The organism is Mesorhizobium sp. WSM4976, from assembly GCF_029625685.1.
Taxonomy (GTDB): domain Bacteria; phylum Pseudomonadota; class Alphaproteobacteria; order Rhizobiales; family Rhizobiaceae; genus Mesorhizobium.
The window spans coordinates 88,872-137,462 of sequence record NZ_JARTVT010000022.1 but is presented as its reverse complement, the minus strand read 5'-3'; the positions used below and the strand labels follow the sequence as shown (position 1 = coordinate 137,462).

The 48,591-nt window shown below is 63.4% G+C and carries 43 protein-coding genes; 24 read left to right on the top strand and 19 right to left on the bottom strand.

Annotated elements, in window-relative coordinates; all coding sequences use genetic code 11:
• Nucleotides 1-67: 67 nt before the first annotated feature.
• The 7 genes from P9272_RS25245 to P9272_RS25215 form a co-directional block, all read right to left on the bottom strand.
• Nucleotides 68-1,405 (bottom strand): phosphatase PAP2/dual specificity phosphatase family protein, encoded by a 1,338-nt coding sequence (locus tag P9272_RS25245; RefSeq protein WP_278162636.1) that lies wholly within the window; start codon nucleotides 1,403-1,405, stop codon nucleotides 68-70.
• Nucleotides 1,406-1,417: 12 nt separating this feature from the next.
• Entirely contained in the window at nucleotides 1,418-3,205 is a 1,788-nt protein-coding gene (locus P9272_RS25240) for a bifunctional alpha/beta hydrolase/class I SAM-dependent methyltransferase (RefSeq protein ID WP_278162635.1), read from the bottom strand.
• A gap of 37 nt (nucleotides 3,206-3,242) precedes the next feature.
• Entirely contained in the window at nucleotides 3,243-3,851 is a 609-nt protein-coding gene (locus tag P9272_RS25235; protein ID WP_278162634.1) for a CDP-alcohol phosphatidyltransferase family protein, read from the bottom strand.
• A 151-nt stretch (nucleotides 3,852-4,002) separates the two neighbouring features.
• The gene (locus P9272_RS25230) at nucleotides 4,003-4,908 is read right to left on the bottom strand and encodes a glycosyltransferase family 2 protein (protein WP_278162633.1); all 906 of its coding nucleotides are present in this window, start codon (nucleotides 4,906-4,908) and stop codon (nucleotides 4,003-4,005) included.
• A complete protein-coding gene (locus P9272_RS25225; protein ID WP_278162632.1) occupies nucleotides 4,905-5,651 on the bottom strand; it encodes a glycosyltransferase in 747 nt (248 codons plus the stop codon). The genes P9272_RS25230 and P9272_RS25225 overlap by 4 nt, the downstream gene beginning before the upstream one ends.
• The gene (locus P9272_RS25220) at nucleotides 5,642-6,532 is read right to left on the bottom strand and encodes a glycosyltransferase (RefSeq protein ID WP_278162631.1); all 891 of its coding nucleotides are present in this window, start codon (nucleotides 6,530-6,532) and stop codon (nucleotides 5,642-5,644) included. The genes P9272_RS25225 and P9272_RS25220 overlap by 10 nt, the downstream gene beginning before the upstream one ends.
• On the bottom strand, nucleotides 6,529-8,223 hold the full coding sequence (locus P9272_RS25215; RefSeq protein ID WP_278162630.1) for a glycosyltransferase: 1,695 nt from the start codon (nucleotides 8,221-8,223) through the stop codon (nucleotides 6,529-6,531). Before P9272_RS25215 ends, P9272_RS25220 begins: the two co-directional genes overlap by 4 nt.
• A 341-nt stretch (nucleotides 8,224-8,564) precedes the next feature.
• On the opposite strand from P9272_RS25215, the gene P9272_RS25210 reads away from it, so the two are divergent.
• The 3 genes from P9272_RS25210 to P9272_RS25200 all read left to right on the top strand — a co-directional run bounded on the left by P9272_RS25210 (nucleotide 8,565) and on the right by P9272_RS25200 (nucleotide 12,069).
• Complete coding sequence (locus P9272_RS25210; protein WP_278162629.1) at nucleotides 8,565-9,044, top strand: MarR family transcriptional regulator; 480 nt, start codon at nucleotides 8,565-8,567, stop codon at nucleotides 9,042-9,044.
• Nucleotides 9,041-10,240, top strand: coding sequence for an HlyD family secretion protein (locus P9272_RS25205; protein ID WP_278162628.1), 1,200 nt, complete (start codon nucleotides 9,041-9,043; stop codon nucleotides 10,238-10,240). The genes P9272_RS25210 and P9272_RS25205 overlap by 4 nt, the downstream gene beginning before the upstream one ends.
• 296 nt (nucleotides 10,241-10,536) lie before the next feature.
• Complete coding sequence (locus P9272_RS25200; protein ID WP_278162627.1) at nucleotides 10,537-12,069, top strand: DHA2 family efflux MFS transporter permease subunit; 1,533 nt, start codon at nucleotides 10,537-10,539, stop codon at nucleotides 12,067-12,069.
• A 63-nt stretch (nucleotides 12,070-12,132) separates the two neighbouring features.
• On the opposite strand, the gene P9272_RS25195 is transcribed toward P9272_RS25200, so the two are convergent.
• Both P9272_RS25195 and P9272_RS25190 read right to left on the bottom strand, forming a co-directional pair.
• Nucleotides 12,133-12,561: a hypothetical protein gene (locus P9272_RS25195; RefSeq protein WP_128260077.1), complete on the bottom strand. Its 429-nt coding sequence runs from the start codon at nucleotides 12,559-12,561 to the stop codon at nucleotides 12,133-12,135.
• A 137-nt stretch (nucleotides 12,562-12,698) separates the two neighbouring features.
• Complete coding sequence (locus P9272_RS25190; RefSeq protein ID WP_278162626.1) at nucleotides 12,699-13,205, bottom strand: CAP domain-containing protein; 507 nt, start codon at nucleotides 13,203-13,205, stop codon at nucleotides 12,699-12,701.
• Nucleotides 13,206-13,372: 167 nt separating this feature from the next.
• Between P9272_RS25190 and P9272_RS25185 the strand changes: the two genes are divergently transcribed.
• Complete coding sequence (locus P9272_RS25185) at nucleotides 13,373-14,197, top strand: DUF2189 domain-containing protein (protein WP_128260079.1); 825 nt, start codon at nucleotides 13,373-13,375, stop codon at nucleotides 14,195-14,197.
• A 27-nt stretch (nucleotides 14,198-14,224) separates the two neighbouring features.
• Here P9272_RS25185 and P9272_RS25180 read toward each other — a convergent pair whose 3' ends face one another.
• From P9272_RS25180 to P9272_RS25170, 3 genes are all read right to left on the bottom strand, one after another.
• Nucleotides 14,225-14,857, bottom strand: a complete 633-nt coding sequence (locus P9272_RS25180; RefSeq protein ID WP_128260080.1) for a LysE family translocator — start codon at nucleotides 14,855-14,857, stop codon at nucleotides 14,225-14,227.
• A gap of 87 nt (nucleotides 14,858-14,944) precedes the next feature.
• Entirely contained in the window at nucleotides 14,945-16,918 is a 1,974-nt protein-coding gene (locus tag P9272_RS25175; protein ID WP_278162625.1) for a pilus assembly protein, read from the bottom strand.
• 30 nt (nucleotides 16,919-16,948) lie between these two features.
• Nucleotides 16,949-18,823: a TadE/TadG family type IV pilus assembly protein gene (locus P9272_RS25170; RefSeq protein ID WP_278162624.1), complete on the bottom strand. Its 1,875-nt coding sequence runs from the start codon at nucleotides 18,821-18,823 to the stop codon at nucleotides 16,949-16,951.
• A 281-nt stretch (nucleotides 18,824-19,104) separates the two neighbouring features.
• Between P9272_RS25170 and P9272_RS25165 the strand changes: the two genes are divergently transcribed.
• Nucleotides 19,105-19,953 carry a TIGR01459 family HAD-type hydrolase gene (locus P9272_RS25165; RefSeq protein ID WP_278162623.1) on the top strand — a complete coding sequence of 283 codons (849 nt, stop codon included), beginning with the start codon at nucleotides 19,105-19,107 and terminating at the stop codon, nucleotides 19,951-19,953.
• A 32-nt stretch (nucleotides 19,954-19,985) separates the two neighbouring features.
• Entirely contained in the window at nucleotides 19,986-20,969 is a 984-nt protein-coding gene (locus P9272_RS25160; RefSeq protein WP_278162622.1) for a bifunctional riboflavin kinase/FAD synthetase, read from the top strand.
• Between the two features lie 13 nt (nucleotides 20,970-20,982).
• On the opposite strand, the gene P9272_RS25155 is transcribed toward P9272_RS25160, so the two are convergent.
• Entirely contained in the window at nucleotides 20,983-21,537 is a 555-nt protein-coding gene (locus P9272_RS25155; protein WP_128260085.1) for an HdeD family acid-resistance protein, read from the bottom strand.
• A 191-nt stretch (nucleotides 21,538-21,728) separates the two neighbouring features.
• Between P9272_RS25155 and P9272_RS25150 the strand changes: the two genes are divergently transcribed.
• Complete coding sequence (locus tag P9272_RS25150) at nucleotides 21,729-22,784, top strand: hypothetical protein (RefSeq protein ID WP_278162621.1); 1,056 nt, start codon at nucleotides 21,729-21,731, stop codon at nucleotides 22,782-22,784.
• 6 nt (nucleotides 22,785-22,790) lie between these two features.
• Here the strand turns inward: P9272_RS25150 and P9272_RS25145 are convergent, their stop codons facing one another.
• The 3 genes from P9272_RS25145 to P9272_RS25135 form a co-directional block, all read right to left on the bottom strand.
• The gene (locus P9272_RS25145; RefSeq protein ID WP_278162619.1) at nucleotides 22,791-24,218 is read right to left on the bottom strand and encodes a glycosyltransferase family 1 protein; all 1,428 of its coding nucleotides are present in this window, start codon (nucleotides 24,216-24,218) and stop codon (nucleotides 22,791-22,793) included.
• Between the two features lie 13 nt (nucleotides 24,219-24,231).
• The gene (locus P9272_RS25140; RefSeq protein WP_278162618.1) at nucleotides 24,232-25,197 is read right to left on the bottom strand and encodes a glycosyltransferase; all 966 of its coding nucleotides are present in this window, start codon (nucleotides 25,195-25,197) and stop codon (nucleotides 24,232-24,234) included.
• A gap of 127 nt (nucleotides 25,198-25,324) precedes the next feature.
• Nucleotides 25,325-25,705: a hypothetical protein gene (locus tag P9272_RS25135; RefSeq protein ID WP_278162617.1), complete on the bottom strand. Its 381-nt coding sequence runs from the start codon at nucleotides 25,703-25,705 to the stop codon at nucleotides 25,325-25,327.
• Nucleotides 25,706-25,708: 3 nt separating this feature from the next.
• On the opposite strand from P9272_RS25135, the gene P9272_RS25130 reads away from it, so the two are divergent.
• The 5 genes from P9272_RS25130 to P9272_RS25110 all read left to right on the top strand — a co-directional run bounded on the left by P9272_RS25130 (nucleotide 25,709) and on the right by P9272_RS25110 (nucleotide 32,760).
• Nucleotides 25,709-26,407 carry a hypothetical protein gene (locus P9272_RS25130; RefSeq protein WP_278162616.1) on the top strand — a complete coding sequence of 233 codons (699 nt, stop codon included), beginning with the start codon at nucleotides 25,709-25,711 and terminating at the stop codon, nucleotides 26,405-26,407.
• A 53-nt stretch (nucleotides 26,408-26,460) separates the two neighbouring features.
• Nucleotides 26,461-27,597: a glycosyltransferase family 4 protein gene (locus P9272_RS25125; protein WP_347404066.1), complete on the top strand. Its 1,137-nt coding sequence runs from the start codon at nucleotides 26,461-26,463 to the stop codon at nucleotides 27,595-27,597.
• 217 nt (nucleotides 27,598-27,814) lie between these two features.
• Nucleotides 27,815-28,612, top strand: coding sequence for a MipA/OmpV family protein (locus P9272_RS25120; RefSeq protein WP_278162613.1), 798 nt, complete (start codon nucleotides 27,815-27,817; stop codon nucleotides 28,610-28,612).
• Between the two features lie 262 nt (nucleotides 28,613-28,874).
• Nucleotides 28,875-31,838, top strand: coding sequence for an isoleucine--tRNA ligase (gene ileS, locus P9272_RS25115; RefSeq protein ID WP_278162612.1), 2,964 nt, complete (start codon nucleotides 28,875-28,877; stop codon nucleotides 31,836-31,838).
• A 247-nt stretch (nucleotides 31,839-32,085) separates the two neighbouring features.
• Complete coding sequence (locus tag P9272_RS25110; RefSeq protein WP_128259468.1) at nucleotides 32,086-32,760, top strand: hypothetical protein; 675 nt, start codon at nucleotides 32,086-32,088, stop codon at nucleotides 32,758-32,760.
• 5 nt (nucleotides 32,761-32,765) lie between these two features.
• Here P9272_RS25110 and P9272_RS25105 read toward each other — a convergent pair whose 3' ends face one another.
• Entirely contained in the window at nucleotides 32,766-33,218 is a 453-nt protein-coding gene (locus P9272_RS25105; RefSeq protein WP_128259467.1) for a nucleoside deaminase, read from the bottom strand.
• Between the two features lie 180 nt (nucleotides 33,219-33,398).
• On the opposite strand from P9272_RS25105, the gene P9272_RS25100 reads away from it, so the two are divergent.
• The 8 genes from P9272_RS25100 (at nucleotide 33,399) to P9272_RS25065 (ending at nucleotide 41,988) form a co-directional block, all read left to right on the top strand.
• Nucleotides 33,399-35,360 carry a pseudouridine synthase gene (locus tag P9272_RS25100; protein WP_278162611.1) on the top strand — a complete coding sequence of 654 codons (1,962 nt, stop codon included), beginning with the start codon at nucleotides 33,399-33,401 and terminating at the stop codon, nucleotides 35,358-35,360.
• Nucleotides 35,341-35,895: a 16S rRNA (guanine(966)-N(2))-methyltransferase RsmD gene (gene rsmD / locus P9272_RS25095; RefSeq protein ID WP_278162610.1), complete on the top strand. Its 555-nt coding sequence runs from the start codon at nucleotides 35,341-35,343 to the stop codon at nucleotides 35,893-35,895. The genes P9272_RS25100 and rsmD overlap by 20 nt, the downstream gene beginning before the upstream one ends.
• A 197-nt stretch (nucleotides 35,896-36,092) precedes the next feature.
• A complete protein-coding gene (locus P9272_RS25090) occupies nucleotides 36,093-37,454 on the top strand; it encodes a pitrilysin family protein (protein WP_128259464.1) in 1,362 nt (453 codons plus the stop codon).
• 8 nt (nucleotides 37,455-37,462) lie between these two features.
• Nucleotides 37,463-38,854 (top strand): pitrilysin family protein, encoded by a 1,392-nt coding sequence (locus P9272_RS25085; protein WP_278162639.1) that lies wholly within the window; start codon nucleotides 37,463-37,465, stop codon nucleotides 38,852-38,854.
• Nucleotides 38,851-39,705 carry a patatin-like phospholipase family protein gene (locus P9272_RS25080; protein ID WP_278162609.1) on the top strand — a complete coding sequence of 285 codons (855 nt, stop codon included), beginning with the start codon at nucleotides 38,851-38,853 and terminating at the stop codon, nucleotides 39,703-39,705. Before P9272_RS25085 ends, P9272_RS25080 begins: the two co-directional genes overlap by 4 nt.
• A 141-nt stretch (nucleotides 39,706-39,846) precedes the next feature.
• Nucleotides 39,847-40,278: a hypothetical protein gene (locus P9272_RS25075; protein ID WP_278162608.1), complete on the top strand. Its 432-nt coding sequence runs from the start codon at nucleotides 39,847-39,849 to the stop codon at nucleotides 40,276-40,278.
• Nucleotides 40,275-41,144, top strand: coding sequence for an alpha/beta hydrolase (locus tag P9272_RS25070; protein ID WP_278162607.1), 870 nt, complete (start codon nucleotides 40,275-40,277; stop codon nucleotides 41,142-41,144). The genes P9272_RS25075 and P9272_RS25070 overlap by 4 nt, the downstream gene beginning before the upstream one ends.
• A 22-nt stretch (nucleotides 41,145-41,166) precedes the next feature.
• Complete coding sequence (locus tag P9272_RS25065; RefSeq protein WP_278162606.1) at nucleotides 41,167-41,988, top strand: Stf0 family sulfotransferase; 822 nt, start codon at nucleotides 41,167-41,169, stop codon at nucleotides 41,986-41,988.
• Here the strand turns inward: P9272_RS25065 and P9272_RS25060 are convergent.
• Entirely contained in the window at nucleotides 41,977-43,173 is a 1,197-nt protein-coding gene (locus P9272_RS25060) for a cytochrome P450 (RefSeq protein WP_278162605.1), read from the bottom strand. The two genes, P9272_RS25065 and P9272_RS25060, sit on opposite strands and share 12 nt — an antisense overlap.
• A 175-nt stretch (nucleotides 43,174-43,348) precedes the next feature.
• Here P9272_RS25060 and P9272_RS25055 point away from each other — a divergent pair, with 175 nt between their 5' ends.
• Nucleotides 43,349-44,281 carry an Lpg1974 family pore-forming outer membrane protein gene (locus P9272_RS25055; RefSeq protein ID WP_278162604.1) on the top strand — a complete coding sequence of 311 codons (933 nt, stop codon included), beginning with the start codon at nucleotides 43,349-43,351 and terminating at the stop codon, nucleotides 44,279-44,281.
• Nucleotides 44,282-44,299: 18 nt separating this feature from the next.
• A complete protein-coding gene (locus tag P9272_RS25050; RefSeq protein ID WP_278162603.1) occupies nucleotides 44,300-45,157 on the top strand; it encodes an alpha/beta hydrolase in 858 nt (285 codons plus the stop codon).
• A gap of 75 nt (nucleotides 45,158-45,232) precedes the next feature.
• On the opposite strand, the gene P9272_RS25045 is transcribed toward P9272_RS25050, so the two are convergent.
• Nucleotides 45,233-45,709: a dihydrofolate reductase family protein gene (locus P9272_RS25045; RefSeq protein WP_278162602.1), complete on the bottom strand. Its 477-nt coding sequence runs from the start codon at nucleotides 45,707-45,709 to the stop codon at nucleotides 45,233-45,235.
• Between the two features lie 344 nt (nucleotides 45,710-46,053).
• On the opposite strand from P9272_RS25045, the gene P9272_RS25040 reads away from it, so the two are divergent.
• Both P9272_RS25040 and P9272_RS25035 read left to right on the top strand, forming a co-directional pair.
• Nucleotides 46,054-47,103 carry a LacI family DNA-binding transcriptional regulator gene (locus P9272_RS25040; protein ID WP_278162601.1) on the top strand — a complete coding sequence of 350 codons (1,050 nt, stop codon included), beginning with the start codon at nucleotides 46,054-46,056 and terminating at the stop codon, nucleotides 47,101-47,103.
• A gap of 73 nt (nucleotides 47,104-47,176) precedes the next feature.
• Complete coding sequence (locus P9272_RS25035) at nucleotides 47,177-48,424, top strand: sugar ABC transporter substrate-binding protein (protein WP_278162600.1); 1,248 nt, start codon at nucleotides 47,177-47,179, stop codon at nucleotides 48,422-48,424.
• Nucleotides 48,425-48,591 lie beyond the last annotated feature (167 nt).

Sequence of the window (48,591 nt, the reverse complement as noted above, 5' to 3'; positions counted from 1 at the left end):
CCCCTTACGATCCCCAAAAACACCCCGCCGCAAACGCCTTGCTCACAACAGGTTGACACAGGAAGTCTCATGCCGGCTCGTCCAGTCCCACCTGAAGATGCACCGGCCGGCCGGAGGCGGCGAGTTGCTTGCGCGCCTGCGCCGGCGTGCGCGAGCGGCCGGTCGCGACAAGCCAGCGGGCGACGACGGTGGCGCTGCGCTGAAAGCCGAGCGCGCAGCAGACCAGTACGGTGCCTTGCCGGCGCGCCGGCTCGATCGCCGCCACCGCCTGGTCGAGCGTGTCGGCGGGTGGCGGCAGAAGATCGAGCATGGGAAAGCTGACCCACCGGCCCGACGCGTCGCCCGGCCGCTCCAGCTCGGCGGCGAGATCGATCACCGTGCCGAAGCCATCTGCTTCGGCCACGTCGGGAAATCGCCCGAGGAAGACGCCGTCGGTGACGGCAACCACCGGCGGCAGCCTGCGCGTCCAGGCCCAGACGTTGACCCTGGCGCCCAGCCGATATGGCCAGAGCAGGATGCGGCTTGCCAGTGACACGCGGCCGTTCGCCGTCTTCTGGAACACTTTTGGCCCGGCACCAGCATAGCCGAAAGCGACGATGGCAAGTGCCAGTGATGGCCACAAAAGCACAAGCGCGACAGCCGAGAAGAAGGCGCCGATGGCTGCACCGGCGAGCGCCAGAACCGCGCCCAAAGCGTAGTAGAGAGAAAGGCGCCGAGCCTTGGCATCGGTCGTCACGTGGAAGCCTGCGAAGGGCAGCTCGCCCTTGGCCGGAAACAGCCATAGCGCGAAGAAGCCGAGCAGGGCGCCGGTCGGAATGTCGATGAAATGGTGCTGCCATGTCGTCAGCACCGAGGCGCCGATCAGGAAGCACCAAAAATGCCAGCCCGTCAGCAGGGGGCCCGAAAGCCGTCTGCGCCAATGATCCCAGATGATCACCAGAAGCGCGATATGCAGGGAAGGCGCCTGGTTGAACGGCTTGTCGAAGCCGCCGAGCACGGCAAACATAATGCCGGGCAGGCCGGTGGTCGCCGGCCGCAAGAAGGTGGCGGTCAGCGGAAACAAGAGGAAACAGGACACGGCGACGACCTGCGCGGTCAGGTAGCGGCCGGCCAGCCGATTCACTCGTTGCGTGCTGTCGTTGAGCAGCAGCGACAAGGCGTAGAACAGGTTGATCGACCAATAGGGCACGATCGTCCAGGCGAGGAAGGGAACGTGGTGCTCCCACGAGAAGACGATGCTGCCGACATATCGGCGCGTCGAGGCCAGCCAGTTGGCTAAGCCGTAGGTCGAGTAGAAGAATGGCGCAAGGAAGGCGAGCCACAGCGCCGCCCGAAGGACGACACGTCCATAGGGTTCGGCGGCTGCGCTGGCTGAAAGTGGCGGGGGCTCGGCGCTGGCGGGCATGCGTGGACAGTCCTAAACCCGCCTTGCCAGCGAGACGGTGAAGATCCCCCACTGGTCGATGCGCTGGTCGAGCTTCTCGAAGCCGGCGGCCTCGACCAGCTGATCCATCTCGGCTTGCGTGCGCCGCCGCATCACCCAGGCCTGGCCGCCGCGATGCGAGGTCAGGCTGCGCGCGATCATTTCGAGCTGCGGATGCCAGGGCTGGTTGGTGTAGATCAGCAGGCTGCCTGGCTGCATGGCGCGCGCCAGGCCGCCCAGCGAACGGGCAATCAGCGCATTGTCGGAGAAGAGCTCGTAGAGGCCGGAGACGATGGCAAGATCGGGCGCCGGGTTAAGCGCGGCGAGCCCGTCGTCATCGAAGGCATCGGCGCGGCGGAACGAGACGCTGGCGGGCAATTGCCGATCGGCGATCAGCTTGCGGCCAAGCTCGACATTGAGGTCCGAATAGTCCTGCAGGCGCACGCTGGCCGGCTGCTCGGCGGCTTTGCCGATCGCATCGAGCACGTAGCGACCGTGGCCGGCGGCGATGTCGAGGATGTGGCCTGGCCGCCCCGCCGCCCTCAGCGTTGCCAGTGCTTGGCCGATCAACTCTTCGAGGTTGAGCTTGCGCTGGCGGATGCCGCGCCAGCCGATGGCGTCGAGGAAAGTCCTGTCGACCATGCGGCCGATAGGTCCGAGGCCACGCGCGTCGTTCTCGTAGACATAGTCCAGTGTCGAACCGGAATCGAAGCCGGTGCCGATGCCGATCTTCATGCCGCGCGAGAACCAGCTGCCGATGCGGATGAAGGCGCGGCTCATGGCCCAATAGAGGCCACTGGGCGACAGAAGATCGAGCGGCGAGGCGAGCCTGTCGGCCTCGTCGCGCGTGTAACCGGCGATGTCCGCGTGCCTCAGGTCGACAGCTTCGGCCGGCGACGCGAATTGTCCCTCGATGAATGGGCGGATCAGGTCGAGCGCCTTGGCGCGATCCCGCTCGCCCAGCGTGTCGTGGAAGAAGCCCGGCAGCACATGCCTTTCCTTCACACGGCTGCCGAGATTGACGAAGAACTCGTGCTGGGGGGCGTGCCGCACCACCCAATCGCTGCCGGACAGCAGAAGCAGCGTCGGCACGGTGATGGCGCGGGCGTCGGAGACGATGCGGGTCGCATGCTGATAGAGCTCGACCAGTATGTTGGATGCGATCGGACGCGTGATGAGCGGATCGTTCTCGAACGAGGCGATGCGCACCGGGTCATGGGTGAGCAGGCTCGCCTTGACGTAGGAATTGACGAAGAAGCGTCCCTTGATCTTTTGCCACAGCGCGATGCTCTCCTTGGCGAAGGGCACGTAGAGCTTGACCGAGAAAGCGGGCGAGGCGAGCACCATGGCGCGCAGTTTCGGCGCATAGTCATGAACCCAGGCGGCGGCGAGCACCGCGCCGAAGGATTGCGCGATGAGCGCGATGTTCTGTGCGCCAAAGCCGTCCTTGGCGGCGATCTCGCGCATGAGGCAGTCGATATCGCGCACAAGCGCGGCGAAAGACGGCGCGTAGCCGCGCTCGCCGGCGGAGCGGCCGTTGCCGCGCGCATCCCAGGCATAGAAGGCGCAATCGGGCATGCTGAGTTCGTCGACCAGATGCGCCATGCGGCCGCCATGCTCATGGCCGCGATGGAAGAGCACGATCGCGCCCTTGGCCTCGTCGGAAACCGCTGGCCAGAAACGGTAGAAAATCTCAGTGCCGTCATGGCTGCGGAAGCTGCGTTCCTGCGCCTGCCGCGCAGAACTTTCCGCCGGTGCTGCTGCGATCTGTTCGTGGAGCATGCTGTTCCCCTCGGACGGCATGGCGGAGCCTCAATGCTTAGCCGGAGCTGCCAGTAAGACCGGCACGTATCCGGTTTATGGCGGTCAGCAGCGAAAGCGTAGCCATGGCCGGAAACACAAACGGCGCGATCGCGGCCGGCCAGAGCCCGACGGCACACAAGGCTGCTACCACGCCGAGCCCCAGCGCCCTGTCGCTCTTGCCGAGAGGACCTGCATAGTTGCGTCCGATGCCTGCGGCGATGCCGAGCACGCCGGCGAATTCGGCAAGCATGGCTGCCATGGCAAAGGCGAGGACTCCCCAATGGCCGAATTGCGCAAAGGCCGTGAAGGGCAGGATAAGCGCCAAATCCGAAATGACATCGCAGATCTCGTTCAGATACATGCCCAGGGTGGAAGCCTGGCCGTGTTCTCGCGCCAGCATGCCGTCCATCGCGTTGAACGCCATGCGCACGAACAGCACCAGGGGGATGAGCAGCAGAAGCAGGTGCGAACCCGATGCCGCCGCGATCGCCATGCCGGCTGCGATTGAGAGCGCGGCGGCCAGTAAGGTGATGAAATTGGCCGTCACCCCCATGGCCGCCAGCCGACCGACAAGCGGCCGCAGCCTGTCCTGGAAAGCCGGCTTCAGCGCATAGAGCGTCGGCATTGCGTGATCCCCCGATCCACGGCGCAAGCTTTACCATGAGCAAGCTGAGAGGCGCTAGCATCCGGCAGAAAACGCAGTGAATTTTCAGACGGTTGAGGCCCTTGCTATCAATGTGTCGCCTGAAACGGGTCCGGCGGGAAAGTCCCAACGGTCAGTGCCGCCGTCTCCACACACGTCGCCGGATCCATCGGCTGATCTCGCGCGGAACGTTGCGCATCGGGACCGTCTTCCATGTCTGCTTGCCGGGCACCGCCAGCGCGATCGGCAGTGAGAAGGCGCCGTTGAGCGGTTGTTGGCGACCAAGCCGTTCCCAATGGATAAGGCCGCGGACGATGCGGTCCCAAGCGAGCACAGTCGCCACGGCCGTCGAAAGCTCGCCGTCTTGCAGCGGTTCGTGCCGCCTGGCGAATTCGGCATAGGCCTCGGCAACGTAGCTGCCGAAATCGAAATTGGCTGGATCGGCATCATAGTCGTCCGTCAGCGCGTAGCGCAGTTGCCTCTCCAAGAACGAGGCAACGTCGGCATAGTTCTCGTGATGGATATGCAAGCAATGCGGCGGTTCCAGCCGGCGAAGCCGCAGGGGCCCCGTCAATACCGTGGGCAGGTGATGATGGCCCGACTGCCAGGCGACGGTTCCCTTGCGAAAGAAGCGCACCTGATGGTCGGGATAAAAGCCGGACCCCCGCATGATATGCCCGGCAACGGAATTGAAGCGCGGCAGCGCAAAGGCGTCGAAATTCGCCCCGTGCTCTCGGATCAACTGCTGAAGCGCTTCGTACGCGTCGGCGGCGAGGTACTCATCGGAATCTAGCACCAGGATCCACTCCTGGCTCGCCTCGCCGAGATACTGGTTGCGGATGGGATCGACCGCGTCGACGACGGGCGTGTTCAACACCCGGCAGCCGGCGGCTTGGGCGATCTCGATCGTCGCGTCGCGGCTTTGCATGTCGATGAGGATACGCTCCGCCGCCCAACGCGTGCTGTCCAGCAGCCGTGGCAAGGTGGCTTCTGAATTCCGCGTATGAACGATCAGCGATATCGCGTGTTCCCGCGTCACCCGTTCTCATCCCCATCGATTGCGTAGCGCCCCCGCCAGCGCTCGAAGAACAGTCGTCGCGACGCCTGATGGCGATCGGGCCGCCGGTCGGAAAAGGATTCCAGATGCAGCGAATCCTGACCTTGCGCGCAGGCGATCCGGATGCCCAGATGTCGCGCTCGCAGGCACAGATCGGCATCTTCGTACCCGAAGGGAAACGCCTCGTCGAAGCCGCCAAGCGCCGTGAAGACGGCGTGATCGATCAATAATGCGGCCCCTGTTACCGCTTGCGGAAAGCTGGTCGCCCGCGCGACGATGGCGGTGGGCCTGCCGTGGTGCTGATGATAGGGTCCGCGTTCGCCGCCGTCGAACTTCACGCCGCAATGCTGGATCGTATCGTCGGGCAGGACGAGCCGGGTGCCAGCTATACCGGCCTTGTGCTCGCGCATGACGTCGAGCATTTCCGCTATCGCCTCGGGGTGGATAAAAACGTCGTTGTTGAGGAAGAGGTAGCGCCGGGCGGGCATTTCGCGGGCCCCGCGGTTGCAGGCGGTCGAGAACGAGTGGGGTCGGTCGAAACGCACGATCCGCACGCTGGCGACGCCGAACTCGGCGAGGCGATAAGGTGTGAGGGTGCCGTTGTCCACCACGACGATCGCCGTGCCGGGGAGCTTTGTCAGCGCCAGGGCACGCTCGAGCATCGTCAGGCAGGTGCGCAGCAGCGCAACCTGGCCGTAGGAGGGAATGATCGCCGTCAGTTCCATGAGAAGACGTTTCGCAAGCCCGCCTGCATGGCGTCGCGCAGTTTCGCGCGCTGCGCCGCGATGCGATAACGGCCTGCCATCGCGACGCCCTTGTCGCGCAGCATGGCGCGGATGCCGCGGGCATCGTCTGCGCTGAGCCCGGCCAGCACCGTCGGCAGCTCGACTGGAGCGGCAATCCGCGCAGTGTCGCCATCCATGAGATATTCCATTCCACCCAGGACCGGGACAGAGACGACGACGCATCCCGCAGCCATCGCTTCGAGCGCCGGCAGTCCGAACCATTCGGCCTCGGCCGTCGCCAGGAAGTAACCGCATCGTTTGAGGATGGCGGCGCAGGACGCTTCGTCGCTCTCCCTGATCGGCAGATAGCGCAGATGTGCCACGCGCTCCATCGTCGCCTCGGCTATCGCCTCGCCGCGTCGCGGCATATAGGCCGCCTGCCGCTCTTCCTTGGGCGTGCCATCGTAAAAGAAGACGTCGGAGATCGAGATGCCGACTTCGATCGACTCGCGCCCCGTGACGGCATTGACATAACGTGCAGCCTGACTCCAGCAGGTGAGCAGGATGACATCCTTGTCCCGCAGCACGGGATCGATCAGGGGGTCCGTCCCCTGGCAATGAAACACCAGCCGGGCGCCCGTGGCCTTGAGAACGGGATAGTCGTGCGGAAGCGAGAAGATCAGAGTGTCGTTTCCGTTGACCTTGGCGATGATCTCCTCCCGGCTGACCACCGGCTGGTCCGATCCGAACCAGCGGGGCGCCATTCCGCGGGGTGTTGCGACCGCGACCGGAAGGCCCATTTCGCCAAGTAGGCGCGCGAACTGAAAGCCGACCTTTATGCCGCCGTAAACCCCTATGCCGGGCAGGACGTAGTAATTCATCCGCGTGCCGGGGTGCTGGTGACAGCGCGGTGTCCACGCCGCAGCACGTCCTTGACCGCCCAACGACCGTGTAGAATCGAGCGCAAGGCTGTAAGCGCAAGAGCGAAAGTCCGGCCGTAATGCAGGCGGGCAAACTGGATCCGCGCATCGCCGAGCATCTGTGCCCTGAGGGCAGGGACGACGTCGGCGCCATGCTGGCCGAAATGCGGCAGGACCTGATCGAGCTGGACGATATCGAGGCCCCGCTTCGCTATCTCGAACCCGATCGCGACGTCCTCCATATAACAGAAATAGCGTTCGTTGAAGCCGCCGAGCCGCTCGAAACAGCCGCGACCAATAAAGAGAGCCGCAGCGAGCGGCCAATTCCAGCTGGCGCAATCATAACCCGGCAACCGCTTCAGTCGCTCGGCCAGCCGGACCTTGCCATGACTGCGCAGAATGTCGGCAATGAGTTTGATGCGCGAATAACCCGGCTGTTTGCCTGCCGTTCGCTCTCCCTGCCAGTCGATATAATCGGGCACCGCTATAGCTTCGGGCTTGGCCTCAACAAGCGCCAGCGCCGCCTCCGCCGCCGCGAGCGTCATCACGCAATCCGGGTTGAGAAAACAGAGATGGTCGGCGCGCGCCGCCATGGCACCGCGATTGGCCGCGGCGGCAAAGCCCTCATTGCGCATGTTGCGCAGGATCGTCACGCCGGGCCGCGTAATCCTTTCGAGCGTGTCGTCCGTCGAGCCGTTGTCGACCACGATGATCTCGATTGGCAGGTTCGCCGAGAGATCGGCAAGCTTGTCCAGGCAATAGCCAATCACCTTGCTCGAATTATGCGTGATGACAATAAAGGCAAGCGCGGCAGGCTTGTCAGCCTCCGGCACGGCCGGAACCTGGGCGGCGTTGACCAGCGCGTGCATCGCCATGACCGCTTCCGTGTCCGGACCGTTGCAGAAATTGCTGAAATGGGCAATCAGCGCGCCCTGCTGCGGAAAGCCGTCATCCCAGTGGCGGCAGTGGTTCCACTGCCAGGGAAGCTCGCGCCGCCGCTCCGGGGCCAGCGTGTTCGTCCATATCTGGAAATAGTCCTGGTCGGCCACCATTTGCCCGCCGATCGCATGGTCGGGCGGCAGCCGCCGCAGGCATGCGGTCGTCCAGTCGAGGAAGCGCCGCAATTCGCTGGCGCGGGCAATGACCACGCCGCTGTTGAAATAGCGGAAATCCTCTTCGCGGGGCGCGGCCAGGGAGCCGTCGACGAACGCCAGGGTATAGTTACGGTAGTGTGCAAGGAAATCGTGTCGGCCCATGGCCGATCCGGCGATACCCGTCTGCTCGACCATCGCCATGCCGCCATCCCCGAGCGCGTCGGCGACATCGTGCGCCGCAAGGGGACGCACGAGCACCGCATCGGCATCGACCTGCAGCACGATCTCCGCGCCGGACCGTTCGAGGCACCATGTCAGCGCCTCGAATTTGGCGAGAAAGCCGCTCGCCCGGCTGGATGGGCTGGTTGTGCCGACTAGGTTGAGTTGTAGGCGCGGCGAACGTGGCAGCAAGGCCGCCGAGTCTGGATCCGTCGTCACGTAGATTTCGAAGTCACTGTGGCGCAGAAAAGATGTCAGCGCCTCGCGGGCCGCCAGTGAGTAGGCTGGCTTGCCGAGCGCGAGTATGCATATGACGACCTTTCGCTGCTCTCTGTCCATCCCTTCCAACCGTCAGATCGCGCGAGCCGGCAGACGCGATCCGCGCCTGCTTCTCGGCTCCGTTGGCATATGCTTGAGCATTGAATTCAGGCCCCCGAACGCCTGGTGAATGGTGGCGGCAGTCTGTCCCGATCCCCGCGCCGTCGTCAACAGGCGTCGAGTTCAGGGTGGCGGAGGAGGCCGGGCCAGTCGAGGCGGCGACGCTTTGCCGGTTTCGTCGCGGCAAGAAGCTTCACCGGTCGCTAACCATGAATGCATCGAATGCCTGATATGTCGTTTTGCCGGTTTCTTGCACAAAGCTTCCACTTGAATAGTAAGCACGCTTATTATATCTATCGCTCATGGTTTCAGATGGCATCGACAGATTGGGATTTTTGATCCACGACGTGCAGCGCCTGATGCGCAAGCGCTTCGAGGCGCGCGCCAGCGGGTTGGGACTTTCCTCAGCACAATGGCGGCTGCTCGTCCGCGTTGCAAAGGAGGCGGGCGTCGCGCAGGCGCGGCTCGCCGAGCTCCTCGAGATCGAGCCGATCAGCGTCTCACGCCTTGTCGACCGCATGGAGGAGGGCGGCTGGATCCAACGCCGTCAAGACGCGACGGACCGGCGCCTGCGCATGATCTTCCCGACCGAGAAGGCAAACGCGGCCTATGCCGACGTCAAGAGCCTCGCCGGCGAGGTCTATGAAGAATCGCTGGCCGGCGTGGCTGCGGAAGAACGCCGCGTCCTGATCCGTGTTCTGGACACCATCGTGCAGAATTTGACCGACGGCGAGACGTCGTCGCTGGAAAAGATCAAGAATAGAGAAGGGCGGGCAGCATGAACGCGGCAGCCAAGATAGAAGACGATAACGTCACCAAGCTTGCGCCGGCGCAGCCGGTCGCGGAAGCCCCGGCCAAGCCGGCTGCTGCTCCGGTCGCGGCGGCTCCTGTGCCGCATCCGGCGCCGGTCGCGCCGAAGAAGAAGCGTCGCCTCGGCCGTTTCCTGCTGATGGTCGCCCTGCCGCTGGCGCTGCTTGCCGGCGGCGCGTATGTCTGGGTCACGGGCGGCCGTTATCAGGAAACCGAGAACGCTAACCTGCAGCAGGCCAGGATTTCGGTCGCCTCCGACACGGCTGGCCGCATCGTCAAGGTCGGCATCGCCGACAACCAACTGGTCAAGCAGGGCGATCTCCTCTTCGTAATCGATCCCGAGCCTTACAGAATAGCGCTCGCCCAGGCCGATGCGGCGGTCGCCGCCGCGCGCCTCAGTGTCGAGCAGCTGCGCGCCGCCTACAGCCAGGCGATGGCGCAGGAGAGGTCGGCGAGCAGCGAGGTCGACTATGCGCAGTCGCAATATGACCGCGCCGCCGATCTCGCTCAAAAGGGCATCAACGCCAAGTCCTCGCTCGACCAGGCCCGCAACGATCTCGACAAGGCCAAGCAGCAGCTGGCGGTCGCGCAGCAGGGCATCGTCAGCGCCAAGGCGGCGCTTGGCGGTAATCCGGACATCGAGACCGACAAGCATCCGACTGTGATGGCCGCTTTGGCCGCGCGCGACAAGGCAGCCTATGATCTGGCGCAGACGACGGTGAAGGCGCCGGCTGACGGTATTATCTATCAGGCGGCCTCCTTCAAGGTCGGCCAGTATGTCGGCGTCGGCACGCCGCTGTTCGCGCTGGTCGAGGCCGGCGACACCTGGATCGACGCCAATTTCAAGGAGACCCAGCTCACCAACATGAAGCCGGGCCAGAAGGCGGAGATTGTCGTCGACACCTATCCGGGCCGCACCTTCGAGGCGACCGTCAAGGCGATCGGCGCCGGCACGGGAGCGGAGTTCTCGCTGCTACCCGCGCAAAACGCCACCGGCAACTGGGTCAAGGTCACGCAGCGCATTCCGGTGCGCCTGGAACTGACCGATCCCGACGCCAAAATGGCGCTGCGCACGGGCATGAGCGCAACCGTCACCGTCGACACCGGCGTGGCGCGCGGCCTGCCGTCGATCTTCGGCCACGCCACGGCAGGGGAGCACGCGCAGTAACAATACGCCCCCGTGAATCGGGGGCGGAGCAGGGGATTGGTCTGATGGGACGAGCGAGAAGGATAAGCGTTTAAGATCAGCCGTTTGGCGGCACGATCAAAACCGAAACCTTCGTCACGGACCCGTCGGTCCTCAGATTTCCGGGCGGCAGGCATCCGCTTCAACAGAGACTTTCAGTCGATGTAACCCCCACATCGATAGTCGCGTCCCACCGCGATGAGGGTCTCTCAACGGAAGGCTTTGCCGCCCGGAAACCCAGTGTACACGGTTTTGTTATCTGTCGGAAGTTCAGCATCATGAGCACGACCGAAGCTTTCAAGGAAGTGCCGCATCGCGGGCTGATCACTGTCGCGCTGATGCTGGCGACGATCATGCAGGCGCTCGACACAACGATCGCCAATGTCGCGCTGCCGACCATGACCGGCGACCTCGGCGCGTCGCCCGACAACATCAACTGGGTGCTGACCTCCTATATCGTGGCGGCGGCGATCATGACGCCGGTCACCGGCTGGCTCGCCGACAGGCTCGGCCGCAAGCAGCTGTTCCTCGCCTCCGTCGTCGGTTTCACCATCTTCTCCATGCTCTGCGGCCTTGCCTGGAGCCTCGAGACGATCGTGCTCTTCCGCCTGCTGCAGGGCGTGTTCGGCGCCGCCATTGTGCCGCTGTCACAGACCTTCCTGCTCGATATAAACCCGAAGGAGCGCCACGGTCAGGCGATGGCCATCTGGGGCGCCGGCATCATGCTTGGGCCGATCCTCGGCCCGACGCTGGGCGGCTGGCTGACCGAGAATTTCAACTGGCGCTGGGTGTTCTTCATCAACCTGCCCGTCGGCATCCTCGCCTTCGTCGGCATGGCTGCCTATCTGCCAGTCATCCCAAAGCGCCTGCGTGGGTTCGACTTCTTCGGCTTTGCCATGATCTCGCTCGGCGTCGGCGCGCTGCAACTCCTGCTGGATCGCGGTGGCGAGGTCGACTGGTTCAACTCGGCCGAGATCTGGATCGAGCTCGCTCTGTCGCTCACCGGCTTCTGGGTGTTCATCATCCACACGGTGACATCAGAGCATCCCTTCATCGATCCAAAAATCTTCCTCGACCGCAATTTCGTGACCGGGCTGGGCTTCATCTTCGTCATGGGCGTGCTGATCCTGGCCTCGATGTCGCTGTTGCCGCCGATGCTTGCCAACATCTTCGGCTACCCGACGGTGACAATCGGCATCGTGCTTGGTCCGCGTGGCATCGGCACGATGATCTCGATGCTGGTCGTCGGCCGCATCATGCACAGGTTCGATGCGAGGATCCTCGTCGCCATCGGTTTCCTGCTAACCGCGCAGTCGCTCTACACCATGGCAAGCTTCACGCCGCAGATGGACAATTGGCTGATCCTCACCTCGGGTGTCATCCAGGGGCTCGGCATGGGCATGGTGTTCGTGCCGCTGTCGACGGTCGCCTTCGCCACGCTCGATGCCCGTTACCGCACGGACGCCACCTCGTTGTTCAGCCTGGTGCGCAATCTGGGCTCGTCGATTGGCGTGTCGGTGGTCGCTGCCTTGATGGTGCGCAACACCCAGATCAACCACACCGAGCTTTCGGCCTTCATCAACCCGTACAATCCCAACCTGTGGGCTGCCTCGCCGGCGGCCGCGAGCGGCAACGCCGCGGCGCTATCGCAGGTCGACCGCGCGGTGAATGCGCAGGCCATGATGATCTCCTACATCAACGACTTCAAAATCCTGATGGTGATGACGCTGGCGGCGATCCCGTTCGTCATCCTGCTGCGCAAGCCCAAGGCGGCGCCGGCGGGCGGTGCGCCGGCAGCGCATATGGATTGAAGCGGTCTTTTGGCGGCCAGCTTCAGTCCGTGTGCATGGAACCGACACGGGCGAGTGGTTCGTTCACTCAGCTATATTGGGTACGCTCCAGCGCGGCGTCGCCGCAATTCGCCCACCCTTTGCGGCCTTGAAATAGGTCGCCGCGAGATCCTCGGCGCACATCGATGACAGGTATATCTGGATTGACCCGCCATCCTCGGTGACGGGATAGCGTTCGCCGCACGCTTCGAGGCGCCTTTCATACAGGCGCATTTGCCTGTGGCTCAGTCGATCGAAAAACCCGGCCTTGCATTTGTCGATCACGGCTTCCGACATGAATTCGTCGCCGCTCGATCCCCAGGCGCAAGTCTGATGTAACTTGTGGGCCGCCAGGCAATCGGGTGTGCTGTCTATATCCTGCGGCAATTGACTGCCTTCCGGACACTGGACATCCTCCGCGGCTGCGGGGGCGATCGATAGAAGCCCGATCAGGACTATGCAGCTGGCCCGCATGTCGAATTCCCCCGGCGGTCTCTCCAGATCGATTTTGCGTCCGTGTCACCTTAGCCCAACAGGCGCGGACGGAAAACACCGCTGCCGCCGGCTGCACACCGACCGGTCTGTTGGCGGAGCCGCTCGCTAGCGGCTCGTCACTGCCCGAGCACCAGCGCCCAGTATCGCAGCGCCGGATCGCGGCCGTCGCGCACATAGGCGAGCCCGAAGTGGCTGAAGTCCGGATCGAGCATGTTGCGGCGGTGCCCGTCCGAATGCATCCAGATGTCGAACAGTTTTTGCAGGTCGAAGCGGCCCTCGGCAATGTTTTCGGCCGCCGCGCCCCGCACGCCATTGTCCTTCATGCGCGAAGCGAAATCCTTGCCCCAGCCGGTGGTGTGGCTCATGCGTTCGCGCGATGCCATGTAGCCGGCCTGCTGCAAGGCTGCCTGTTCGAGCTGCGCATCCGGAACGAGCGTCGGCAGTCCGGCCGATGTGCGGATTGTGCTCAGCGTGCTCGTGGCGGACGAAGAGACGCCGGCGCCTTCGCCGGTCGGCACGGACACAGTGCTGCAGGCGGCGATGCCGGCAAGTGCTGCCAGGCCCGCGGCCTTGAACAATGTACGGCGGTTGAGGTCGGGGAGGGCGGTGGTCGAGATGCTCATCCGGCCTCTGATACCTGCGATCGTGGCTTTTGCCGGGCAGCCGACGAAAATCGCATGAGGCGGCGACTTTTCCCGGAAGATCGGTTATCATCCCGGCGTTCTTGAAAGTGGCAGCCATGGGCGGCCACCCAGGCGGTGACCGCCCCCGATATAAACGGAGGACGGTTATGGCCGGTTTTCATGTCATGACGGACGCGTACGGCGCGCATGTTCAGCCTACGGTGCGCCACATCTCGACCGCGGACCTTTGGGACGCGCTCAAGCTTGGCGCTGAGGATTTCTGGGCCAAGCCTTCCCATTACGTGTTCCTGTGCCTGATCTATCCGATCGTCGGCCTGATTCTGACGCAGTGGAGCTCGGGCTCGAACGCCATCCAGCTCGTCTATCCACTGATGTCCGGTTTCGCGCTGATCGGCCCGTTCGCGGCCATCGGCCTCTACGAAATCAGCCGCCGGCGCGAGCTTGGCATGAGCAGCCGCTGGCACCATGCGCTGGACGTGCGCCATTCGCCGGCGCTGCCATCGATCGCGGTCATCGGTATCCTGCTCTTCGCGCTGTTCCTGTTGTGGCTGTTTACCGCGCAATCAATCTACACCAGCCTGTTCGGGGCCGAGCCGCCGGCGTCGGTCGGCGCCTTCGTGCGTGACGTGCTGACGACCGGCAAGGGCTGGACCCTGATCCTCGTCGGCAACGCCGTGGGCTTCGTTTTCGCCGTCGTCGTTCTAGGCACCACCGTCGTCGCCTTCCCGCTGCTGCTCGACCGCGACGTCGGCGCCGTAGCAGCGATCGAAACCTCGGCCCGCGTGGTGATGGCCAATCCGCTGGCGATGGCGCTCTGGGGCCTGACGGTCGCGGTGCTCCTGGTGATCGGCTCGATCCCGCTATTTGCCGGGCTTGCCGTCGTCATGCCGATCCTCGGTCACGCGACCTGGCATCTCTACCGCAAGGTGGTCGAGCCGGAACAAGTCCGGCCTGTTCGCCGGCCGATGTAGGAGACGGCTGCGTCCTTGAGTTGACGGCTATCGTTGCGCTTCGGTCGCCATCTTCAAGGCCAGCGCCGTCAGCACCGTGCCCATCATCCAGCGCTGGAGGACCAGCCAGAACGGCCTTCCGGCGAGGAAGGCGGCGATCGAGCCGGCGGTCATTGCTATGATGGCGTTGACCGTCAGGCTGATCGAGATCTGCGTCACGCCGAGCACCAGAAGCTGCGACAGTACATGGCCCTTGGCCGGATTGATGAACTGCGGCAGGAGCGACAGATAGAGCACCGCGACCTTCGGGTTGAGCAGGTTGGTCATCAGTCCCATGACGAAAAGCTTGCGCGGCGTATCCCTGGGCAATTCGCGGACGTGGAAGGGGGAGCGTCCGCCGGGCTTCAGCGCCTGCCAGGCGAGCCACAACAGATAGAGCGCGCCTGCGAAGCGCAGCGCATCGTAAGCGTAAGGAACGGCGAAGATCAGCGCGGTGATGCCGAAGGCGGCCGAGACCACATAGAACAGGAAGCCCAGCGCCACGCCGCCAAGCGAGATCAGCCCGGCCTTTGGCCCTTGCGACAGCGAGCGCGAGATCAGGTAGATCATGTTCGGGCCGGGTGTGAGCACCATGCCGAGGCAGATCAGCGCGAAGGTAAGATGGTTGGCAGCGTCGGGCATCGGGGTCTCCGGAAAGTGCCCGAGATGTGCGCCGCTTCGTTAAACGTCGCAAGGGCTTGATGGGATCGCCCTTTACGCCAGCGCGGCTTATCCGACCACGCGCAGGTTCGAGAGCTCGTTGGCGATCTCCTTGAAGTTGTCGGAGAGCGTCGCGCCGGTGGCGTTCCAGAACAGCTTGGCCGGCTTGGTTGGATCCGTCGGGTCCTTGCGGAAGCGGGAGTCGGAAGAGCATGCTTTCAGCGCCGCCATGGCCTTCTGGTCGCTAGAACTGGTCGCGGACATGTCGAGCGCCACCGTCATCACCATGATGTTGCCGGCCTTGGCGTTGTCGCACAGCTTCGCCATCTGCTCGTTCATCGCGGCGGTGTAGTTGCTCGAGGAGTAGTTGAACTGGCCGATCGCGCTCGACGTGCCGCCGAACAGACGGGTGACCGAGCTACCGTTATAGCCAACCCCGGTGTAGCCATAGGCCGCATAGGTCGACTTGTTGCCTGCGGGGTCGGAACTGACCGTCGAATAGGTGTTCTCGCCATCGGTCAGCACGATGACCACCTTGTCGTTGCCGCGCTCGGTCTCGGGCCGCCCCTGGGTGAAGGGCGGGGCGCTCGACACCGTGCGCCAGCCCCAGGCCATGCCTTCGGGCACATTGGTGTTGCCGTTGGGCTGCATGAGGTCGATCGCAGCCTTGATGGTAGCAAGCCCATCGGTCTGGGTGACATCGGTGAGCGGTGTGATCGGCGTGGTGGTGCAGCTGTAATTGGGACCCGTGCCCGAACTGAGGGTTGGAGCATCGATCGGCCGCGGCTGAAAGTACTTGGCCATGTTCGACTGCCTGGTCTTGCCCGTGGTGCTCGACGGATCGTCGTTCCACCAGCTGTTTGCCGCGCCATAGGTCGTCGGGTTCGGCTCGAGCGGGTTCTGGGTCACCTTCCAATGATTGCCGGGTTCGTCCGGCGCGAACATCGGCACGAACATGGTCGCGGGATCGCCGACGCCGATACCGGTGTTGTTCGGGCCGCCCAAGGCCGGCGTGTCGTCGACATTGTAAGGATAGGGCCGTACCTCGACACAGCCTTGCCAACTGGCGAATGGCCCGTAGGTGTCGTTGTAATCATATTCCGTATGGCTGTGCGAACAGGTGTGGTTCGAGCGGTATGTATCGCAGACGGTGCGCGCGCTGCCGACGATGCGCTCGTGGCTGGTCACGACCTTCATGTCTTGATAGAGCTCGAAGCGGCTGAGAACCTGGTTTTCTTCATCGCCCCAGCCGGTGCCTTTCTTGTACCAGATGCCGTTGATCTTCTGGGCATATTTGTCGGGCGCATTCAGCGTCGACCAGTCGAAATTCTCGTTGGCGACCGGAGACAGCCCATAGACGTCCATCCACGGCGCATTGTCGTTTTGCGACCCGACATTGACCGAGGCGGCAAAGGGCACGAGGCTGAACTGCACCGGCTTGTCGATCTGCTTAATCTGCGCTGCCTGCTGCGCCAGCGTGTCGACGAGCTGCTTGGCGGCCTGCTTGAGCAGGTCGATGCGTTTCTGTCCCGAGCCGGTGCCTGGCGTTGTCATGGAGCCCGAATTGTCGAGCACCATCGCCACTTCCAACGTGTTCTTCAGCCGCACCTGGGAGTCCATGCCGATGTTGATGGGCTTTTTGGCATCGGTTTCGGAAGCGCCGACGAGCAGCGCTGACGATGGATGGAAATAGGGATGGTAGTTCAGCGTCGCGCTCATGGTGAGCAGGCCGCCGCCGGCCTGGTTGGTGGGCAGCGTGATGTTGAGCGCCACGTTGGCCGGGTCGATGCCGTTTAGGTTGGCGTTGAAGAAGTCGACCGCATAGGCTCTGATCTGATCGTCCGTGGCGCCTTCGGCAAGCCGCCGCGCGGCGGCGAAATTGGCGGCATCAAGCGCGTTCAGCACCATCTGCTTCTGGCGGTTAAGCTCGCTGAAGTCGACCGCGATCGCCAAGGCTCCCATCAGCGGAACCATGGCGGCCGCCGTCACGAGAGCATAGTTGCCTCGACGATCGCGGCAGAATTGATGCCAGAATTTGCGCATTTTAGTTGAAGCGGCCCCCGGTTGTTGTGCTCAACTGACGATGCGCAGGTTCGACAATTCGTTGCCGATCGCCTTGAAGTCGTCCGAAAGCGTTGCGCCGGTAGAGTTCCAGAACAGCTTCGCCGGCTTGCTCGGGTCGGTCGGATCCCTGCGGAAACGCGAATCCGATGCGCAGGTTTTCAAGGCTGCCATCTGCGCCGCCTCGGCGGTGTTGCTGGAATCGAGGTCGAGCGCGATCGTCATGACGATGATGTTGGCGGCCTTCGCGTTGTTGCAGAGGGTGACGAAATGCTCGTTCATGGCCTTGGTATAGTTGGCATTCGAGTAATCCGTCTTGCTGACGTTACTGCTGGTGCCCAGGAAAATGCGGCCGTAGCTGTAAGCACTGTTGTATGGTTTCACGTAACCCAGCGCCGAATATGTCGATTTGGCGCCCGCCAAGTCATTGGCTCCCAATGAAGTGGGTGTGTAATAGGTGTTGGCGCCGTCCGTCAGGACGATCAAGACCTTGTCATTACCTTTTTCATTTTCGGCGCGGCCCTCAGTGAACGGAGCTGTGCTGGAGAGAGTTCTCCAGCCCCAGGCCATGCCTTCCGGCACATTGGTGGCGCCGCTGGCGGCCATGGCATCGATCGCCGTCTTGACCGACGTTGCGCCTGCGGTGGTCGATACATCGGTGAGCGGCGTGATCGCGGTCGTGCTGCAACTGGTGTTGGGACCTTCGTTCATGCCGTATGCGGGCGTCACTTTAGTGCCGATGCCAGCATTGAAATATTTCGGCATGTAGCGCTGCCGCACCGCGTCCGTGCCGCTTGATATGTCTATATGCCAATCGCTGTAGGCAGACCGCGAAGAGCTGTCCGTGTTGTCCGTCTCGTCGGGCGCAAACATGGGCACGAACATTGTAGCCGGTGTCGACGTCGAGGCTGCTGTATCTTGGATGTTGTAAGGATAGGGCCGGGACTCGACGCAACCGCTCCAACTTGCGATCGGCGCGTAAACTATGTTGGACGTGCAATTGCCGTTCTTGTCCTTGGTGCACGATGCGATCCGTTTCATCCACTTGTAGATCGAAAAGCGCGTCAGCACCTGGTTCAACTGCGATGCATCCCACGCGGAGCCTTTCGCATAATAGTTGCTGCCGGACTTCACCGCATATTGGTTAGGGGAGTTGGCCGAGGTAAGAGTCGACCAATCGAGGTTCTCCTGGTCGAGCGGCGAAACGCCGGTCGTGTCCATCCAGGCGGCATCTTTGTTCGCCGGACCGACATTGACCGAGGCGGCAAAAGGCACGAGGCTGAATTGAACCGGCTTGGAAACCTGCTTCATCAACAGCGCTTGCCCTGCCAACTGATCGACAAGTTGCTTGGCGGCGTTTTTCAAGAGGTCGAACCGCACCTGGTTCGAGCCGTGGCCGAGTTCGGTCATCGAGCCGGAGTTGTCGAGCACCAGCGCCACCTCCAGCGTGTTCTTTAGGCGGATTTCGGACCTGGCCGAAAAGTTGACGGTGGTCTGACCCGGAGCGCCGCCGCCCAGCAGCATGACCGCGGCCGGCAGAAAATAAGGCTGGTATTTCAGCGCGGCCTCAAGGACCAGCGTGCCGCCGCCGGCGTTGTTGTTCGGCAAAGTCACCGTCAGCGTCGTGTTCGCTGGAAGGACGTGCCTTAGGTTGGCTTCGAAGAACGTCTTGGCATAGGCCTTCGCATCGGCGTCGCTTGCACCGGCGACGATCTGCTGTGCCGTCGCGATGCCGGCGGCATCCAGCGCATTCAACGTTTCTTGCCGCTCGCGCACCAGTTCGGTGTAATCAACCGCCAGCGCGACGCCGCCCATCAGCGGTATCATCGTGATGACCGTCATCAAGGCGTAGTTGCCGCGCCTGTCGCGAAAAAAATCGCGGATCATTGCATTTACCCCGCCAAGGATCCATGCCGAGATAAGACCATGGTCGTAGTTGCCGTAGTACCATGGTCACAAATCGTTAAATTTCAGCGTGCGCGAAACCATCAAGAAGGCACCGCCTTTTTGACGGCGCGTTAACCCTGTGCTTCCGGGCGAGCGACATCGAGGCCCGGCCTGTCGTGATCGGGAAAGCTCGTGACAGGATCATACGCTTCGGTTATGCGGGACCGTCCGTGGCCGACAGTCTGTCGCGGCCTGCCAGGAATCAAAATCAGGGACACGGCATGGCGGATTCGCCTGACATCATCGGCTCGCTCGACGATCTTGCGGGGCGCTACGCGGCCATATTGTGTGACGTATGGGGCGTCGTTCACAATGGCGAATGGCATTTTCCGGCGGCCGCCGCCGCGCTTGCCCGGGCACGTGCGGCCAACGTGCCCGTCGTGCTGATCACCAATTCGCCACGCCGCAGCGCCGACGTGATTGCCCAGATGAAGATCATCGGTGTTCCCGCCGACGCCTGTGACCGGGTCGTCACCTCCGGCGACGTTACGCGCGACCTGATCGCCGACGGCCCAAGGCGGATCTTCCATATCGGGCCGGAGCGCGATTTCACTCTGTATGACGGGCTCGATGTCGATCTTGTCGAGGAATTCGAGGCCTCAGGTGTCGTCTGCACCGGTCTCTATGACGATGAGGTCGAGAAGCCCGCCGATTATGCCGAACTGCTGCAGCGGCTGCGCGCCCGCAACCTGCCTTTCATTTGCGCCAATCCGGATATCCTGGTGGAGCGCGGCGAGCGCACGATCTGGTGCGCCGGCGCGCTCGCGCGGGACTACGCGCAACTGGGCGGTCGTACGCTGATTGCCGGCAAGCCCTTCGCGCCGATCTACCATGTCGCCATGAAGGAGGTCGCCGGATTGCTCGGCCGCTCCGTCGAGCGAAGCGAAGTTCTCGCCATCGGCGACGGCATGATGACCGATGTCAAGGGCGCGGCCGACAACGGCTTTGACGTGCTCTATGTTTCCGGCGGCATCCACGCGCGCGAGCATGGCGACGATCCCGCAAGGCTGGCGGCCTTTCTCGAAAAGCACGGCTACCGGCCGGTCGCCGTCATTCCGCGCCTGCAATAGTTTGATAGTCTGGCCATGACGGGCGCCTCGACATGACGCAAGCCTTCAAACGTCTTTCCACGGCCGCGCCGCTGCCTGCGCATTTGCGCGGCGGCGTCGTGGCGATCGGCAATTTCGACGGCGTCCATCGTGGCCATCAGGCCGTGCTGCAGCGCGCGCTGGCTGAGGCCCGCCGCAATGGCGTGCCCGCCTTGGTGCTCACCTTCGAGCCGCATCCGCGCAAGGTGTTCCGGCCGGAGGTGCCGCTCTTCGTGCTGACGCCGCCGCCTATGAAGGCGCGGCTGCTCGCCGGACTTGGCTTCGCCGCCTTGGTCGAGCAGCCGTTCACACGCGATTTCGCCTCGCTCTCCGCCGAGGCTTTCGTGACCGATGTGCTGGAGAAGAATCTCGGCATCCACCATGCCGTTACCGGCTTCGACTTCCATTTCGGCAAGGACCGCCAGGGCGGCCCGGCTTTCCTGATGGCGGCGGGAAAACGGCATGGTTTCGGCGTGACGCTGGTCGACGCCTTCCGCGATGAAGGCGCCGAAGTCGTCTCGTCGAGCCGCATCCGCGGACTGCTGGTCGATGGCAAGGTGGAGGAGGCCGCCGGCCTGCTCGGCTACCGTTTCACCGTGGAGGCCGAAGTGATCGGCGGCCAGCAGCTTGGCCGCACCCTCGGTTTCCCGACCGCCAATATGCGGCTTTCGCCGGAAGCCGCCTTGAGGGAGGGGATCTACGCCGTCCGCTTCCGCCGTGCCGACGGCACGCTTCATGACGGCGTTGCCAGCTTCGGCCGCCGCCCGACGGTCGACGACAATGGCGCACCGCTGCTCGAGACTTACGTCTTCGATTTTTCCGGCGATCTCTATGGCGAGATCTGCGCGGTGTCGTTCTTCGGCTTCCTGCGCCCGGAGCTCAAATTCGACGGCCTCGACGCGCTGGTGGCGCAGATGAAGAAGGACGAGGGCGAGGCGAGGGCGCTGTTGGCGGGGGTGCGCCCGCTGTCGCAACTGGATAGCGAAATCGCGTTCTGATCACCTGTTGCTTTTACCGCTTCAGGGCGAGCCCGATGGCGATGAAACTCCAGCCCTGGAAGACCAGGTCGATCGCCAGGAAGATGCCAAGCACCCAAAGGCTGTTCACCGGCCAGCCCATGGCGACCATCAGCCCGAGCAGGATGGTGATGATGCCTGCCGCGAGCAGCCATCCCCAGCCTTGCTCCGGCCGGTGATTGAGGGCCACCCAGGACCGCAAAAGTCCCGAGGCGACGAGCGCGATGGCCAGCAGCAGGGTCAGCACCGCCGAGGCGAGCAGCGGATTGTCGAAGGCGAAAAAGCCGGCGACGGCATAGAGCAGGCCGCTCAGCAGCCAGTAGAAGAAACGTCCCCAGGTCTTGACCCCGAAGGCGTGGACGATCTCGATGATGCCAGCCATCAGCATCAGCCAGCCGACGACATACACCGAGGCGACGGTGGCGATGAACAGATTGCCGAAGGCGATGCCTCCGAAGATCAGCAGCAGCACGCCGAGCGCCACGAACCATCCCCATTTGTCGCGCGTCCGGCCGATTGCGTCCTTCAGGGCATCGCCTCGCAAAGCCATGATATTCTCCCTCGGGTAACTCCCGCGCCGCACGCGGTGGAGGAAGGGTAATCCCAATGGCATTGCCCGTCCAGCAATGGACAGCCTCCGTCGCCGACCTTCCGCCGAAGTCGCGAGTGTGGTAGCGGATCCAAATCCGGCGCCCTGCCGGGCGAGCCATCGAAAATCACCAAACCCACGCCGCGAAGCCCGTGAGAATCCTCGAAGTTGGGCGTACCCCATATCTGGCCGGCTATTTCCCCGGCAGCGTGGAGAGATTCGATACCAGCGCATATGAAAACAGCACGCCGCCCGAGTTTGCCGGGCTGTTGGCTTTGCTGAAAGCCATCGGGAACGAAAGCTACGACCTGATCGTCTGTGAGCCCAACGTACGGCGGCGGCTCGATGCGCTCTCACGCCTCTTGTTCTCGAAGCGGATTTTCTCCGGGCGGCCGTCCTTCTCCTCGATATTCGCCCAGCAAATGTTCCGCCGCCGCCTCAATGTTCCGGTTGCTGTCATCGACATAGAGGACCATTCGCGCATTACCGCGGCCGATCGGTATCTGCTTGCCAGGTCGCCCCTTTATTTCAAGCGGGAACTGCCAAGCGATGAGTGGAGACTTCTGGACAGCGGCGATGGCTTCGCCGGTCGAAGCCTGCGCTCGAAACCCTCCCTGCGAGCCATGATGGACAAGATCCTGCCGGTCTCACTTGGCATGTCGCTTGACGCGGAAGCTTTTGCGCGGGGCATGGCGAGGTCCCGCAAGACGAGCGACGTCTTCTTTGCAGGCAACGTTTGCGGCCTGCCCGAGCGCGAACGGGGGCTTGCCGAACTGCGCGAACTCGCGGCCGCGGGTGTCAAAGTCGATATTCCAGAGCAGCGCATCGGCCGTCAGGAGTTTTTCCGGCGATGCGCCGAGGCCCACCTCGTCTGGTCGCCGGAAGGCTACGGATGGGATTGTTTCCGCCATCACGAGGTCGCGGCGATGGCTTCCGTGCCGGTCATCAACGCACCTTCCATCAGGCCCTACCGGCCCATGAGACACGGCGACGAGTGCCTCTACTACGTGCCCGAAAAAGGCGCCCTGACCCGCACGATCTTCACCGCGCTCGAGAACCGCGATGCGTTGATAGCCATGGGCGACGCGGCGCGCGAGCACGCGATTTCGTTCAAGCGCCGGAGTGAGATCGGGCGCTACGTCGTAAACGAAACTCTGAGCCGGTTTCAGAGCACTGTGGCGGCCGCCCGCTTCGCCGCGCAACCATAGAAGCGTCTATTCTCGCGCCGGCGCGACCTCGTCCCGGAACGGCGCAAGCGTCGCCTCCAGCGTCTCCCGGCCAGCCTGCTCCCAGCTTCGCGCCACGAATTCGCCGGCCGTCACCTCATAGGAACTCCGGACCTCAGGCGAGGTGATCCATTCCCGCATGGCCTTTTCCCATGCTTCGACATCGAGTGGGTCAAGGCAGAGTCCGAATGGGCCGACCACTTCGGGGATGGCTCCGCCTGTCGAGGCGATCAGCGCCTTTCCGTAGGCCAGCGCCTCGACGGGCGGCAGTCCATATCCCTCATAGAGCGACGGATACACGCAGAACGCGCTGTTTTGGTAGAGCAGGGACAACGTCCCGTCGTCGACGTTGTCGAGATGAACAAGGCTCTGGCCGTAGTCGGGATGGCTGTGAAGCTTCGTCAGGACCGCACCGACCATCCAGCCGCTGCGGCCGACGAAAACCAGCTTCATGCCGCTATGCGCGACCGTTCCGTCCTGAACAAGGCGCCGCCAGACGTCCATGAGCAACGAATGGTTCTTGCGTGGTTCGATAGTGGAAACGAACAGGATGTAGCGACCTGTCTCAAGTCCGTCCGGCAGGGGGCCGTCCGCCTGCGATCTGCGCGCGCTGTCGCAGCCGAGCGGGATCAGTTTCAGTTCCGGCAGGGGAAGGCCGAGCCCGGCGGCATGCTCCTCCATGTCGTCGGTGACGCGCTTCGACGTCAGGATGAAGCGGTCCGCCAGCCCGATCGCCAGATTCACGTAATCCGTGAATCTCGCGACGTCATGAGGTTTGTACCATTCGGGATACTGGATCGGGATGATGTCGTTCAGCAGCACGATCAGCTTTGCGCCGGCCGAGCGGCACTGGCGCGAAATGAGCTCGATATCGGTGTGCGACCAGTCGTTGTTCATCAAAAGCAGATGGTCGCCGGGCATGAGATCGTGTTTGTGGCCGGCCACCGTCCGCAGCGGCACGATCCGAACCTTTGAACCATCCTCGCGGGCGATCAGCCGCCGCTCGTTCGCCTTCGTCAGGCGGTTTTCGATCCGATCAAGAAAAGGAAGAAAACCGCTGCCGGGATTGTGCCGGGCAAATGCGCCGATCTCCGTTATCAGGATCCGGCGCGCCTTTATGATGGCCATCAGCGACCGCCGTGCCCAGTGCGGCCAGCGATCGTAAAACCGCATCTTGATGCGCGCCGGGTCCGGATGGAAACTCATGTCGCATGAGATGTCGCCGGCGATGATTTCCGCCGCAATCCGCGGCGAAACCTGCCTGAGGACCCGGTCGATCGGGTCGAATACCGTGAACGCCACGTCGGAGGCCGTGAACGCGGCCGCAGCCGCACTGTAATGCCGCTGCACGCGGACCAGGCCGACCGGAGGGCCGAGCCAGCGCGCCATGCTGGTGAGATCGACGACAAGCCGCATCAGCCGGGCCGCATCAGTTCGGCCGCATCTTGGCAGGGCGCGCGATCATCCTGCGCCAAGCCAGTCGAGGCCCGAGCGCGAGCGTCCTGAACGAGGGGGCGCCGACAGCCGCGAGGAGCAGAAGCTTGCAGGTTGTGGCAAACGGTATGCCCGTCGTTCGCAGCAGCAATTCGATGTCGCGTCTCTCCAGGCTCGAGATACCGACACCTGTGGCGGCACGCCATGCCAGAAAGTTTTCGATGGCCTCTGTGGGTTGGTCGTTTGCGTCGAACGGCTCGGCGCGTGCGCGGCGCAACAGCGCCGACTGTCTGGCCAGCGCCGCGGCCGCCTTTTGCTGATCCTCCTTGACGCGCGACACCTGTCCTGGATGCGAGCGCAATTTGACCAGCCGCGCATCCATGTTGGCCAGCTTTCCGGTCTCGGAAAGCCGCAGCCACAGATCGTAGTCCTCCGCATAGGTGAATGCGCGACGATAGCCTCCCAAGCGCCGGACGGCCTCGGTCCGGAACATCACTGTCGGATGAAGCATGGGATTGTATCTGGCTAGGGCAGACCGCAAGGGCTCGTTGCCGATGGGAACGTCCATTGGCCGCAACGGCTTTCCGTCCTGGTCGATCTGCAATCCCGCCGTGCCGAGCAACTGCAGATCGCCATCCGCGTCGAAACGCGCCGCCTGCAGGCGAAACCTTTCGGGCAGCGAGAGGTCGTCGCCATCCATGCGCGCCACAAGAGGGGCCTGCGCGAGCGCGATTCCCATATTGAGCGCGTCGACGATGCCTTTGCCGCGATTGGCGATCACCTTGACGCGGCCATCGCCCTCGGCGAGCGAGGTCGCGATCGCGGCGCTGTCGTCCGAGGAGCCATCGTCGACAACGATGACTTCGATATCAGCCAGATCCTGGTCCAGAATGCTCTGCAAGGCTTCGCCGATGTAGCGCGCGCCGTCTCTCACCGGAATGATCACGCTTACTGTCGGCAACAGAACGTCCTTGCGATAATCGGGCGTGACGGAATGACCGTTGAATCGGCCAGCTTGGCTACTGGGTATTTGCGATTTGGGCTCAAGGTTCCATCGCAAAGTTCGATCCCTGTGTCGACCGCCAATCTCATTGTCGCGCCGATCTCGGCGCGGCCTGAAGGGCGGGCTCCAGCAGGCGTAAGACCGCCTCGCGTTTTTTCGCCTTCAACGAGGGGTCGCCGTCGAGGCCGACTTCATGAAGCCAGCTTCCCCGCCATTCGCAATAGGCCTGCCTGAGTCCAACCCCGGGCAGGGCCGCGAATGCCGTTATCGGCCGTTGCGGCAACGCGTTCGGGTCCACATTCCGATAGAGCACCTCCCAATTGGCTCCGCCGGTATCGAGGCCGGCGAACCAGTCGAGCCCGAAATCGAGAGGCTTGCGGGCGACGGCGTCGAAGCGGAAGAAACAATAGCCCGCCCACAAATACCAGCGCGCGCCCGCTCGGCGAAGGTCGCCGTAGAACGCCACATCTTGAAGAGGCTCGAAGGGGTCGCATGGCTGCGTCGGGAAAAGGTCCTGGTCCAGAAATCCGAATGCGGCGGGCGCTGCGGGTTTCAGAACATTCTGCCACATCCAGTTGAGCGCGGCGCCATGGGAGCGGCTCGGGCTTTTCACGGTCCATGGATTGGCCGGCAGCCTGACATAGGCGGTGCCATGGGCCGCGCATACCTGCCTGTTCTCGCGAGCGTCGGCTTCGCTGAGGCTGTTGTCGGCCACGATATGGAGGTCGTGACGGACAAGTTCGCTGGCCAGCCGAAGCTGCAGATCGAGGCATCGGGCATCACCGAAGGCGATGGTGAGCAGCACATCGTGACCCCCGGCGGCATCGCGGATATCCGCAATGTCGCCATCCGCGGCTGGCTGGTCCAGGAACCTACGGTCGATCTTCCGGTAACGGACGGTCTTGACGGCATGTGTCAGCGGCTGCAGCCTCAGCCATTGCCGCCAGTTGTATTCACGCAGGGCCTTTGGCACGGGTATGGTAGCTTTCAGGTGAAACCGGCTTGGCAGCCACAATTAATCCATGAAATCTTCATAATCGCGACCCGGTTGATCTTTTTTTGGGAAGCTCGAACGCAACAGCATCCAAGTCTCTTGATAACCCGCTATATACAGCATATTCGTCTTTTAAACACGACTGACACTAAGCGCCCTGCTTTGTTTGTTTGAAGGAAGAAGTCTACGGCGCGCCCGCAGCTCTCCGCTCGATCGGACCTGGGTAAATGGCGCTTCCGGAACATACAATGAGAATTTGCTGCGCAATCTCTGCCCTGTTTATGAATGGGGGTCTGCAAAGGGATTGTCTCAACATCAGCGACCGGCTGGTCAAGCGCGGCCATAGCGTGACGATTCTGACGACACGCCAGGTCGGCCATGTCGACAGCTCGGCGGCGATAAAGGTCCAGCCTGCCCGGGCTATCTCCAATCCGGGCACCGAATATGCGCTGGGAAAGACCCTGCTGACGGCCAAGCGGGATTTCGACTGCGTGGTCGGTTTCAACAAGATGGCGGGCCTGGACGTCTACTATGCGGGCGACCCGCCTTATTTTGCCTCGAAGCTCGGCTGGTGGCGGCCGTTTTCGCCCCGCTTCATTCGCCAGCAGAAGCTCGAATCGATGATCTTTGCCCCCGGCAGCGCCGTGCAGATCATTGCGCTCAGCGAGCACCAGGCAGCGCTTTACCGCGACTTCTGGCGAACCGAGGAGGCGCGGATCCATGTTGTCGGACCGACGCTCGATCCAAAACGCCGCCGGCCGGAGTTGCTGGCAGCCGACCGCAATGAAATCCGCGATCGTTTCGGGCTTCCCCGCCAGGCCGTGATTGCGTTGAGCATCGCGAACAGAATGAAAGTGAAGGGTCTCGACCGGGCGGTGAAGGCCCTGCAGGCGTTCCCGGACATTCATTGGCTGGTGGCCGGTCTTCGCAAAAACAGCGAGGAGGAAATCCGGCTTCGCAGTCTTATTGCCAAGTGCGGCATGTCGCACCGGGTCATCCTCCTGGGTATCCAGGAGGACATCCCGGCGATTGTGATTGCAAGCGATTTCATGCTGCACCCGGCACGCCTGGAAAATACCGGCACGGTGATCCTCGAGGCGCTCGCAAATGGCCTCCCGGTCATCGCGTCGGCCGCTTGCGGATACGCAAAATATGTCGAAGCCAGCGGGGCCGGACTGGTCGTGGCCAATCACGACGATCCTGAAATCTGGCGACAGGCGGTCCGGAAAGCCGGCAATCCGGCGATCCGGGCGCAGTGGCGCGAGGCGGCCCTTGCCTACGGCTCGTCAACGCCGCTGACCGGCGGACTGGAAGCCGCCTGCGATCTGATCGAGATGTCGCGGCGCAATCGCTGTATCGGCTAAAGCATGTCTCCCGAAGGTGGGAACCGGTTTCGGGATAAAGACATGCGTAAAATCAGAGACCTACAGCGCATGGAGCGAATCCGAAGGATCGCGACGCGCTTTTAGGTCGCCGGCCGGTTCCGATCTTAGCGGTTTTAAATCAAATTTTACCCAACTCGCGGCATGGCTTGAGCGTCGGCGGATGGTCTTGCCGGCGCGTTTCGCGTAAGGGGTGACGATGCGTATTGTCGGGACGATTCCACTGGCCCTTGCCATGGGTCTGTTCACCGCGCCCGTCGCCCAGGCAGGCGGGGGCGGTTGGATATCCGGCGACTGGTACCTGACGCTCGGCGCCACCGGCCTCGTCGCGCCGAACTTCGAGGGCGGCAGGAAATATATGGTCAGCGCCCAGCCGATCATCTCGCTCGGCAAGGTCGGTCCCGAGGCGCGCTTCACCTCGCGCAACGACAATATTTCTCTGGCGCTGATCGACGACGGTTCGGTTCGCGCCGGCCTGACCGGCAAGTTCATATTTTCTCGCGACAGCAAGGACGAGCTCAAGGGGCTCGATCCCGTGCGCTGGGGCGGTGAAGCGGGCGGCTTCTTCGAATTCTATCCGCTGGATTGGGTGAGGGCGCGGGCCGAATTGCGGCACGGCATTCGTGCCCATAACGGTTTCGTCGCCGACATCGCCGCGGACACCTTCTATGACATCACGCCGACGGTCCGCATTTCCGGCGGCCCGCGCGTCTCCTTCGCGTCATCCAACTATTTCGACGCCTATTATGGCGTCAACGCCAAGGAAGCGGCGGCTTCGGGCTTGAGCGAGTACCATCCGGGCGGCGGCCTGAAATCGACGGGCCTCGGCGGCGCGATCACTTGGAAGGTGACCGAGCCGATGACGGCCAGCGTCTTCACTGAATATTCTCGCCTGATGGGTCCGGCTGCTGATTCCAGCCTGGTCAAGGAGCGGGGCGACCGAAACCAATGGACCTTCGGTGTCTCGACCACTTATCGCTTCAATTTCACCATGTAAGCCGCGAACCGGCTTCCTGCCTTGAATTCCGCGCTTTATTCCTGCCGCGCCATCCGCTAAAAGCCACGCCATGATGAGCTTTTCGCGCTTTTTCGCGATCGCGATACGAATTACGGGCCCGGTGTTCCGGGTGGCCTGAGCGCCGCTGGAGCCGCCGGGAGTTTTCGCGCGCGCCTCGCGCTTTTCCAAGAAGATGCTAGTTCACCGCCCGGGCTTTCCGCCGTCGGGCAACGCAGATGGCAGATCAATGACCGACACCCCAATGACCAACACTGCTGAGACGATCGACTATTCCAAAACGCTCTATTTGCCGCGGACGGATTTCCCGATGCGGGCCGGACTGCCCGAGAAGGAGCCCGGCCTTGTCAAGCGCTGGCAGGACATGGACCTTTACAGAAGGCTTCGCGAGGAGGCCGCCGGCCGCGAGAAGTTCGTGCTGCATGACGGTCCGCCGTACGCCAACGGCAACATCCACATCGGCCATGCGCTGAACAAGATCCTCAAGGACGTCATCAACCGCTCCTTCCAGATGCGCGGCTATGACGCCAATTACGTGCCGGGCTGGGACTGCCATGGCCTGCCGATCGAATGGAAGATCGAGGAGCAGTACCGCGCCAAGGGCAAGAACAAGGACGAAGTGCCGGTCAACGAGTTTCGCAAGGAATGCCGCGACTTCGCCGCCCATTGGATCCAGGTTCAAGGCGGCGAGTTCCAGCGCCTGGGCGTCATCGGCGATTTCGACAATCCCTACACGACCATGGCCTACCACGCCGAGTCGCGCATCGCCGGCGAACTGTTGAAATTCGCCATGTCGGGGCAGCTCTACCGCGGCTCGAAGCCGGTGATGTGGAGCGTGGTCGAGCGCACCGCGCTTGCCGAGGCCGAAGTCGAGTACCAGGACTATGAGAGCGACACGATCTGGGTGAAGTTCCCGGTCGCGAGTCTTGCCCAGCCGGTCGCCGGCGCCGCGCCGGCGCTAGACGAAGCAGCGCTCGACCTCGTCGAGGCGCATGTCGTCATCTGGACGACGACGCCCTGGACCATCCCCGGCAACCGCGCCGTCAGCTATTCGCCACGCATCGGCTATGGCCTCTATGAGGTGACGGCGGCCGAGAACGCCTTCGGCCCGCAGCCCGGCGAGAAGCTGATCTTTGCCGACGCGCTGGCCGAGGAATGCGCTGCCAAGGCCAAGGTCACGTTGAACAGGCTTCACAGCGTATCGGCCCAACAGCTTGGGAAGATTACGCTTTCGCATCCTTTCAAGGGCCTCGGCCGCGGCTATGAGTTCCCGGTGCCGATGGTTGCCGGCGAGCATGTCACCGATGACGCCGGCACCGGCTTCGTCCACACCGCGCCCGGGCATGGCCGCGAGGACTTCGACGCGTGGATGGAGGCGGCCGCCGAGCTTCGGGCACGCGGCGTCGACACCACGATACCATTCACGGTCGATGATGCTGGCTTCTTCACCAAGGACGCGCCGGGCTTCGGCCCGGGACGCGAAGGGGGTGCTGCGCGCGTCATCGACGACAACGGCAAGAAGGGCAACGCCAATCAGGCGGTCATCGATGAGCTGATCAAACGCAACGCGCTTTTCGCCCGCGGTCGGCTGAAGCACAGCTATCCGCATTCCTGGCGCTCGAAGAAGCCGGTTATCTTCCGCAACACGCCGCAATGGTTCGTCTACATGGACAAGGACCTCGGCGACGGCACGACGCTGCGCAGCCGCGCGCTCACGGCGATCGACGATACCCGTTTCGTGCCGGCGGCCGGCCAGAACCGCATCCGCGCCATGATCGAAGAGCGCCCGGACTGGGTGCTTTCGCGCCAGCGCGCCTGGGGCGTGCCGATCGCCGTCTTCGCAGACGAGGACGGCAATGTGCTGAAGGACGAGGCCGTCAACCAGCGCATCATGGACGCCTTCGAGAAGGAGGGCGCGGACGCCTGGTTCGCCGACGGCGCCAAGGAACGTTTCCTCGGCAATCACGATGCCTCGAAATGGCAGCAGGTGATGGACATCCTGGACGTCTGGTTCGATTCCGGCTCGACCCATGTCTTCACGCTGGAAGACCGTCCGGACCTCAAATGGCCGGCCGACGTCTATCTGGAGGGCTCCGACCAGCATCGCGGCTGGTTCCATTCCTCGCTGCTCGAAAGCTGCGGCACAAGGGGCAGGGCGCCTTACGAAGCGGTCATCACCCATGGTTTCACCATGGACGAGGAGGGCCGCAAGATGTCGAAATCGCTCGGCAACACGGTGGTGCCGCAGGACGTGATAAAACAGTCCGGGGCCGATATCCTGCGGCTCTGGGTCGTGACGACCGACTATTGGGAAGACCAGCGGCTCGGCAAGAACGTGCTGCAGACCAATATCGACGCCTATCGCAAGCTCAGGAACACCATTCGCTGGATGCTGGGCACGCTCGCCCATGACGACGGCAATGATGTGGCGGTGGAGACGATGCCGGAGCTGGAGCGGCTGATGCTGCACCGGCTGTCCGAGTTGGACGAGGTGGTGCGTCAGGGCTACGACGCGTTCGAGTTCAAGCGCATCACCCGCGCGCTGCTGGACTTCATGGTGGTCGAGCTTTCGGCCTTCTACTTCGACATCCGCAAGGACGCGCTCTATTGCGACGGGCCGTCCAGCCTGCGCCGCAGGGCGGCTGTGCAGGTGGTTCGCCACCTCTTCGAATGCCTGGTGAAATGGCTGGCGCCGATGTTGCCCTTCACCACCGAGGAAGCCTGGCTCGACCGCCATCCGGAGGCCGTCTCGGTGCATCTCGACCAGTTCCCGGAGATTCCGCAGAACTGGCGCGACGAGGCGCTGGCCGAGAAATGGAGCAAGGTGAGGCAGGTGCGCCGCGTCATCACCGGCGCGCTGGAGATCGCGCGGGCCGAGAAGTTGATCGGCTCTTCGCTCGAGGCGGTGCCGGTGGTGACGCTGGATGACGCCGCGCTGGAAGCGGCCATCGCCGATGTCGACATGGCCGAGATGGCGATCACCAGCGACCTCGTCATCAAGCATGGCAAGGCGCCGCAAGGCGCCTTCGCGCTCGACGACGTCAAGGGCGTGGCGGTGGTGGTGGAGAAAGCCGAGGATCGCGGCCTTGCCAAATGCGCGCGGTCCTGGCGCTACACCGCCGATGTGGGCCAGGATCCGGAATTCCCGGACGTCTCGGCCCGCGACGCGGCCGTGCTGCACGAGCTGAAGGCGCTCGGACGCTTATAAGTGCATGTCGCCCAAAAGTGTGCAGCGATTTTGGGATCAACGACGTGCGCCGGTCAAATAAGTGCAAAAGTACCACGCCGGGCGGCCCATATCCGCCCGTGCGTTGCCCTTAATAAGCGGTTGAGGTAAACACGCGACACTCCGGCAGACAAATTGTCGCCGGATTTCCATCGCAAGTGCGGGGAAGAAGGGGACCGTGCCCTTGGCCGGTGGCGACCGAAAGGCAGTGAGAGTGGGACTTTTTGGCATGACCGACAGGACGTTCGCGCGCGCCGCGCTGGTGGCGCCGCTTGTGGTATCGGCCATCGCCTTGTCGGGGTGCATGAGTTCGCCGACCTACGGAACCGACAAGACGGCAGCCGCGCAGCTGTTCGACGATGTTTCCGGCGCTGCCTCGATCACGCCGAAGCACCGCGATGCGATCGACTACAAGCCGCGTCCTGACCTGGTGAAGCCCGCGCCGGGGCAGAAGCAAAACCTGCCGCCGCCGCAGCAGAGCATCGAGACGGCGAGCGCCGATTGGCCCGAATCGCCGGAGGCCCGCCGCGCCCGCATCCGCGCCGATGCCACCGCCCACCAGAACGATCCGAATTACCAGCCGGAAGCGGTCGAGGATGTTCAGACCGATCCAGAGGCGGTGAAGAAGGCGATGGCGGAGTCCGGATCCAGCCACCCGCCGCGCTGGTCGCCTGATGATTCCAGCGCTACGCGCACCGCGGAGATCCAGCGCCGGCTTGCCGAGCAGAAGCAAGGCAACCCGAACGTGCGCAAATATCTGAGCGAGCCCCCGCTTGCCTATCGCCAGGCTGCCGCCACCGCGCCGCAGAATGAGCTCGGCGAGGACGAATACAAGAAGGAGCGCCGCCTCAAGGCGCAGGCGGAAGGCAAGAAGGGCGGCTGGTTCGATTGGCTGGGGCTGTAAGAGCCCTAGATTTCCCGCCGTTCCCGAAAAAAATCCTTGAGGATGAGGGCGGCGGCGCTCTCGCCGATCCCCGGATAGATGTCTGGCGCGTGGTGACAGATGGGCGAAGCGAAGAAGCGTGTGCCGTTGACCACCGCGCCGCCTTTCTCGTCGGCTGCGCCGAAATAGAGGCGGCGCAGCCTGGCGAAGGAGATGGCACCGGCGCACATTGCGCAGGGCTCAAGCGTCACATAGAGGTCGTGGCCGGTCAGGCGCTCACTGCTGAGCCTTCGGCAGGCCTCGCGGATCGCCAGCATCTCGGCATGCGCTGTCGGGTCCGCCAGTTCACGCGTGCGGTTGCCGGCTTTCGCGATCACCGTGTTGCCATTGACGATCACCGCGCCGACCGGCACTTCGCCGCGACCGGCGGCCGCCTCGGCCTCTTCAAGCGCCAAGGCCATGAAATCCGGTCGTTTCAAGCGGTTTCCATTCCGATTACTCCTCGCCACCCGAGAGTGATCCTGTTATCTAGCGCGAGACCCTGAAAACCGGAATCGGTTTTTGCCGCGCCACCAGATGCGCAAAATCAAGATGACACTGCCGGCGTTGGGCGTCCGCAAGGGCGCGCGGCGCTGTAGCAGGCGAAGACGAGCAAAGTAATGGACGACGACAAGAAATCTCCACGCGGGCCGCGTAAGGGCGGCTCGAAGCCGGCGGGCCGGCGAGACGGCAAGCCGGCCCACGGCGCCAAGAAGCCGTTCGCCAAGCGTGAGCGGCCTATGGCTGCCGAAGGCGAGCGCCGCGATTTCAAACGCAGCTACAAGCCGCGTGAAACAGGTGAAGGCGCTGAGCGCGGTGACCGGCCGTTCCGCAAAGGCACGCCGCGCGACGGCAAGCCCTTCGACAAACGCGAAGGCCGCAAGCCCCCCTATACGCCACGCGGTGACCAGCCGGTGGCCGCCGAAGGCGAGCGCCCGGCCCGCGATTTCAAGCGCAGCTACAAGCCGCGCGAAGCGGGCGAGAGTGCGGAGCGTGGCGACCGGCCGTTCCGCAAAGGTCCGCCGGGTGACGGCAAGCCCTTCGACAAGCGAGATGACCGCAAGCCCTATACGCCACGCGGTGACCGGCCGGTGGCCGCCGAAGGCGAACGTGGCGAACGCCGTTTCGAGCGCCCCCGGCCTGCGTTCGGCGAGCGTCCTGCGCGCGACTTTGCCGACCGGCCGAAGCGTGATTTCAGCGATCGTCCGCGTGGCGCCGGAAAGCCCGAGGGCGGCTTCAAGCCGCGCCCGCGTCCTTCGGAAGCCGCGCCCGAAGCAGGCGAGCGTATCGCCAAGCGGCTGGCGCGTGCCGGCATCGCCTCACGCCGGGATGCCGAGGAACTGATCGCGGCAGGCCGCGTCAAGGTCAACGGCAAGGTGCTGGACTCGCCGGCTTTCAACGTCAGCGCCAACGACGTCATCCATCTCGACGGCACCGAGATCCCGCCTATTGAGCGCACGCGCCTGTTCCTATTCCACAAGCCGGCGGGCGTCGTCACCACCAACCGCGATCCGGAAGGCCGCAAGACCGTCTTCGACGTTCTGCCCGCCGACCTGCCGCGGCTGATGACCATCGGCCGGCTCGACATCAACACCGAGGGGCTGCTGCTTTTGACCAATGACGGCGGACTGTCGCGCGTGCTTGAATTGCCGGCCACCGGCTGGCTGCGGCGCTATCGTGCGCGCGTCCACGGCAAGGTCGAGGAAAGCGCGCTTGCCGGCCTGCGCGAGGGCATCGCCGTCGACGGCGTGTTCTATGGTTCGATCGAGGCCTCGCTCGACCGCGAGCAAGGAACCAATGCCTGGCTGACGCTCGGCCTGCGCGAAGGGAAGAATCGCGAGGTGAAGAACATCCTCGGCGCGCTTGGCCTCGACGTCACGCGGCTGATCCGCATTTCCTACGGACCGTTCCAGCTGGAAGATCTGCCCGAGGGCCATGTGCTGGAGATCAAGGGGCGCGTTTTGCGCGAGCAGCTCGGCGAACGGCTGATCGAGGAATCCGGCGCCAATTTCGATGCCGAGATCCAGAAGCCGTTTTCAAACAAGCCGGTGCGCGGCGGCGGTCCGCGCCGCGAAGAGGCCGACCGGCCGAAATTCACGCGCGACGGCGACCGCCGGCCGATCGGCGAGGGCGGGCTGATCAAGGCGCGCAAGCGCCGCGAAGACAGCCGCGACGAGGCACTGAGCAAGCTCTCGACGAAGCCCGAGCGGGCGTTTGGCGAGCGCGGCCCGAAACCCGATCGCGGCGGCTTCGGCGACAAGCCGCGTGGCGGGTTTGGCGACAAGCCCCGTTTCGGCGGCAAGAAATCCGAGCGCGAGCAGCGGCCGATCGAGCCGCCGGGCCAGCGCAAGGCCAATGTCTGGATGGCGCCGGGCGCCCGGCCGATCGGCAAGGGCAGGGCGGAAGCCGACGCGGCCAGGGCCGCCGAGGCGAAGGCGCGCAAGGCATCCTACAAGCCGGGCGGCAAGGGCAAGCCGGGCGCGAAGCCGTTCGGCAAGCCGCGCGGCGAGCGCCCCGAAGGCGATGGCGGCAACAGGCCGCGCGGTCCGAAGAGGGGCGGCGATGCGGATCGTCGGCGGTGAGTTCCGCGGGCGTCCGCTGGCGACGCCGAAAACCAATGCCATCCGCCCCACGACCGACCGCACCCGCGAGGCGGTGTTCAACGTCCTGGCGCATCGCTACGCTGACAAGCTGGAGGGCGGCCGCGTGCTCGACCTCTTCGCCGGCACGGGCGCGCTCGGGCTGGAGGCTTTGTCGCGCGGCGCATCCTACTGCGTCTTCATCGAGGAATCGACCGAGGGGCGCGGCCTGATCCGCGAGAATGTCGATGCCTATGGGCTCACCGGTCGCACGAAAATCTTCCGCCGCGACGCAACCCATCTCGGCGAAGCCGGCACGATCTCGCCCTTTGGCCTGATCTTCGCCGATCCGCCCTATGGCAAAGGTCTCGGCGAACGGGCGCTGCGCTCGGCCAGGGACGGCGGCTGGCTTCTGCCCGGCGCGCTCTGCGTCGTGGAGGAGGCGGCGTCGGCGCCGTTCGAGCCGGGCGCCGGTTTTTCGGTGATGGACGAGCGCAATTACGGCGAAACGGTTATCCGGTTCATCGAGGCCAGCTAAAGCATGTGTCCCGAAGTGGGAACCGGTTTCGGGACAAAGACATGCTTAAAATCAAAGACCTAAAGCGCATGGAGCGAATCCGAAGGATCGCGACGCGCTTTAGGTTGTTATAGCCGCGCCTCGAAAATGCCGAACAATTCACTTTGCCTCGCCAGCGAACCTTGCCTATCGTCGCGCAACCGGGACCGGAGAATTTGATGACATCTACGCGGATTGGGCTGCGCGCGGCGCTTCTTGCCGGCACGCTGGCGCTCGTGGCGGCTGCTCCGGCCCGTGCGGCCGACGATGGCCACGTCAAGGATTTCCTGCTCGACAACGGCATGGAAGTGGTCGTCATCCCGGACCATCGCGCGCCTATCGTCACGCATATGGTCTGGTACAAAATCGGCAGCGCCGACGAGCCGCCCGGCAAATCCGGCATCGCGCATTTCTTCGAGCACCTGATGTTCAAGGCCACGACCACTCATGCGGCCGGCGAGTTCGACCGTGCCGTGTCCGAGATCGGCGGCTCGAACAACGCCTTCACCTCCTACGACTACACCGCCTTCCACGAGACGGTGCCGCCCTCGGCGCTCGAACAGATGATGGGCTTCGAGGCCGATCGCATGCGCAACCTGATCCTGACCGACGACGTCATCAAGACCGAGCGCGATGTGATCCTGGAGGAGCGTCGCTCGCGCATCGACAGCAATCCGCAGGCGGTGCTCGACGAGGAGGTCGATGCGACGCTCTGGCAGAACCAGCCCTACCGCATTCCGGTGATCGGCTGGATGCAGGAGATGGAGCAGTTGAACCGTCCGGACGCGAAAGCCTTCTACGACAACTACTACCGGCCCAACAACGCGGTGTTGATCGTAGCGGGCGACGTCGAGCCGGATGCCGTCAAGGCGATGGCCGAGCGCACCTACGGCAAGGTCGCGCGCGGTCCGGATCTGCGGCCGCGCATCCGCCCGGTCGAGCCGGAGCAGAACACCAAACGCACCGTGACGCTGACCGACGCGCGCGTCTCGGTGCCGAGCTTTTCGACGCAATGGGTGGTGCCATCCTATCATACGGCCAAGCCCGGCGAGGCGGAGGCGCTCGACCTGCTCGCCGAGATCCTCGGCGGCGGCAACCGCAGCCGGCTTTATCAAGAGCTCGTCGTCAAGCAGGGGATCGCCTCAGACGCGGCAGCCTATTTCCAGGGCACGATGCTCGATGCCACCAATTTCACGGTCTATGGTGCGCCGCGCGGCGACGCCAAGCTTGCCGATGTCGAGGCGGCGGTCGATGCCGAGATCGCCCGCATCGTCAAGGACGGCGTGAGCGACGATGAGCTGGAACGGGCCAAGACCCGCTACGTGCGCTCCATGATCTTTGCCCGCGACAAGCAGGACGACATGGCCAACATGTATGGCTCCACGCTTGCCACGGGCGGCAACGTCAAGGACGTTCAGGAATGGCCGGATCGCATCCGCAAGGTCACCGCCGACCAGGTCAAGGCGGTCGCCGCCCGCTACCTGGTGCTCGACCATTCGACCACCGGCTATCTCTTGCCGCAGCAACAGGCGGGGAATTGATGATGAGCATGGCTCTTGGCTATACGAGCGCAGTACCTTCTTCGACTAGGGAAGAAGGAGGGCGCGTCTATCGCGCCGTCGCCACGCTTTGCTTTGCCCTGTTCTTCCTGCTTTTGCCGGCGCTTGCGGCGCGCGCGGAGATGAACATCCAGGAGGTGAAGTCGAAGAAGGGCATCACCGCATGGATGGTGGAGGACCATTCTATTCCGCTGATCGCCATCCGCTTCGTCTTCGACGGCGGCAGCGCGCAGGATCCGGCCGGCAAGGAGGGCCTGGTCAATTTGATGACCGGCCTGTTCGACGAAGGCGCCGGTGGCCTCGATAGCGACGCCTTCCAGCAGAAGCTCGACGATGCCGGCGCCGAGATGAGTTTCCAGGCCGCGCGCGACGGCACCTATGGTTCGATGCGCATGCTGTCTGAGCAGAAGGACGAGGCTTTCGGCCTGCTGAAGCTGGCGGTGAACAGCCCGCGTTTCGACCAGGCGCCGATCGACCGTATCCGCGCCCAGGTGCTCTCCGGCATCCTCGCCAACGAGCGCGATCCGAACACGGTGGCGCAGCAGCGGTGGCTGCGCGCCATTTATGGCAAGCATCCCTATTCGCGTTCCGACCAGGGCACGAAGGACAGCTTGACCACCATTACCGCTGATGACATCAGAGCCTTCCACAAGGCCAATTTCGCCCGCGGCGGCCTGCATGTGGCGGTGGTCGGCGACATCGACGCCGCGTCACTGAGCAACAAGCTGGACGACGTCTTCGGGGATCTGCCTGAAAAGCAGGCGCTGGCTCCGGTGTCGGATGTCACGCCAAAGCTGGGGCAGCAGCTCGAGGTGAACTACGACTTGCCGCAGACCTCGCTGCAGCTCGCCTGGCCGGGCGTGAAACGCAGCGACCCCGATTTCTTCGCCACGGTCCTGATGAACGAGATCCTGGGCGGCTCGACCTTCACCTCCCGGCTCTTTTCGGAGGTGCGCGAGAAGCGCGGCCTTGCCTATGGCGTCAGTTCCGATCTCGTCGACAACGAGCACTCACACTCACTGCTGGTGACGACGGCGACGCGCTCGGACCGCGCTGCCGAAACGCTTTCGATCGTGCGCCAGGTGGTGAAGGACATGGCCGAGAACGGCCCCACCGAGGAAGAGCTCGCGGCGATCAAGAAATACATGATCGGCGCTTACGCCATCAACAACCTGGATTCCTCCAGCTCCATCGCCGCAACGCTGGTCGAGCTGCAGGTCGACAATCTCGGCATCGACTATATGAAGCGCCGCGCCGCGCTCATCAACGCGGTGACGCTGGCCGACGTCAAGGCGGCGGCGAAGAAGCTTCTGTCGACCGATCCCGCCGTGATGGTCATCGGCCCGCCGCTGGTGCAGGTGGCGGGGGGCGGCAAGGGATGAGCCCAACCTTCGGGGTGGCTTTCGGCGGCGGCGGCGCGCGCGGCCTCGCGCATATCCACATCATCGAGGCTCTCGATGAGCTTGGCATCAAACCGGTGGCGATCGCCGGCTCGTCTATCGGCTCCATCATGGGAGCCGGCATGGCGTCGGGCATGACGGGCGCCGAGATCCACGGCTATGCCCGATCGATCCTCGGCAGCCGGGCCGAAGTGGCGGCGCGCATGTGGCGCTCGCGGCCGGGCACGATCGCGGAGGCCATGCAGGGCGGCATCCGCGTCGGCCAGTTCAACATCGAGCGCATCCTGAAGGCCTTCCTGCCTGAGCCGATCCCGCAGACGTTCGACGCGCTGAATATCCCGCTCAAGGTGACGGCGACCGATTATTTCGGTCACAAGCTGGCGGTGCTCGCCGAGGGAGAATTGCATTCGGCGCTCGCCGCTTCGGCTGCCATCCCAGCGGTGTTCCGTCCGGTGGTGCGCAATGGCTGCCTGCTGATCGACGGCGGCATCTACAATCCGGTCCCCTTCGATCTCCTCGAAAAGGATGCCGACATCATCATCGCGATCGACGTGGTCGGAGCGCCGAGCGATGCAGAGCGCAAGCACCCGACCACGGTCGACCTGATGTATGGCGCCTCGCAATTGATGATGCAGTCGATCATCGCCAACAAGCTGCAGCAGTCCAGGCCCGACATCCTGATTCGCCCGAAGGTCTCGAAGTATCGCGTGCTCGATTTCCTGAAGATCGAGGCACTGATGGCCGAGACGGCGGAGATCAAGGACGAAATGAAGCGCGCCGTTGACAAGGCCGTGGCCAGGCATGGCGCCAAGCGCGGGAAGAAGGCTGTTTAGACGGGTGCGAGTGTCTTCGGCGGCCCGAGCCTTGAGCGTTCCTCTGCCTGCAGCTTTATAGGGCCGCATATTGTCTGCCCACTAGCCGGAGGCCGACGGCACATCATATTGTTGCGCCCGTATGAATCTTCCTGAGTCCACATGAGCAACCTTCTTTTCACCCGCGTCCCTTTCAACCCGCTCTCGCTGGGTCTGGTCTGCAACTTCATTGCGCACTACCCGCCTTTCGATGGCTACGAATTTGGCCAGATGGTGAAGTCGTTGCGCTATCAGATCGAGCAGCAGTCGCATTTGATCGGTGCCATTGACGATGTGATCGTCGCATACGTCGGCTGGGTCGTGACCAGCCGTGAGATCGCCGAAACATGGGTCGCGAACAATGGCCCGCTCAATCCGGACCCGGGCGGCAGCGCAATTGCCGCAACCGTCATGGCAACGCGCTCGTCCTCTCACATCCTGCCGTTGATCAAGGAGGCGAAACTGCTCAACCTCGACAAGTCGGTTTATTGGAAGCGCGATTTCATCGACGCGCGTGGCGCCATGAAACGCGCCGTGCGCAAGCGGGATGCATGATGGACCAGGTCGCGTTTGGCGAGGGGTTTACCCAGGAGATTCTGATCCGCCTCGGCGACCGTTATGCGTCGATGTTCGTGCGCATCTGGCAGCCGGCAGGCCAGTCTCGCGGTACAGTATATTGCCTCCACGGCTTTACCGGAAACGGCGCCGACTTCGATTACCTCGCGACCTTTCTCTGCCGCAATGGCTATCTGGTGATCTGCCCCGATCTGCTCGGGCGCGGGCGCAGCGCGTATCTTGGCGGGGGCTATGACATCGATCTCTATTCCAGGTGCTTGCGAGCGCTCAGCCAGTTTGCCGGCAAGGAGAACCATTTCATAGGCACGTCATGGGGCGGGCTGATCCTGATCCTGTTCCTCCATGCCAACCGCGGCCGCGTCGATCGGATAGTCCTCAATGATGTTCCCCTGATAGGAGGGCCGAAGGTGGACGCGTTGAGAGAGGCGGTCATCCGCGAAAGCACCCTGATCTTCGAGACGCGCGCGGCTGCGAGGAACCATCTGCGCGCTGCCAGCGCGGAAATGGGTCCGGTCGATGAGGTGGTTCTAACCCGCTACATCGAGAACCGCATTGCCGCCGGCACCGAAGGCGTTCGCCTCGCTTATGATCCGGCCGCGACCGGGAATTTCGCGGCAATGACCGGACGTGCATACGACCTGTTCCCCATGGCGGCCAAACTGGATGCGAGGATGCTATCTATGTACGGGCGAAACAGTGAATTCATGGACAGGAGCGCGTTGGAGCGCACGCGCCGGGTCCGACCCGATATCTGTGTCGTCGACAATCTCGATGCGGGCAGTCCACCCTCGCTGATGACGCCTGATCAGGCCTTCCTGATCCTGGGTTTCCTGTCCGCCGTCTGAGTGGCTGACTTTGGGGATTGGAATGCACTTCGAGGAAGCGTACAGCAAGCTGTTGTTGGCTGCTTTCGATCAGGCCGGACAGGATGGCCAGCCGGCCAAGATCCTGATCTGCACGACGCCGCGAACCGCGGGCCATTCGTACTGCCGGGTGCTGCGGCATTTCGGGCTCGGCCTGCCGACCGAGTATTTTCAGTGGCAGTTTGCCCTGCCGCTTATGCGGCGCTGGACTGGCCACGACGCCATCGACGTCCCGGCGCTCGGTCAGGCGGCCGCGTCATATGGACGGCAGCTTCTGGCAAAACGCTCGGTCAATGGCGTCTTTGCGGCAAAGCTGTTCGCAGGCAATTTGGACTTTGCACGCCGCTCGATCGGCGAGGACGACACCGGATCATTTTACGTCTTTCTGTCCCGGCGTAACAAGGTCGAGCAGACCGTGAGCCTGCTTTCGATGCTCCATACGGGGCAACCCTTCGATGGCGGAGAGACGCTGCCCGGAATCCCGAAATTGAAGATTATCAGCCAGAGGGCGGTCATCGATACGGTGCGTCATATCGCCGACTGCGAGACGGTGTGGCGGAATTACTTCTCGACCATTGATGCCACAAGGGTGGCCACTGTCGCTTATGAGGATTTTGTCGCAAGTCCTTATGAAAACGCACGAGCTACGATGCGAAGCTGGTTTCCGGCCCACGATCTGGAAAAGCCTGCCGCCTCTGAGGCAAGCGGCCGCTATCAGAACGATGCGGCCATGAAGACAATCATCGGGAGGCAATTCGGGGGCCTGATCCGGGAGCTTTGGCGCGACATGCCAAGCCCAACGGACCGGCCTTTGTCAGCGCCTTGACACCGTTACTGCCATGCCGCTCGCCGGGCGTAGCGCCAGCGCATAGTCGAAGCGGATAATGTCGTCGGTGCGGGCAAATGCGAATTGCCGCACCACCGCGCGGACCGCCTGCTCGACCTCCATGCGGCCAAGACGGGCGCCTCCGCACATGCGCGGCCCGGTCAGGAAGGGGATGAAGGCGCGCCGGTCGTAACTGTTGTCGATGAATTCCTTGCGGCTGGCATCGAAGGTCCTCGGATTGTCCCAGAATTCGGGGTGCTGGTGCACGCCAACGATCGACAGCATGATCAGTTGTCCGGTCCTGAGCGGCACGCCGCAGATCTCGGCGTCGTCCCTTGCCTCTCGTGTCAGGAATGGAATCGGTGGAAAATACCGCATCGTTTCGTTGATGAAGCAGTCGGTGAATGGCGCGTCTGCCTTGCCGCTGGTGATCTCGTCATGGATACGCTCCTGCACCTTCTGGTTGGCGCCGAGCCTGTCGATCACCCACAGCACCGTCGTTACGGTGGTTTCAACGCCGGCGAAGAGGTTCATCACGAACTCTTCAATCGGTGAAAAACCGTCGATCGAGCCTGATTTCTCGGAGAAGCGGCCCATTTCCGCCGCGGACCGCGGGTCCGCCATCAGTTGCTTTCCGAACTCGGCTATCACGGCACGGGCGTCGCCGATGACGCTGTTGCGCTCGACATCGGTGGGCGTGACCCAGGAATAATACTGCAGACGCCGCAGCACTTCGCGCGTCCGATCGATCAAGCCCGCCGTCAGGTGGCGCTGGGCCGCTAGGCCGAACGCCCGGTAGAAGATGGTCAGGGCGCCGGCGAAGAGCGCGTACTGAATGCCAGCCAGCGACGTCTCGCATTCGGCGAGGCAGTTAGCGAAGATCGCGGACACGCTTTGCTGTTGGGCAGGCTTGGCCGCTGCCAGATAGACGTCCTGCGTGATGGCGCGCCTTGTCGCCCACTCCTGGTCATTGGTGTTGAAGCGGCTGAAGCCGAGCGCGGATATCAGCGAGAAGTTCTTGCGAAACAGGGCAGGGGCCTTGGCGATCCTGTCGACCGCATCGGGGTGGTCGAAGACCACGAGATTGCCGATTTCACGAGGTCCGGGGGCTATGTGGCCACTCTGGGCAAAGAGCGCGTAGGCAAGATTGTTCAGAAAGCCTTCGATATGCGCGCGATTTTCCATGATGCCCCTGCTACGTCGCCACCAGACGCAACTGTCTTCGATTTATGGTGCTTTTTGTCGGTGTTGCAAAGATGTGACACCGGCGAGTCAATGCGACGGATCACACGCTCGGCAATAGGTCTTTATACGACTCTCTGCAATATTGGCGCCGGCGAGATTCTGGGTGGGGACAAGCATGCGGACTCAAGTACCGGGTAAACTTTTGGCGACGGCGGCGGCATCGGCGGCCTCCGTGACAACGATTGGCATGGCCACGGCTCACGCCACTGAAACGCAACCGCCGGACCAGGCGGTCATCGATTCGCGCATCAAGTTGTCGTTCGAGGGCGCGTATTTCTGGAACAATGTCCACAAGGATGACAAGCTCAACAGCGATAAACTCGGCAATAGCAACGGCGATATCTCCGGGTCCGTGGCGTTGACCAGGCAAATCTCCCCGGGCCTGGATTGGCGTCTTTCCGGCGCCTTTCATGTCGGCAAGGATCGTTCGACTCTGCTCGGTGAGGGACCTATCACAGGTCCTGGTAATACGCCGGGCACCCTGGGTATTAGCTACGGCGATAGCTACACCTTCCAGACTTTCGACTTCGACGTCGGCAAGCATGTGAAGGTACAGCAGGCTGACATCCGTTTCTTCGGCGGCCTGCGGCTGGTGCATTCGGACGAAACCGTATTCGACGTGTCCGAGAAGTTCACGCCCAACAATCCCGCGGACAAAGGCATCTCCGCCGACAAGGTCGGCACGGCCGAATACTGGGGCATCGGTCCGCGCGTCGGTGCGGAAGCATACTATCCGGTCGGCGAAAACTGGGGCCTGACGGGTTCGGCTTCGGGCGCGATCATGTGGGGTCGCCGCACCGAGCGTGTCGGTTTCAATATCTCGTCCACAAACCCTGTCGATCACTTTTCCGAAACGCTGGCCAGTCAGGGTTCGAACGAGACGGTCTCGAACCTCGACGCGTCGCTCGGCCTGAGCTGGACGCCGGTAACGAACACTACCTTCACCGCAGGTTACAAGGTCGAAGCTTGGCACAATCTGCTTGTGAACGCAGATCACAAGAACCAAGTGTTCCAGGGCCCGTTCCTGCGCCTCGAAGTCAAAATGTGATCGCAGCGGCCGCTCAGGGTGACTTCGGAGACAGGTTTCGAGTCCAGGTTCGCGTCGAACGGAAACGTCAAACTGCACTACATCGCGGCGGGCTCCGGCCCGCCGATCGTTTTTCTGCACGGCTTTCCCGACCATGGTCTTGGCTGGCGCCGTCAGATCCAGGCCTTATCCAGCAAATTCAGGGTGTTGGCGCCGGATCTTCGCGGATTCGGGTCGAGCGACAAGCCAAGAGGACATGCCCACTACGCGTTGCTGCCAAACCTGGTGCAGGACGTGCTGGCCATCCTCGTGGCGGAACAACTCTCCCAGGCCTCGATCGTCGGTCATGACTGGGGTGGAACCATCGCCTGGTGGCTGGCCATGCGCGTGCCGTCTGCGGTGCGCCACCTCATAATTCTGTCCAGTCCCCACCCGCGCAACTATCTTCGGGCCATGGCCGATTCTGGCAATGCAGGATATTTCGGCTATGTCCGTCGTTTCCAGGAAGCCGGCGCGGCCGCCCTGCCCACGCCTGAGGAGCTTGCCGCCTGGGTCCCCGACGTGGACGACAGACAGGCGCTCGCAGCGTCGCTTCGACGATCCGACCCCGAGGCGATGCTGGGTTATTACAGGGCCAACGTCCCGCTCGGCCGGGTGCCGGATATCGGCCCGTTGCCCTTGGTCAGGGCGCCGACTCTGGTGCTGTTCGGCACCGACGACCCCTATGTCCCGGCGAGCGCCTTTGACGGCACGTTCCGCGAGATCGACAATGTTTCGGCCACAGTGGCGCTGCCTGGTGCCGGCCATTTCATCCACCACCAGGCGGCGGGATTCGTGAGCCGCGAGATCGAGGCGTGGGTGTCGCGGCCGCCGTCGAGTTTTCGCGGGTTGGGGTAGTTGCTCGTCAGACGTTCGCTGCTGCTGGCGCATACACCAACGCCACCACGCCATTGCTGAACGGCTTGGCCGAGATCAGCTCCAGTGGAACCTGCGCATCAACCGCGAACAGCGGTTTGCCCTGGCCGACGGCGCCCGGGGTAACTGAGCAGTCTGAGGCGGTCGACGAGGCCGTGGCTTAGCAACTGCCAGGCGACGCTGAGACTGCCCATGCACGTAGATGTTTCCGCCGCCGGTCTGCTTCAGCTTCGCCACGGCTTCGGGCAGGGGACCTTTCAGCAATTCGGCCGGCTTCCAGTCGAGGTCCTTCAGCGTGGTCGAGGCGACGTTTTTCGGCAGCGTGTTGAATCGGTCTGCGAAGTCGCCGGTCTGCTTCGGCCACGAGCGTGCAAAGATCTGATAGGTCGTGCGACCGAGAAGCATGGCGCCGCTGTCGGCAAGCTCGTCCTCCTTGAAGGTGTTCATCTCCTCGTTCCAAGCCACGCCTGGGAGCTTCTCGACCTCGGCGATGCAGTCGACGCTGATGAATTCGGTGAGGATGAGCTTTCTCATGATGCTCCCTCTGGTAATGGGTCGTCCATAGGACTCGCCGGATGGCGCTTTCCCGACAACAACGAGGCCCGACGGAATGACGGCAGGCCCTTTTGCCTGAGACGGCCGCTTCAGAATGGACCCCGTTCGATACAGAGGGGTCGACATGATGCTGGCGTTTCGAGCCCGAGCAATCATTCCCGCTGCCACGAGAAATCCCTTGCCTTCGACTTGATCTTGGCCTTAGTCTCCCATCTGAGAAAACCTTTTCCCAACCCTTCGCTTTCGGCATCCGCCCCTCGGCCCGAATGCAGCAGGCTTCTGTGAGAAAAGGTTTTCTCAACTTGAGAGGTTCTGCAATATAGATGTCTTCCGACGCCGAGCCAGCGCCAGTTTCCGCCAAGCCGCCGGTCACGCTGCGCGAGGTAGCGGCTGCTGCCGGCGTCAGCGTCGCGACGGCGTCCAAGGCGCTGAACGGGCAGGGGCGGATGACGGCGGAGACGCGCGAGCGCATTCGCGAGACGGCCAGGCATCTCGGCTTCCGGCCGAACAGCCTGGCGCAGAGCCTGCTCAGAAGACGCTCCTTCACCGTCGGCCTGCTCACCAACGATACCTATGGCCGCTTCTCGCTGCCGCTGATGGCCGGCGTTTCGGATGCGCTGGTCGACAAGGGCGTGTCGGTGTTCCTGTGCAATGTCGAGGACGACCAGCGGCTCGGCCAGCTGCATGTCGAGGCCATGCTCGACAAGCGCGTCGACGGCATCGTCGCCACCGGAAAGCGCATCGACCGGCATCTGCCGGTCGACCTCTCCAACCTGCGCATTCCGGTCGTCTACGCCTTCACCCAGCCCGATCCCGGCGCGATCGGCCTCGTCTCCGACGATGCCGGCGGCGCGCGGCTGGCGGTGGAGCATTTTCTGCGGCTCGGCCGCCGGCGCATTGCCCATGTGAGCGGGCCGGCGAGCTTCGCCGTCGTGCATGCGCGTGCGCAAGCCTGGCGCGATGTCCTCAAGGAGAACGGCCTAGCCGAGAGCGAGCCGTTGCTCGGCGCCTGGTCGGAAGCCTGGGGCCACGAGGCAGTCGAAAAACTGTTCGGCAAGGCGGATAGGGAAGGGTGGCCCGACGCCGTCTTCTGCGGCAACGACCAGATCGCGCGCGGCGTCATCGATGCGCTGCGCGAGCGCGGCATCGGCGTGCCCGAAGATGTCGGCGTCATCGGCTTCGACAATTGGGAGATCGTGGCCGAGGCGACGCGCCCGCCGCTCACCTCCGTCGACATGAATCTTTCGACGCTCGGCCGCGAGGCCGGGCTTGCCCTGCTTTCGCTCGTCGACGGCCAGCCGGCCGCGCCGGGCATCAGGAAACTGCCGTGCCGCCTGGTGGTGCGTCAGTCATGCGGAAGTCCGCCGGAATGAAGCAACAAGGCCACGCGCCCGCATCCGCCGGGCGGCGTGGCCAACTGGGAGGAGAACCATGAGGAGGAGTAACGTGAAGACCATGCTTGCCAAGCTGATGCTTGCCGCTGCCGTCATCGGCGGAGGCCTGCAGGCGGCGTCCGCCGAGACCGCCAACATCTGGGTGCGCGCCGACGGCTCGAACTTCATGCCGCGCATCGTCGATGCCTTCAACAAGGCGCACAAGGACCAGGTCAAGCTCGACATCATCCCCAACGCTGAGATCATCCCGAAATATGGCGCCGCAGCCGCCGGCGGCACGGCGCCCGACGCGCTCTCGCTCGACCTGATCTACACGCCGTCCTTCGCCGCCGCCGGCCAGCTGGAGGACATCACCGACTGGGCGAAATCCTTGCCCTATTTTTCCAGCCTCTCGCCGGCGCATGTGAAGACCGGCACCTATAAGGACCGCATCTATGGCCTGCCGTTCTCGGCCGACGCCTCGGTGCTGATCTGGAACAAGAAGCTGTTCAAGCAGGCGGGGCTGGACCCGGAGAAGGGGCCGGCCAACTGGGCCGAGATCGCGGCCGACGCCGAAAAGGTCAACGCGCTCGGCGGCGACATCAAGGGTTTTTACTTCTCCGGCAACTGCGGCGGCTGCAACATCTTCACCTTCACGCCGCTGATCTGGGCCTCGGGCGGCGACATCCTGTCGGAAGACGGCTCGAAGGCGACGCTTGACAGCCCGCAACTGCGCGGCGCCATCGACCTCTACCGCTCGATGATCAAGAAGGGGCTGGTACCCGAGGGCGCGCAGACCGACACCGGCGCCAACTTCTTCGCCGCCTTCGCCGGCGGCAAGATCGGCATCTCGCCCTCCGGCGCCTTCGCCATCGGCGCGCTCAACACGCAATATCCTGATATCGACTACGGCATCACCTTCCTGCCGGGCAAGGATGGCGGCTGGTCGTCCTTCGCCGGCGGCGACAATTTCGTCGTCACCAAGGGCACCAAGAAGATCGCCGTGGTGAAGGAGTTCCTGGACTTCGCCTATTCGCTCGAAGGCCAGATGATCCTCGCCAAATATGGCAGCCTGCCGGTGCGCAACGACATCGCCAAGGACGCGCTGAAGGAACTCGACCCGCGCTACCAGGTGGCGGCCGAGGCGATGGCCAAGGGCAGGACGCCTTATTCGGTGGTGTTCAACGATTTGATCAACTCCGCCAACGGTCCGTGGACGCAGATGATCAACGAGGTGTTCTTCGGCGACGACGTCGACGGCGCCATCAAGAACGCGCAGGACACGATGCAGTCGATCATCGACCAGGCGCCGAACAAGTAGACACCAGGGCCGACCGGCGGCGGGGATCGCGCAACGCCCCGTCGCCGGGGCCCTGGCCCGGGGGCCCCCCCCCCCCCCCCGCCCGCCCGCCGGCCGGGGGGGGGGGGGGGCGGCCGAGATATTAGAGTATTGATATAAAAAATAACAAAAACACCCCACAAACCAAA

Coding starts and splice junctions, on each gene's coding strand:
- P9272_RS25125 (WP_347404066.1), top strand. CDS start 26,461: ATGGCGCTTCCGGAACATACAATGAGAATTTGCTGCGCAATCTCTGCC.
- P9272_RS25240 (WP_278162635.1), bottom strand. CDS start 3,205: ATGCTCCACGAACAGATCGCAGCAGCACCGGCGGAAAGTTCTGCGCGG.
- P9272_RS25170 (WP_278162624.1), bottom strand. CDS start 18,823: ATGATCCGCGATTTTTTTCGCGACAGGCGCGGCAACTACGCCTTGATG.
- P9272_RS25100 (WP_278162611.1), top strand. CDS start 33,399: ATGGACGACGACAAGAAATCTCCACGCGGGCCGCGTAAGGGCGGCTCG.
- P9272_RS25185 (WP_128260079.1), top strand. CDS start 13,373: ATGGCCGGTTTTCATGTCATGACGGACGCGTACGGCGCGCATGTTCAG.
- P9272_RS25075 (WP_278162608.1), top strand. CDS start 39,847: ATGAGCAACCTTCTTTTCACCCGCGTCCCTTTCAACCCGCTCTCGCTG.
- rsmD (WP_278162610.1), top strand. CDS start 35,341: ATGCGGATCGTCGGCGGTGAGTTCCGCGGGCGTCCGCTGGCGACGCCG.
- P9272_RS25110 (WP_128259468.1), top strand. CDS start 32,086: ATGACCGACAGGACGTTCGCGCGCGCCGCGCTGGTGGCGCCGCTTGTG.
- P9272_RS25235 (WP_278162634.1), bottom strand. CDS start 3,851: ATGCCGACGCTCTATGCGCTGAAGCCGGCTTTCCAGGACAGGCTGCGG.
- P9272_RS25065 (WP_278162606.1), top strand. CDS start 41,167: ATGCACTTCGAGGAAGCGTACAGCAAGCTGTTGTTGGCTGCTTTCGAT.
- P9272_RS25210 (WP_278162629.1), top strand. CDS start 8,565: ATGGTTTCAGATGGCATCGACAGATTGGGATTTTTGATCCACGACGTG.
- P9272_RS25070 (WP_278162607.1), top strand. CDS start 40,275: ATGATGGACCAGGTCGCGTTTGGCGAGGGGTTTACCCAGGAGATTCTG.
- P9272_RS25245 (WP_278162636.1), bottom strand. CDS start 1,405: ATGCCCGCCAGCGCCGAGCCCCCGCCACTTTCAGCCAGCGCAGCCGCC.
- P9272_RS25165 (WP_278162623.1), top strand. CDS start 19,105: ATGGCGGATTCGCCTGACATCATCGGCTCGCTCGACGATCTTGCGGGG.
- ileS (WP_278162612.1), top strand. CDS start 28,875: ATGACCAACACTGCTGAGACGATCGACTATTCCAAAACGCTCTATTTG.
- P9272_RS25225 (WP_278162632.1), bottom strand. CDS start 5,651: ATGGAACTGACGGCGATCATTCCCTCCTACGGCCAGGTTGCGCTGCTG.
- P9272_RS25055 (WP_278162604.1), top strand. CDS start 43,349: ATGCGGACTCAAGTACCGGGTAAACTTTTGGCGACGGCGGCGGCATCG.
- P9272_RS25080 (WP_278162609.1), top strand. CDS start 38,851: ATGAGCCCAACCTTCGGGGTGGCTTTCGGCGGCGGCGGCGCGCGCGGC.
- P9272_RS25180 (WP_128260080.1), bottom strand. CDS start 14,857: ATGCCCGACGCTGCCAACCATCTTACCTTCGCGCTGATCTGCCTCGGC.
- P9272_RS25045 (WP_278162602.1), bottom strand. CDS start 45,709: ATGAGAAAGCTCATCCTCACCGAATTCATCAGCGTCGACTGCATCGCC.
- P9272_RS25160 (WP_278162622.1), top strand. CDS start 19,986: ATGACGCAAGCCTTCAAACGTCTTTCCACGGCCGCGCCGCTGCCTGCG.
- P9272_RS25215 (WP_278162630.1), bottom strand. CDS start 8,223: ATGGACAGAGAGCAGCGAAAGGTCGTCATATGCATACTCGCGCTCGGC.
- P9272_RS25190 (WP_278162626.1), bottom strand. CDS start 13,205: ATGAGCATCTCGACCACCGCCCTCCCCGACCTCAACCGCCGTACATTG.
- P9272_RS25085 (WP_278162639.1), top strand. CDS start 37,463: ATGGCTCTTGGCTATACGAGCGCAGTACCTTCTTCGACTAGGGAAGAA.
- P9272_RS25090 (WP_128259464.1), top strand. CDS start 36,093: ATGACATCTACGCGGATTGGGCTGCGCGCGGCGCTTCTTGCCGGCACG.
- P9272_RS25205 (WP_278162628.1), top strand. CDS start 9,041: ATGAACGCGGCAGCCAAGATAGAAGACGATAACGTCACCAAGCTTGCG.
- P9272_RS25120 (WP_278162613.1), top strand. CDS start 27,815: ATGCGTATTGTCGGGACGATTCCACTGGCCCTTGCCATGGGTCTGTTC.
- P9272_RS25060 (WP_278162605.1), bottom strand. CDS start 43,173: ATGGAAAATCGCGCGCATATCGAAGGCTTTCTGAACAATCTTGCCTAC.
- P9272_RS25145 (WP_278162619.1), bottom strand. CDS start 24,218: ATGCGGCTTGTCGTCGATCTCACCAGCATGGCGCGCTGGCTCGGCCCT.
- P9272_RS25175 (WP_278162625.1), bottom strand. CDS start 16,918: ATGCGCAAATTCTGGCATCAATTCTGCCGCGATCGTCGAGGCAACTAT.
- P9272_RS25200 (WP_278162627.1), top strand. CDS start 10,537: ATGAGCACGACCGAAGCTTTCAAGGAAGTGCCGCATCGCGGGCTGATC.
- P9272_RS25220 (WP_278162631.1), bottom strand. CDS start 6,532: ATGAATTACTACGTCCTGCCCGGCATAGGGGTTTACGGCGGCATAAAG.
- P9272_RS25195 (WP_128260077.1), bottom strand. CDS start 12,561: ATGCGGGCCAGCTGCATAGTCCTGATCGGGCTTCTATCGATCGCCCCC.
- P9272_RS25155 (WP_128260085.1), bottom strand. CDS start 21,537: ATGGCTTTGCGAGGCGATGCCCTGAAGGACGCAATCGGCCGGACGCGC.
- P9272_RS25040 (WP_278162601.1), top strand. CDS start 46,054: ATGTCTTCCGACGCCGAGCCAGCGCCAGTTTCCGCCAAGCCGCCGGTC.